Source organism: Photorhabdus aballayi, from assembly GCF_026153155.1.
Classification (GTDB): Bacteria; Pseudomonadota; Gammaproteobacteria; order Enterobacterales; family Enterobacteriaceae; genus Photorhabdus; species Photorhabdus luminescens.
On the sequence record NZ_JAPFCD010000009.1, the window covers coordinates 57,672 to 115,342 of the forward strand.

Here is a 57,671-nt window from a genome sequence, read left to right on the forward strand (position 1 = left end):
CGACTTCATATGCCATTTGGCGAATATTGTTGCCGTAATCAAAAACAGGAATGCCTTGCTGCTGGAAAATCAACATCGCCTTAACATGTTCCATCATTGAAGATTTTGCCGCTTTGATAACCTCTTCCGGTGCTGAAATAGCACGCTGGCGATATTCTTCCCAACTCCAGTTTTTCGGCAGATAGCCATTGAGAGGATCATGTGCGCTTGTCTGGTCAGTGACCAAATCCGGGCGTACACCACGACGGACTAATTCAGGCAAGATTTCAGCCGCATTACCGCACAGTGCGATAGAGATGGCTTTACCTTCCTGAGTGTATTTCTCGATCCGAGCCAGCGCATCATCCAGATCTTTTGCTTGTTCATCGACATAACCAGTTCGCAGGCGGAAATCAATCCTGCTTTGCTGACATTCAATATTCAGCGAACATGCTCCGGCCAATGTTGCAGCCAGCGGTTGTGCTCCTCCCATACCACCCAAACCAGCAGTTAACACCCAACGGCCCTGTAAATTACCGTTATAATGCTGGCGGCCAGCTTCCACAAACGTTTCATAGGTGCCTTGAACAATCCCCTGACTGCCAATGTAAATCCAGCTACCCGCCGTCATTTGGCCGTACATAGCCAGCCCTTTAGCATCCAACTCGTTGAAATGTTCCCAATTAGCCCAGTGCGGTACTAAATTCGAATTTGCAATGAGTACTCGCGGAGCGTTGCTATGGGTTTTAAATACCCCAACTGGCTTGCCCGATTGGATTAACAACGTTTCATCGTCTTCCAGCTTTTTTAATGTTTCAACAATCTTGTCATAACATTCCCAATCTCTGGCAGCCCGGCCAATACCGCCATACACCACCAGTTCATGAGGGTTTTCAGCAACTTCTGGATCAAGATTATTCATTAACATGCGCAGAGGAGCTTCGGTTAACCAACTTTTGGCTGTTAATTGTGTTCCTCTGGGCGCCCGAATACCGACATTACGAAATTTACTATTTTGGGCGGTCACGGTCTGGCTCCTTTTGCCTTTTGTCTTCGGATATTTGTTAAATGTATAGTTGTATATACATGTATATTCAATAGGCCAAACCATTAGTTAAAATAACATATTTATGGGTTTATTATTTTTATTTTCTTATGAATCAATTTGTTAATATTATTTCTTGCCAATTATCAAGGAATAATATTTTTCTTATTTTTGTGTTTACAATCACAAATTATTTACATTAATTTTACAAAAATATGATTTAAGGAAGGAAAGGTTTTTCTAGTGGTTCGTCGCATCTGGATAAGAAGCAAGAGCAGGCAGTCCTCAATACGCTGGTTCAGATAGCCGGTTGTCGCTGGGAAATTGAGTGTGGTTTTGAGAAAACGAAAGGAGAATGTGGATTGGATCATGACGAAGTTCAACAATGGAAGAGCAGGTATCGACATATTGCCTTATCATATGGTGCATGCGGTTCTACAGATATAGAAGAAAATGACGGCATTACCTTGTCAGGAATTAAGAATTACATTGTCTGTATTTTATTCAATCTTAGCCACTGAGAAAAGTTTTTAGGGTTCCCTTTCAAAGTACATAGTATCTGCTCTCAAAAAGAGAGTATAAGCTCATAACTACTTCCTCAGATTAATTGATTTATTCTTTATTTGTGATTAAAAAATATTAGCGATCTTGCCCTGATTAAAAAGCTTGTTATACAATACAGACATCAATTCAAATGACAATCATTATTGCATCGCAAAAATCATGATTATAGTATGATAAATAAAGATAATAATAATTTCCGCAAGTAAATTTAATAAAAATAAGGTTGGTGACAAATATGTGATCTTGAGTATATAGGAAATTAATAGAAAGTGAATCATTAGACAATAAATACTATATTAACTATTTTTTCATGAGGAAGAGTGTTGAAAGATTGCGAGATTATCTGTAGTGGCACTATGATAGATTATGCCAATGCCTATTAAATTAAGACTGAAACATAAATAATTTAAAGCCAGGCAAGTAATGAAATCTACTCATTCGTACTATACCCTACAAATAACTTGCAGGCGGAATACATTCGTATAATTTACTATGAGAACATCTGAGGGTTCATCGGATTCGAACTTATATAGTCTTCATCCTTCTCAGGAAGATGTGTTTTACGAACAAATGCTTTATGAGAATAGTCCAATACACAGTCTCGGCTGGTATACATTGATAGAAAACAATGTTGATATAGTTATTTTGCAGAAAGTGTGTAATTTACTATATCAACACATTGATATGTTACGTTTACGTATATCAATCAATTCTAATAATGAAGCTATTCAATATATTCAAGATCAGAGTTCGCCAGAATTAATCAAGTGCCACGATGTTTCCATGCAGCTTGATCCTGAAAAGAAAGCATATCTTTGGATGAAGCAACAAGTCGGTATTCCTATCGATTATTTAAAGGAAACTCCATATCAGATTACACTAATTCGCTTAGATAATGAAAAATACTACTTTTTCACCAAATTCCATCACATTATGATTGATGGTGTCGGATTATATCGACTTCATGAGTATGTCCATAAATTATACAAATGTCTTGAAGATGGAACATCTACCGCATGGTTGTCAGAAATTCCACAATATTTAACTACAATAATCAAGTCGAGAAAATATCTCAATAGCACTCAGTATGAAAAAGATAAGAGTTATTGGTTTGATTTTCTGAAACAAAAAGCAATACATCAATTAACACCTTGCTATCAAAATACAGGCAGTGATCATGGTACGTTAATATTACCTCTTCCAATTAAAGAAGATTTGCGTACTTTTTGTAGAGAATACAAAACTAATCTGCTTTTCATTTTTTCGAGTCTGGTCAGCATTATTATGGCTGAGCTTACAGGACAACAAGAGCTAGTTTTTAACACAATCACACATGGAAGAGAGGGAAAATCAGAAAAATATGTTGTTGGGATGCATGCAAATATGTATCCGGCGCACTGTCATATTTCCCATGCGGCTAGTGTGATTGAACAGATTAAATTAACAGAATCCGCACTAAAAAAGAGTTATTACCACGGTAAATTTCCTCAATCTCACCTTGCTCGAATCGCTCATAAACATAAGCTCTCTTTACCCAATATATCTATTTTCTATGAACGTTTTTCTGAGTCAGATCTCGAAGTCACCGAAAATCAGCACTATCATATAGATGGTGAATTTAATATTTATCCTATCGTCTTTAGATTAAAAGACTATGGATATGCTCAGGAACTAAAAATAACGATAGATTATCTGCGGAAATATTTTAGTGGGCAGGATGTCAATAGAATACTTGAACGATTACAAAACCTATTTATTACCTTACTCAACAACCCTGCATCAATAGTCAGTGAATTACCTATTTTACTAAAACAGGAGCGCCATACATTACTGCATACTTGGAACCAGCCCAATATATCTTATCCGCAAGACCGTACTCTCCAGCAGCAATTTGAAGCTCAGGCAGCAGCCAGACCAGACAACGTGGCATTGGTGTTTGAAGGGAAAACACTGACTTATCGCCAGCTAAACGAACGGGCTAACCAATTGGCCGCTGTGATCCGCGAACAGTATCAACAACAGCGCAATAAACCCATGCCTGCCGATACGCTGGCGGCTTTGTATCTGGATCGTAGTCTGGAAATGGTAATCAGCATTCTGGCAGTGCTGAAAGCCGGGGGAGCCTATGTACCCATTTCTCCAGAATATCCGCCGGAGCGAGTCCGGTTTATTTTAGAAGACACCGCATCCCCCTGTGTGTTGGCTCAACAGCGATATCTGACAACGCTGAGGGAATATACGCAGACACAAACTAAACAGCCAGCATTAATAGCTGTGGATGATCGGACAGTGGCAGAAAATCTATCAACAGAGAATCCGGTCCCCATCAACGGAGCCACAGATCTGGCATACGTTATCTATACTTCAGGCACAACCGGACAACCAAAAGGCGTGTTGCAGACACACCATAATGTTGTGCGTTTATTCGCAACCACTCAGGGAGATTATCAATTTGATCAAAATGATACTTGGGTGCTGTACCATGCTTACACATTTGATTTCAGTGTCTGGGAATTATGGGGCGCATTGCTTTATGGCGGACGTCTGATTATTCCAACAGTAGAATGTACGAAGGATTTTGGCAGATTCAGTCGCCTCTGTTCAGATCAGAAAGTTACTGTATTAAACCAGACTCCCGGGGCATTTTATGCCTTTATTGATACGTCATTGAATATTGGCGCCGAATTTCCCCATCTTCGCTACGTGATTTTTGGTGGAGATAAACTGAATCCGGTTCAATTGAAACCTTGGTGGAATCATTATGGCGATCAATCTCCCGCTCTCGTCAATATGTATGGAATAACCGAAACAACCGTACATGTTACCTACAAGAAATTAACCCAAGACGACGCCACAGCAGTATCTTGCATTGGACGGCCATTAAATGACATGTATGCCTATGTCTTGAATCACTCCAGGAATCTTGTACCTATTGGCGCCCCCGGAGAGCTTTACATCGGAGGCGCTGGGCTAGCACGAGGATATTTAAACCGGCCTGAATTGACGGCCGAACGTTTTGTAGAGAATCCATTTGCCACAAATGAAGATAAAGAACGCGGTTACACCCGCCTGTATAAAACCGGCGATTTGGTGCGCTGGCAGCCGGATGGCAATCTGGAATATCTGGGGCGCAATGATTTTCAGGTCACAATCCGCGGTTACCGCATTGAGCTAGGAGAAATTGAAACTGCACTCGCTTTGCACCCACAGGTAAAACAGGCCGTGGTGATTGATCGCGAATATGAGAGTAATAAAGCACTGGCGGCGTATCTGGTGACGGAAGGGGAACTCTCAAACGATGAACTCGTCAGGCACTTATCTTCCCACCTGCCGGACTATATGATGCCGGCCAGCTTTACCCACATTGAGTCCGTTCCCCTAACCCTGAACGGCAAACTGGATCGACGGTCATTGCCGGAACCGGTCTGGGGAAATAAAGAGGAATACGTGGCGCCCGGCAATGCACTGGAAACCCAACTGTGTGCCATTTGGCAGGAAGTGTTAGGTCTGGAGCGGGTGGGCATTGAGGATAATTTCTTCCGCATCGGGGGCAACTCCCTGACGGCAATTAAGCTGACCGCCGCCATCCGCCGCATGCTGGCAACCGAAGTCTCACTGGCGCAGTTGTTTACGCTGAAAACTATCGCGGGCCTGGCAACCCAGATGGAACAGCAGACTTATACGGTTATCCCTCATCTGGCGCAGGAGCGCTATCCCTTATCGTTTGCCCAGGAACGGATGCTATTTATCGAGCAGTTTGAACAAGGTTCCGATACCTACCATATCCCCCATCTGGTTGAGCTGGATAATGATGCCTGTCTGCCCCGGTTGGAAACCGCCATTAACCGACTGGCTGAACGCCATGCTGTCATGAAGATGGTGTACCGCAACGATGATGATGGACAAATTTACCCGCAGAAGCTGGACAAGAATTTGGTTATCCAGTCCCAGTCCTGTGAAAATACTGACACATTTTTGAACACAGTTCGTGCTGAAATAGCCACCCCGTTTGATTTGACCGCAGAACCCAGCCTGCGCCTGTGCCACTATCAGCTTCCCGACCGGCGCTACTTATTAATGCTATGGCATCACATCGCCATTGACGGCTGGTCGATCGATATCTTTATGGCTGAACTGGCGGAGATTTACCACTCCTTACGGGAAGGCCGTGACAGCTTGCTCCCCCCGCTGGAGATTACCTACGGCGATTACGCCGCCTGGCAACGGAGCTATTTACAGGGCGACGTCCGTGAACGCCAGCTGGCTTACTGGCGGCAGGCGCTGGCTGGTTATGAATCACTGGTCTTACCCACCGATTATCCCAGACCCACACGAGTGAATTATCAGGGACGGGATTTCAAGTTTGTGCTGAACACCCGGCTGTCTGAACAGTTAAGGAACCTGGCAAAAGCACAGGAAACCACCCTGTACACCGTGTTGCTCAGTGCCTTTTATATCACGCTGGCAAAATTGTCCGGGCAAAACGATATCGTCCTGGGGACACCGACGGATAACCGCCACCATGTCCAAACCCAATCCCTAATCGGGATGTTGGTCAACTCACTGGCCTTAAGGCTACCACTTCAACAAACCGTCAGTGTGGAAGAATTGATTAAACAGACCCATCAGCGGGTAACGGAAGCCAAGACCCATCAGGACATGCCGTTTGAACAACTGGTTGAAGCACTGGATATTGAGCGTGACACCGCCCGCCATCCGATCTTTCAGATAATGTTCGGGTTGCAGAACTTCGGAGAAAATCCGCCAGACAATCGTCTGCCGTTCAGACCGGTGACACTGGATGAGCCGTTATACAGTCCGGCCAAGTTTGACCTGAGTCTGTTTTTATCTGATGGACAAACCAATATTACCGGTTGTCTGAACTACGCCGTCAGCCTGTTTGCTGAGGCCACTATCGTAAGAGTGGCAGGTATTTATCAACGGGTGCTGGCCGCATTCGTGGCAGACCGGACACAATCGCTGTCTGGAATTAACATCCTGTCTGCCCAAGAGCGCCATACCCTGCTACACCACTGGAATCAGACCGATGCGCCTTACCCGCAGGATAAAACCCTGCCACAACTGTTTGAAGCCCAGGTGGAAAAAACACCGGATAACGTGGCGCTGGTGTTTGAAGGCGAATCCCTCACCTACCGCCAGCTTAACGAACGGGCAAACCAGCTGGCTTATGCTATCCGTGAACGTTGTCAGCAACACCATAATATTCCTCTGCAAGCTGATACCCCCATAGCCCTCTACCTCGACCGCAGTCTGGACATGGTCATCAGTATTCTGGCAGCGCTGAAAGCCGGGGGCGCTTATGTGCCTATTTCACCGCAATATCCACCAGAGCGAGTCCAGTTTATTCTGGCTGACACGGCGACTTCCTGCATATTGACCCAACAGCGACACGTGATAACGCTAACGACATACAGTCAACCACTCGTGGAACAACCGATACTGATAGCAACCGATGACCCGACAATCACCACAAGCCAGTCCGTGGACAATCCGGCATCGATAAACACATCCTCGGATTTGGCCTATATCATCTATACCTCAGGCACTACCGGCCAACCGAAAGGGGTCATGATTGAACACAAAAATGTGGCTCATCTGGCGGCGGCACAGGCTGAAATTTTTGATGCCGCCAAGAGAAAAAAAGCCTTAATGTTTGCCGCATATGTGTTTGATGGTTCTGTTTTCGAACTCTTCCCCAGTTTATTTAATGGACTGACACTTTACCTTTGCAGCGAAACAGAACGTCATGGCCTCGCCGTTGAAAAGCTCATTCAGCGGGAAAACATTGAAATAGCCACCTTACCACCCGCCATACTGAAACTATTAACTGGCGCCGAATTGCCTTCCCTGCAATTATTGGTGACAGCTGGAGAGTCGCCTTCCCCAGATTTTCTTGAATATTTTAGCCAACACAACGACATACTGAATGCTTACGGCCCGACAGAAGTGACCGTTTGCGCGACAGCGAAGCAATATCAGCATGGGGATACTGCAACCAACATTGGTAAAGCGATTAATAACGCCCGGCTTTACGTTCTTGACAGTCACGGGAATCTGTCTCCTGTCGGAGCGCCGGGAGAACTCTATATCGGCGGCGCCGGAGTCGCACGGGGTTACTGGAACCGGCCGGAACTGACCGCCGAGCGGTTTGTGGCAAATCCCTTTGCCTCCGCAGCAGACAAGGCCAAAGGGTATACTCGCCTGTATAAAACCGGTGATTTGGTGCGCTGGCGGCCGGATGGCAATCTGGAATATCTGGGACGCAACGATTTTCAGGTCAAAATCCGCGGTTACCGCATTGAGTTGAGCGAAATTGAGAGCGCCCTTGCAGCTCATCCTCAAGTCAAACAGACAGTGGTAATCGATCGCGAGCATAACGAGAATAAAGTTCTGGCTGCGTATCTGGTGATGAAAGGGGAACTCTCAGACGATGAACTCGTCAGGCACTTATCTTCCCGCCTGCCGGACTACATGCTGCCAGCCAGCTTTACCCGTATGGAATCCATGCCGCTGACCCTGAACGGCAAACTGGATCGGCAGGCATTGCCGGAGCCTGTCTGGGGAAACAAGAAGGGATACGTGGCGCCCCGCAATACGCTGGAAAACCAACTGTGTGCCATTTGGCAGGAGGTGTTAGGTCTGGAGCGGGTTGGCATTGAGGATAATTTCTTCCGCATCGGGGGCAATTCCCTGATGGCCATCAAGCTGACCGCCGCTATCCGCCGCATGCTGGCAACCGAAGTCTCACTGGCGCAGTTGTTTACGCTGAAAACCATCGCAGGCCTGGCAACCCAGATGGAACAACAAATTTATACGGTTATCCCTCATTTGGCTCAGGAGCGTTATCCCTTATCGTTTGCCCAGGAGCGGATGCTATTTATCGAGCAGTTTGAACAAGGTTCCGATACCTACCATATCCCTTATCTGGTTCAGCTGGATAATGATGCCTGTCTGCCCCGGTTGGAAACCGCCATTAACCGGCTGGCTGAACGCCATGCTGTCATGAAGATGGTGTACCGCAACGATGATGCCGGACAGATTTACTCGCAGGTGCTGGACAGCACTTTGGTTATCCAGTCCCTGCCCTGTGAAAATACTGACACGCTGTTAAACACCGTCCGGGCTGAAATAGCCACCCCATTTGATTTGACCGCAGAACCCAGCCTGCGCCTGCGCCACTATCCGATGTCTGACCGGCACTACTTATTAATGTTATGGCACCACATCGCCATTGACGGCTGGTCAATCGATATCTTTATGGCTGAACTGGCGGAGATTTACCACTCCTTACGGGAAGGCCGTGACAGCTTGCTCCCCCCGCTGGAGATTACCTATGGCGATTACGCCGCCTGGCAACGGAGCTATTTACAGGGCGACGTCCGTGAACGCCAGCTGGCTTACTGGCGGCAGGCGCTGGCTGGTTATGAATCACTGGTCTTACCCACCGATTATCCCAGACCCACACGAGTGAATTATCAGGGACGGGATTTCAAGTTTGTGCTGAACACCCGGCTTTCTGAGCAGTTAAGGACGCTGGCAAAAGCGCAGGAAACCACCCTGTATTCCGTGCTGCTCAGTGCCTTTTATATCACGCTGGCAAAATTGTCCGGGCAAAACGATATCGTCCTGGGGACGCCGACGGATAACCGCCACCATGCCCAAACCCAGCCTCTGATTGGGATGTTGGTTAACTCACTGGCCTTAAGGCTACAACTTCAACAAACCGCCAGTGTCGAAGAACTCATTAAACAAGCCCATCAGCGGGTGACCGAAGCCAAGACCCATCAGGACATGCCGTTTGAACAACTGGTCGAAACGCTGGATATTGAACGTAACACCGCTCGTCATCCGATCTTTCAGGTGATGTTCGGGGTGCAGAGCTTTAAAGAAAATCCGCCAGACAATCGTCTGCCGTTCAGACCGGTGACACTCGATGAGCCGTTATACAGCCCGGCCAAGTTTGACCTGAGCCTGTTTTTATCTGATGGACAAACCAATATTACCGGTTGTCTGAACTACGCCGTCAGTCTGTTTGCTGAGACCACCATCGTGAGAGTGGCGGGTATTTATCAGCGGGTGCTGGCCGCATTCGTGGCAGACCGGACACAATCGCTGTCTGGAATTAACATCCTGTCTGCCCAAGAGCGCCATACCCTGCTACACCATTGGAATCAGACCGATGCGCCTTACCCGCAGGATAAAACCCTGCCACAACTGTTTGAAGCCCAAGTGGAAAAAACACCGGATAACGTGGCGCTGGTGTTTGAAGGCGAACTCCTAACCTACCGCCAGCTTAACGAACGGGCAAACCAGCTGGCTTATGCTATCCGTGAACGTTGTCAGCAACACCATAATATTCCTCTGCAAGCTGATACCCCCATAGCCCTCTACCTCGACCGCAGTCTGGACATGGTCATCAGTATTCTGGCAGCGCTGAAAGCTGGGGGCGCTTATGTACCCATTTCACCGGAATATCCATTAGAGCGGGTTCGGTTTATTTTGGACGATACCCGATCACCCTGTGTCGTCACTCAGCAAAGATATCTGGCAACGCTGGCGACAGACACGCAAACATGCACAGAACAACCGGTACTAATAACGGTGGATGACCTAACCATCACCACAAGCCAGTCCGTGGACAATCCGGCATCGATAAACACATCCTCGGATTTGGCCTATATCATCTATACCTCAGGCACTACCGGCCAGCCGAAAGGGGTCATGATTGAACACAAAAATGTGGCTCATCTGGTGGCGGCACAGACAGAGCTTTTTAATGCCGCCAAGAGAAAAAAATCCTTAATGTTTGCTGCTTATGTCTTTGACGCCTCGGTTTCCGAGTTATTCCTCAGTCTACTTCATGGTCATACAATTTACCTTTGCAGCGAAACAGAACGTCATGGCCCCGCCGTTGAAAAACTCATTCAGCGGGAAAACATTGAAATGGCCACCTTACCACCCGCCATACTGAAACTATTAACTGGCGCCGAATTGCCTTCCCTGCAATTATTGGTGACAGCTGGAGAGTCGCCTTCCCCAGATTTTCTTGAATATTTCAGCCAACACAACGACATACTGAATGCTTACGGCCCGACAGAAGTGACCGTTTGCGCGACAGGGAAGCAATATCAGCGTGGGGATACTGCAACCAACATTGGTAAAGCGATTAATAACGTCCGCCTTTACGTTCTTGACAGTCACGGTAATCTGTCTCCTGTCGGTGCGCCGGGAGAACTGTATATCGGCGGCGCCGGGCTGGCGCGGGGGTATTTAAACCGACCAGAACTGACCGCCGAACGTTTTGTAGCAAATCCCTTTGCCACTGCAGAAGACAGAGCACGCGGTTACACCCGTCTGTACAAAACTGGCGATTTAGTCCGCTGGCGAGCCGATGGCAATTTGGAATATCTGGGACGCAATGATTTTCAGGTCAAAATCCGTGGCTACCGCATTGAACTGGGAGAAATAGAAAGCGCCCTGACTGCCCACCCACAGGTAAAACAGGCGGTGGTGATTGACCGTGATCATAACAGCCATAAAGTACTGGTTGCATATCTGGTGACGACGGCGGAACTGTCCGATGACAACCTGACTAGACATCTCATTTCCCACTTGCCGGAATATATGCTGCCTGCCAGCTTCACCTTTATTGACGCCGTGCCCCTGACCCTAAACGGCAAACTGGATCGCCACGCCCTGCCTGAGCCAGTTTGGGGGAATTATGATAGCTATGTCGCGCCCTGCAATGCGCTGGAAACTCAACTCTGTACCATTTGGCAGGACGTATTAGGTCTGGAGCACATTGGCATTGAAGATAACTTTTTCCGCATTGGTGGTGATTCCATTGTCAGTATCCAACTGGTGTCAAAACTGCGTCAGGCGGGTTTTTCCCTCCAAGTTAAATCAATTTTTGAAGCACCAACAGTGGCTCGGTTATCCCAACTGATAGCTCTTTCATCACCTACCGTTAACGTGCTCGCAGAACAGGGATTGTTAAGCGGGGAATTTAGCCTGTTGCCTATCCAGCAGACCTTCTTCGACTGGAATTGGCCACATCCACACCATTGGAATCAGGCATTTATGATTCAGATCCCCGGGAATATCAAATCTGCACAGATTGAACAGGCTCTGATAATGCTGGCTAAACGGCATGATATGCTACGTGCCCGTTTTATAAATACCGAAAACGGCTATCATCAGTACTATTCCAAGGAAATTCCATCTTCATATTCCCTTTTACATCACTGTGATATCAGAGGATTAAATAAGGAAGCATTACATCAACAACTAACCCAATGGCAAAGCGGGTTCGATTACAACAACGGACCATTATGGCAAGCAGGTCATCTGACCGGATATACGGATGGCAGTGCCCGGCTATTCTTCGCATTCCACCATCTGATTATTGACGCCATTTCCTGGCGGATTATTGCTGAGCATATGCGTCTGTTATTACAGGGAGCGACCTTACCACCGAAGACCAGCAGTTATCGACAATGGGTAACCGCTGTTCATCGTTATGCACAACAGCATCAGGATGAAATACCCTACTGGCAACAGGTGATAGCAGGAAACGACACCAAACCCGCGCTGAATAACATCGCTCAACACCGGTTAAGCATTCCTGTCGAAATGACGGATATGCTACTACATGAAGCCAACACCGGTTACCACACTGAAATTAACGATTTACTGTTGAGTGCATTGACACTGGCCTTACAGGAGACTTTCTCCCAAGCTGTAAACTACATCATTCTGGAAGGACATGGGCGGGAATCCATTGACGACACATTAGATCTTTCCGAAACCGTTGGCTGGTTTACAACCATGTACCCTGTCCGCCTGGAAATGCAAACTGATATTGCAGAAACCATCATCCACACCAAAGAGATGCTTCGTGGCGTACCGAATAAAGGTATTGGTTACAGTGCGTTACATCAAGCGGGATACCTGACTGGCGATCTACCAACCATCAGTTTCAACTACCTTGGTCAGTTAGGAGGAGCCAGCCATCAAGATTGGTCCATAACCAACGATGATTGTGGGTCTGTGTTAGCTAGCAAAAATATCAGCCATTTACTACTGGGCATTAATGGCGCAGTTCAGGCAGGAAAACTGCAATTCAGCGTGGATTCCCGCTTGCCGCCAGCCCGGACAGAGATGTTTATCACGGCATTTAAGCAAGCACTCAATAACGTCATTGCTGCTAGTCAAAAGCAGGCTCAATTGGGAGGAATAAAAACTCCCAGTGATTACGGGTTTAAAGACGTTTCAATGGAACAGCTAAACCAGCTCACTCATCGTTTTGATCATATGAATCATGAAAATTCAGATCATCACCCAGAAAAGAAAACTATTTTGGACGTGTAAAAAATGTTGATGCTATTTAAAGAACTTAATAAAAATCATATGTCAGTATGGGTCTATGAGAATAAGTTGAAACTGGCGTTCACCGGAGAAACGCCGCCCTCCCAACTTATTAATAAGGTTAAACAGAAAAAAGAAAATATATTAGACTTTTTGAATAAAAGAAGTATTTTCTCAGAAAAAGATTTTAAGAGTTTTATTTTTAATGAAAATCATTCTGGTGTGAATGGTTCAGTCGTCTCCCCTAGAAAAAAAATTGAAGCGATATTTCCTGCTACCAGCCTGCAACAGGGGTTTGTTTATCATCATCTGACTCAGCCGCAGGATGATGCTTATCGCGTGCAATTGCTGTTGGATTATCACACCAATATCAACTTTGCCGTCTATCAACAAGCTTGGTCACTGGCTTCACTACGTTTCCCCATTCTCAGAACCGCATTTGATTGGGAAGGAAAAATATTACAGATCGTAACAACGGGCGCCAGTATTGGGCCATTGAACTTCAAGTTCAAAGATATCAGTCAATTACCCAAAGAAGACCGAAACAAGGCGATTGACGAAATTCAACAATACGACCGCACCCTACCTTTTGATTTAAGTCATCCTGGGTTAATCCGCTTCACTCTCATCCGGCAGGGTGAGCAATTAGTCACCATACTGCTTACACAACACCACTGCATTGCTGACGGCTGGAGCCATCCGATTTTATTGCAAGCTGTGCATGAGTATTACAACCAATTGATAAAAGGGCAGAAGCCCCAGATTATGGTGGAGCAGACTTATCTGGCAACCCAACAATATCATCTGGATCATCAAGCTGAATCAGACACTTATTGGGCGGCATACAAAGCCCAATTTCAGGGCGCCAATGATTTTTCCACGTTGTTAAGTCACCGTGTCGATTTAGCGCAAATAAAAAGCATTGAAAACCCGGCTGCACAGGAACTCATTATTCAAGGTAGCGCTTATGCGCAGCTTAAGGATATGTGCCGGACACAAGGGGTGACACTGAATGTGGTCTTGCAATTTGCCTGGCATAAACTCCTGCACAGTTACACGGGCGATGCACAGACCGTTGTCGGCACCACCGTCTCCGGCCGCGATGTTCCGGTTGCAGGGATTGAATCCAGTGTTGGCCTATATATCAATACATTGCCGCTGATGGTGCAATGGCATCTAACAGACAGTGTAGCGACGATCTTGCAGGATATCCAAGCAGCCATTGCTGCCCTCAACAGCCACAGTGCCGTCTCACTGGCCAGTTTACAATCCGACGGAGAACGGTTATTCCACAGCTTGCTGGTATTTGAAAACTACCCGGCCCCTGTGGTAAGCCAAAACCCCGCCGGTATAGAACATACCCTGACATTCCGTCAGTCCATCGAAAAAGTGGATTATCCGGTATCGCTGGTAGCCTATGAGCACGACAACAGTCTCATCATCAAATTCGGTTATGGCAAAGACTGGCTGACAGAAGCACAGACACAGCGCGTACTGGCTCAGCTTGAACGCATCCTGCACGCGGCAGCATGCAACCCAGATCAGTTACATACGTCAATCACCTTTCTCAGCGAAGCAGAGCGTCATACCCTGCTGCACCACTGGAATCAGACCGACGCGCCTTATCCGCAAGATAAAACCCTGACACAACTGTTTGAAGCCCAAGTGGAAAGCACGCCAGATAACGTGGCTTTGGTGTTTGAAGGCGAATCCCTGACTTACCGCCAGCTTAACGAACGGGCCAACCAGCTCGCTTATGCGATCCGTGAACGCTGTCAGCAACACTATAATGTCCCAATGCAAGCTGATACCCCCATAGCCCTTTACCTCGACCGCAGTCTGGAAATGGTCATCAGTATTCTGGCGGTACTGAAAGCTGGTGGCGCTTATGTCCCCATTTCCCCTGAATATCCATCAGAGCGGGTTCGGTTTATTTTGGATGATACCCAATCACCCTGCGTCGTCACTCAGCAAAGGTATCTGGCAACACTGGTGACGAACACGCAAACACGCGCAAAACAACCGGTACTGATAGCAGCGGATGACCTGACAATCACCGCAGGCCAGTCCGTGGACAATCCGGCATCGGTAAACAAATCCTCAGATTTGGCCTATATCATCTTTACCTCAGGTACCACCGGTCAGCCGAAAGGGGTCATGATTGAACACAAAAATGTGGCTCATCTGGCGGCGGCACAGACTGAAATTTTTGATGCCGCCAAGAGAAAAAAAGCCTTAATGTTTGCCGCCTATGTTTTTGACGGTTCTGTTTTCGAACTCTTCCCCAGTTTATTTAATGGACTGACGCTTTACCTTTGCAGCGAAACCGAACGTCATGCTCAGGCAATTGAAAAACTCATTCGACGAGAAGACATTGAAATAGCCGCCTTGCCGCCAGCAATATTGAAGTTGTTAATTGGCTCGCACTTACCTTCCTTGCAGTTATTAGTGACCGCCGGAGAATGCCCCTCCCTGGATTTTCTTGAACATTTCAACCGTCATAGCGCTGTCCTCAATTCTTATGGTCCGACCGAAGTGACCGTTTGTGCGACCGAAAAAATATATCAACGTGGGGTCATCCCAACCAATATCGGCAAAGCCATTAATAACGCCCGCCTTTACGTTCTTGATAATCAGGGCAATCTGTCTCCTGTCGGCACACCGGGAGAACTGTATATCGGCGGCGCCGGAGTCGCGCGGGGTTACTGGAACCGGCCGGAACTGACTGCCGAGCGGTTTGTGGCGAATCCCTTTGCCACCGCAGAAGACAAAGCACGCGGTTACACCCGTCTGTACAAAACTGGCGATTTAGTTCGCTGGCGAGCAGATGGCGATCTGGAATATCTGGGACGCAATGATTTTCAGGTCAAAATCCGTGGTTACCGTATTGAACTGGGCGAAATAGAAAGTGCCCTGACTGCCCACCCACAGGTCAAACAGGCGGTAGTGATTGATCGTAATCATAACGGCCATAAAATACTGGCGGCATATCTGGTGACAGCGGGGGAACTGTCTGATGCCAGCCTGACTGAACATCTCTCTTCCCGCCTGCCAGAATACATGCTGCCAGCCAACTTTACCCGCATCGACTCCGTTCCTTTGACCCTGAATGGCAAACTGGATCGCCACGCCCTGCCTGAACCAATCTGGGGAGATCGTGACAGCTATGTCGCGCCCAGAAATGCGCTGGAAACTCAGCTCTGTACCATTTGGCAGGCCGTCTTGGGGCTGGAGCGGATTGGCATTGAAGATAACTTTTTCCGCATTGGGGGGGATTCCATTGTCAGTATCCAACTGGTGTCAAAACTACGTCAGGCGGGCTTTTCCCTCCAAGTTAAATCAATTTTTGAAGCACCAACGGTAGCCCGGTTAGCCCAACGACTGGCACTCTCATCACCTACCGTTAACATACTCGCAGAGCAGGGATTGTTAAGCGGGGAATTTAGCCTGTTGCCTATCCAACAAATCTTCTTCGACTGGAATTGGTCACATCCACACCATTGGAATCAGGCATTTATGATTCAGATCCCCGGGAATATTAAATCCGTACAGATTGAACAGGCCCTGATAATGCTGGCTAAACGGCACGATATGTTGCGTGTCCGTTTTATAGATACCGAAAACGGCTACCGTCAGTACTACTCCGCGGCAATGCCATCTTCACATTCCCTTTTACATCACTGTGATATCGGGGGATTAAATAAGGAAGTATTACATCAACAACTAACCCAATGGCAAAGTGGCTTTGATTATTGCAGCGGGCCATTATGGCAAGCAAGTCATCTGACCGGATATACCGATGGCAGCGCCCGGCTATTCTTCGCATTCCACCATCTGATTATTGACGTAGTTTCCTGGCGAATTATTGCTGAAGATATACGCAGATTGTTGCAGGGCGAAGCACTGCCAGAAAAGACCAGTAGTTATCGTCAGTGGGTGAGTGCCGTCCATCACTATGCAAAATGCCATCAACAGGAAATTTCCTACTGGCAGCAAGTCATGGTAGGAAATCTCTCTCACGCCGCTTCAGATGAAATCAGTCATCACATGCTGAGCATTTCCGCCGAATTGACCGACATTCTGCTGCATGAGGCCAATGCTGGCTATAAAACCGAAATCAATGATTTGCTTCTCAGCGCTCTCACTCTGGCATTACAAGCTGTTTTTTCTCAACCGGTTAACCACATCACGCTTGAAGGCCACGGTCGAGAGAGTATCGACAACAGACTGGATGTTTCTGAAACTATCGGCTGGTTTACCACACTATATCCCGTTCGTCTGGCAATGCAGACAACTATTGCAGACACCATCATTCACACCAAAGAGATGCTTCGTACCGTGCCCAATAAAGGTATTGGTTATGGGGCATTACATCAGGCAGGCTATTTGAGTGGGGATTTACCAGCGATAAGCTTCAATTATCTTGGGCAATTGGGTGGAGCAATCGGGCAAAACTGGTCACTGACCAACGACTATTGTGGAAACGTAATAGCAAACGATAACTACAGTCATTTACTACTCAATATTAATGGATTAATTCAAGCTGGTAGGCTGCAATTCAGTGTCAGTTCACGCTTAACACCGACTCAGACACAACTATTTATCACCGCATTTGAGCAGACTCTCCAGGTTGTCATTATGGCTGGTCAACAACAGGCGCAAGTCGGCGGGATAAAAACCCCCAGTGATTATGGTATTGACGGGCTGTCAATCTCTCTCCTACGCCAGCTACAACAGCGCTACCTGCTTGAAGCCCTGTACCCCGCCACCAGTTTGCAACAAGGATTTATTTATCATCATCTGACCCAGCCACAAGATGATGCCTATCGCGTACAACTGTTGCTGGATTATCACACACAACTCGATCTCGCCGCCTACCAGCGGGCCTGGGCGCTGGCCTCGCTACGCTTCCCCATCCTCAGAACAGCATTTAACTGGGAAAACGAGGTGTTACAAGTTGTGACGGAAGGCGCAAGTATTCATTCGGCGAATTTCGAGATCAAAGATATCAGTCAATTACCGGTAGAAGAATGGAACAGCGCCATTGAAGCAATTCAACAACATGACCGTACCCTGCCATTTGATTTAAGTCAGCCCGGTTTAATTCGCTTCACCTTAATTAAACAAAGTGAACATCTGGTAACGGTGCTAATCACGCAACATCATTGTATTACCGATGGCTGGAGCAACCCGATTTTATTGCAGACTGTGCATGAATATTACAACGAACTTACACAAGAACGTGTCCCCCAAATAGTGGTAGATAAAGCCTATTTGGCAACTCAGCAATATTATCTGGATCATAAAGCAGAATCCGAGGCTTATTGGGCTAAACATAAATCACAACTCCACGGAATGAATGATTTTTCCCCCTTGCTAAGTCATTGCGTTGATTTAACGCAGATAAAAACCGTTGAAAAACCCGCTGAGCAACTACTCATTGTACAAGGCCACTCTTATGAACAGCTTAAGAATATGTGCCGGACACAAGGAGTGACACTGAATGTGGCCTTGCAATTTGCCTGGCATAAGTTACTTCACAGCTACACAGGAGATGAGCAGACCCTTGTCGGTACCACCGTCTCCGGTCGAGATGTTCCGGTGGCGGGAATTGAATCCAGTGTTGGCTTATATATCAATACCTTGCCGCTGATGGTGCAATGGCGCCCAACAGACAGTGTAGCGGCGGTTTTACAGGATATCCAAGCGGCTATTGCTGCCCTCAACAGCCACAGCGCCGTCTCACTAGCCAGTTTACAATCTGACGGGGAACGGTTATTCCACAGTCTGCTGGTATTTGAAAACTATCCTGCTCTCGTGGTAAGCGAAAACCCCGCCGGTATAGAACATACCCTGACGTTCCGTCAGTCCGTCGAAAAAGTGGATTATCCAGTATCGTTGATGGCCTATGAACGCGATAACAGCCTCATCATCAAATTCAGTTATGGCAAAGACTGGCTGACAGAAACACAGACACAGCGCGTACTGGCTCAGCTTGAACGCATCCTGCACGCAGCGGCATGCAATCCTGACCAGTCACATACGTCAATCTCCTTCCTCAGCGAAGCAGAGCGTCATACCCTGCTGCACCGCTGGAATCAGACCGATGCGCCTTATCCGCAGGATAAAACCCTGCCACAACTGTTTGAAGCCCAGGTGGAAAGAACACCGGATAACGTGGCGCTGGTGTTTGAAGGCGAACCCCTCACCTACCGCCAGCTTAACGAACGGGCAAACCAACTGGCTTATGCTATCCGTGAACATTATCAGCAACATCATAATGTCCCCATGCAAGCTGATACCCCCATAGCCCTCTACCTCGACCGCAGTCTGGACATGGTCATCAGTATTTTGGCGATATTGAAAGCCGGTGGCGCTTATGTGCCCATTTCACCAGAATATCCATTAGAGCGGGTTCAATTTATTTTGAACGATACCCAATCACCCTGTGTCGTCACTCAGCAAAAGTATCTGGCAACGCTGGCGAAAGACACGCAAACATGCACAGAACAACCAATATTGATAGCAACGGATAACCCGACAATCACCACAAGCCAGCCTGTGGACAATCCGGCACCGGTAAGCAAATCAACCGATTTGGCCTATATCATCTATACCTCAGGCACCACCGGCCAGCCGAAAGGCGTCATGATTGAACACAAAAATGTGGCTCATATGGCAACGGCACAGGCTGAAATTTTTGATGCCACAAAGAGAACAAAAGCCTTAATGTTTGCCGCCTATGTTTTTGATGGCTCTGTTTTCGAACTCTTCCCCAGCTTATTTAATGGACTGACGCTTTACCTTTGCAGCGAAACAGAACGTCATGCTCAGGCAATTGAAAAACTCATTCAACGAGAAAGCATTGAAATAGCCGCCCTGCCGCCAGCAATATTGAAGCTGTTAATTGGCTCGCACTTACCTTCCTTGCAGTTATTAGTGACCGCCGGAGAATCCCCCTCTCTGGATTTGCTTGAACATTTCAACCGTCATAGCGCTGTCCACAATTCTTATGGTCCAACCGAAGTGACCGTCTGCGCGACTGAAAAAATATATCAACGTGGAGTCATCCCAACCAATATCGGCAAAGCCATTAATAACGCCCGCCTTTACGTTCTTGATAATCATGGCAATCTGTCGCCTGTCGGAGCGCCGGGAGAACTGTATATCGGCGGCGCCGGAGTCGCGCGGGGTTACTGGAACCGGCCGGAACTGACTGCTGAGCGGTTTGTGGCAAACCCCTTTGCCACCGCAGAAGACAAAGCTCTCGGTTATACCCGTCTGTATAAAACCGGCGATTTAGTCCGCTGGCGAGCAGATGGCAATCTGGAATATCTGGGACGCAACGATTTTCAGGTCAAAATCCGCGGTTACCGCATTGAGTTGAGCGAAATTGAAAGCGCCCTTGCAGCTCATCCTCAGGTCAAACAGACAGTGGTAATCAATCGCGAGCATAACGGAAATAAAGTTCTGGCTGCGTATCTGGTGATAAAAGGGGAACTCTCAGACGATGAACTCGTCAGGCACTTATCTTCCCGCCTGCCGGACTACATGCTCCCTGCCAGCTTTACCCGTATTGAAGCGGTACCTCTGACCCTGAACGGCAAACTGGATCGGCGGGCATTGCCGGAGCCTGTCTGGGGAAACAAAAAGGGATACGTGGCGCCCCGCAATGCACTGGAAACCCAACTGTGTGCCATTTGGCAGGAAGTATTAGGTCTGGATCGGGTAGGCATTGAGGATAATTTCTTCCGCATCGGCGGGAACTCCCTGATGGCAATTAAGCTGACCACCGCGATACGCCATGAAATGGGGATTGATATTCCTTTAAATATTTTATTTAGCTGCAAATGCATTTCTCTATTATCCCAATGGCTGGAAACAGGCAATACAAAATCCAGCTTACTTAATTTATTAACACCAAAATCAACGGCAAAAAATAAGTTGTTTATGGTTCATCCAGCTAATGCAGGTAGTGAAGTCTATGAATTTCTGGCAAATAATTTATCTGGTGCGTATAACTGCATAGGTATCGATAATTATAATCTCTGTACAGATAATCATATAGATTCACTACACCAAATAGCTCAAATTTATAGGGAATTAATTCTGACTGAAACTTCTGTTGATCAACCTATTCGCATCTTAGGATGGTCATTAGGTGGACAATTAGCGATGGAGATTGCATTTCAATTAGAACAGCTAGGTGCAAAAGAAATTCAATTGTTCTTGTTAGATACAATAATCAATAATGATGGGATAAAAGAGCTCAGAGATAACTTAGATATATCAAGCAAACATGGCCCTATTGTTGTAAAATTGCGGGAAATGGGAGCAAATGATACTTATATTAATAAAGTTCTGGCAGCAATACCATTTGAACATGGAATAACCAATTGCAATTTAAGCGGGAAATTAGCCCATACCAATATTACCTTATTTAAAGCTGGCCAAATAACTCCATATTGTATAGATGAAATTCAATTAGCTATGGGTAAATTGATAATAAAGATACCGGATAATAATATCTCCCAATGGACAGTCAATCCATTAGTGATTACATTACTTAATGATTATTATCATGAAAATATTATTGAAGCTATTTCCATTATTAGCGCAGAAATAATCAACACGCTGTCAATTAAGGGTAATATCAATATAACTTGATTATAATTAACGGGGCTGGCATTGCTGGCCCCGTCAAATTAATAATACAATCGTCATCAATAATGAAAAGGTCATTTTGACTTAGCGAAAATCATTCTTTGGATGGAACACCTGTAGCCTCTAATATACCCTATGGATTTCAAGATGCATCGCGACGGCAAGGGAGCGAATCCCCGGGAGCATAGAGAACTATGTGACCGGGGTGAGTGAGTGCAGCCAACAAAGAGGCAACTTGAAAGATGACGGGTATAAACTGTTTCTTGTCGAAAATGAACATTCAATTTTTAACCAAACCACCAAACGCACAATCAATAACTTTATCGACAAATTCAGGTGTAATGGGAGAAAAGGAAACCATATATTTGTAGTAAATAGCACCGAAAATGCAGTCTAACAATAAGCCACTGTCAGCATTAGAAGAAATTTCTCCCCGCTCGATAGCATGTAAAATGATCTGCTTTCCTAATTGTCGCCGTGGTTCAAGCCAACGTTGAACAAAAACTTCCCTCACTTCAGCATCATACTGCGCTGATCCCAACAAATACCTGAACAGCAACCCGCGCTTACTTTGCAACACTTCAATAAGCTTTTTAATGGTAACCCGCATGGATTCTATCACCGGCATCTGTTTGTCATAAATAATTAGCGGTTCAATATCATCAAAGAAAGCATCCATTAAAACTGCTGATACATTCGGCCATCTACGATAAATAGTCGATTTCGCAATGCCTGAATACAAAGCAATATGGTTAATAGTGATATCTGCAATACTTCCACTTTCAGCAAGAACAAGTGCAGCACTCAACACAGTTTTTGTCGTGTCATTATCTCGTGGACGCCCACGTCTTAACGCGGTTCGCCGCTCATTTTCACTCATAAATCCCTCCATCATGCAAATAAAAGCACCCACATTTAGGTATTGACAAATAATACCTAGAAAAGCAAGTTTAGACGCTCTAATTTCGATACCATTAGTTTCGTATTTGATAAAGGTAATCGGAATAGAAAGATATTCCTAGTAAAAAACGGGATGTACTCCGTAAAACCGAACAAATAATTCAATGCTCAACTCATAAAAAATGTTCCCAAGAACATTGATTCTGACTAAAGAAGGGAGGAGAGAAATGTCTGTATATGATGTCGCTATTATTGGCGCTGGACCAGCAGGTTTAGCTGCGGTACAGAAATTGAAAGGAAAAGGTTTACGAGTCGTACTAATCGATAATGGCAAAGCTATTCACGAACGTGATAAAGATAATCTCATTGAGATAACCGAGGGACATGGTGGCGCAGGGCTGTTTTCTGATGGAAAATTCTCATTTTTTCCTTCTGCCAGCGCACTTTGGGAGTTACCAAATGAACTGGAATTACGACAAGCTTATGAATGGACATGCACCACGCTAAATACATATGGTCTGGATACGCCACCATTTCCCACAAATCCCAAAGACTTTACAGTGGGTTCCGGGGAATGGGTATTAAAAGATTATCCCTCTAATTATATGTCTCTTGAAGATAGAATTAATCTTGTTGAAGATATGGTGCAAACGGCAGATGCAGATATCATCACACAAACGAAATTCCTATCTTATAAATACATCAGAAAAAAAGATTCTCTGATTATGAATTTAAGAGACAAAAATGCTAACACTTACCAAATTGAATGCCGACGAATCATTTTGGCTAGTGGAAGATTTGGTCCATTAGAGATTGCTAATCTGGTTGAAAAACAATCCTTCAATCGATTGGAAGTCGGGTTCCGCATTGAACAGCAAAAAGATGTGGCATTTTTTAAAAATATGAAACAACTTGACCCGAAATTAAAGCTTCAGTCGGATGATGGCGCTATTGAATGGCGCACTTTCTGTGCTTGCCGAAATGGCGAAACAGTATTAACAAAAACCCAAGATTTATGGACTGTCTCCGGTCATTCTGACGGCCCCTCTACAGGGCGATCTAACGTTGGGTTTAATACACGTATTCTTGATGAAGATATCGCGGACCGAACGCTCAATAACGTTATTTCCGCCATGAAGCAAAAGGATTCCTATTTTAGAATCAAAATACAAGATGTATTAACCGGAAATGCTCACATAATTACACAACTTGTCTCTATTTATGGCGAAGAGCTGTTCGATAAAATGTTGCAAGGGTTGCGTAATATCATTAAAAAATTTCCTGAAATCAATCACGAAAATACACATATCGTCGGTCCCACATTGGAAGGTGTTGGTTGGTACCCCAGTCTTGACGGCGATTTAAGCCTGGAAACTTCCTCTTATCCTGTATGGGTTGCAGGCGATGCTTGTGGAATTTTCAGAGGCATTGTTGCTGCAATGATTAGTGGTCACTATGCCGCTTCAGCGGTTCTTAAAACCTTGGCAGTAGAGGCCACCTAATCCGTAGGCTAGCTGAATAAGCGGGGGATTACTAATATAGGTAATCCCTATATGTTTACCATAACAAACAAATCTACCCTATCCCGATAATGAAAAAATTAATTTAGGTTTATTATGAAAATATTACATATTTTTGATATGGACGGCACTCTTCTCAGAGGAACCACAGCAAGTCTGGAAATTGCCCGCACAATGAATTGTCTGACAGAACTTCACTTGTTGGAAAAACAATTTGCTCAAGGAGACATAGATACCAAAAAGTTTGCCGCTGAACTACAACTTCTATGGTCAAATTTACAGTACGCTGACGTTACTAAAGTTTTTTATGCCTCACCGTGGATTGAGGGAATAAAAGAAGTTTTTGACGATATCAGAACTAAAGATGAAATATCTATGGTCATTACCCTCTCACCAGATTTCTTCGCCCAACATTTGAGAAAATTTGGGGCTGATATTGTTATTGCATCACATTTCCCTGCTTTACCTTTTCGTGAACCCGTTGATCCAGAGCAGATATTAACGCCGGAAAGTAAATTACAGATAGTAAAAAAATATGTGCAAGAATATGGGCTAGATTTGGAAAAATGTGTCGCCTATGGTGATTCTGACTCTGACATCCCCTTATTTAATGCTCTTACCAATACGGTTGCCATAAATGGGACGGATAAAATACAGGAAATCGCATTAATCCATTATGAAGGCAATGATCTACGGCAACCCTATCAGCTGATACGGAAAAAGCTCAGTTGTGAATAATAGACATATCACTATGAGCTGAAACGTCCTTTTAATTTATAGCGATTACCGGGAAATAACAGCCTGGCACTGGAAACGGTGTAATGAGTCGACCAAGTTCGGCGACTAATTAATAAACAAGGAGCACCCGACTCAATTTGCAGCAACTTACAAGATCGAGGATCGCCAGCAATAGCTTCTACAATGTGTTCACCTTCCGTTAGTGGTGCAATCATTGACAAATAATCGTGCGGCGTAAGTTTAGTAAAATCCTGTTGCAAATAGCCAGGAACCGCTTGAGCATTGACATAACGATCTTCTATCTGAACAGGAACATCGTTTTCATAGTGGACAATAACTGAATGGTAAATCGGCGTACCAGCAATAATGTCCAATTCAGCAGCCTGTTTCACATCCGCATTCAGCTCGGATAATTTTAATATTTTACAGCAATGCTGATGAGAACGAGCTGAAATCTCATCAGCAATGCTGTGAATTTCGAACAACGCAGATTGCCCCTTCGGTTCAGCAACAAATGATCCTACGCCTTGCAGCCGCACTAATAACCCTTCAGCAGTTAACTCACGCAACGCACGATTGGCAGTCATACGGCTACAGTTAAACTGTTTAACTAGTTCAGCTTCAGAAGGGACACGATCATTTGATTTCCATTCACCAGTGTAGATTTTTTCAATGATGGATTGTTTCACTCTGGCATACAGAGGAGCAGGTTTGGCAAATAATCCTGATAAGTGGGTCGTCACAATAAATTCCTTATGCTGTAAAAATGTTAAGTGATTAATTACACTCACTTTATCAGGCTATATTCGCCAAAATAAAAAACACAATAGTATTGTTATCTTAGATAATCAATACCACCAATGTGCTAATTGCCAAGCAATACGTGCTGCGGCTTTTCCACCTATGCCTTGTATATCAAATATTGGATTAAGCTCAACCAAATCAGCCGCCTGTAGTTTACCGCTCTGACAAATTGGCTGAATTAATTGCAGAAGACGTTCCAATGGCACCCCCAATGCGGCTGGCGCAGAGACTGCCGGCATCTGATAAGCAGGTAATACATCCAAATCGATTGTCATGTAAATCAAATCAACTTGCTGGAGTATATCTTGTATCTGCTGTTGTACCTTGTCCAGCATAGTTTCACGACATTGATCGTCCCAGATAATCGCGGCATTCAAGCGGTTTGCTTCATCCACCAATGCCTGCGTATTAGATGCCAAACTTGCGCCAATGCAAGTATAGTGAAACAGGCGTTGGTGTTGCTGACAATATTCAGCAAGTTGACGAAATGGTGTGCCAGAAGTGGGCTGCGGCGACCGCCGTAAATCGAGATGAGCATCAAAGTTAATAATACCAACACGCTGATGTGGAAAAGCATCATAAATTCCAACCCCATGAGCAAAAGCTGTTTCATGTCCTCCCCCAAGCACCAAGGTACGTACATTCTGACGTTGACATTGAGTAACGGCATCAGATAAGGCTTGTTGCGCTTCACTCAATTGATTGGGATTAGCACGAATACTTCCCAAGTCCACCAATCGATCATGCCCTTTATGACTCGCCATATTTGCCAACGACTGCCGCAAATAATCAGGGCCTTGATTGGCGCCCGGCCTACCCTGATTGCGTTTTACCCCTTCATCACATTCAAATCCTAATAACGCGATATAGTGAGAAAATTCTTCCGGCGTAAAATACGGAGATAGTTTAACTGTTTGAAAAAGCCGTAGTGCATTATCCGCTTCTGACAAATCATTTCGCCCTTGCCAAATCGTCGGCGAAGTAGCATGCCATAAATTCATTTACTGCTCCTTATCTGTTATATGCTGGAATGAGTTATAACGCCACGAAACACTCTGCTATTCAAAGGGTTATGACCTAATTCATAGAAAATATCAACGGGATTTTCTGCATCCCAGACAACAAAATCGGCATAAGCGCCCGCTCGCAACTGTCCGTGACTCTGTTCTCTGCCCAATGCACGAGCCGCATGCCGGGTTACACCTAACCATACTTCTTCAGGAGTCAATCCAAATTGGACACATGCCATATTCATGACCATTCGCAAAGAGGCAAATGGGCTGGTTCCAGGATTAAAATCGGTAGATACGGCTATCGGCACATTAAATTGCCGCAATAAATCAATAGGTGGGCGTTGTGTTTCCTGCAAAAAATAGAACGCGCCAGGAAGCAAAACAGCTACCGTACCACTATGGCTGAGCGCCTCAACTCCCGCCTGATCTAAATATTCAATATGATCCACAGAAAGACCATGATAGCGAGCGACCAGTTCACTTCCGCCTAAATGAGATAATTGCTCTACATGACCTTTTACTGGAATGTTCCAATGTTGTGCTTTCTGAAAGAGCCGCTCAGTTTGTGCCAAGTTAAATCCTACGCTTTCACAAAAAACATCTACTGCCTCGAACAGCCCTTTTTGCCAGAGTTGTGGCAGGATATTTTCGCAAATCAGATCCATATAAGCGTCAGGATTATGCTTATATTCAGGTGGACAAGTATGAGCAGCGAGCAATGTGGGACTGATTTCTATCGGATTATGTCGCGCTAAGTTCTGCGCAACTTGTAGCAATTTTTCTTCATTTTCCAGATTTAATCCATAACCCGATTTAATCTCAATAGTGGTTACACCTTCGGCCATAAATGCAGCAAGACGCTGCTGTGCAGCATGTCCAAGTTGTTGATGAGAACTGGCCCGAGTTGCAGAAACTGTCGCATTAATTCCCCCTCCTTGAGCGCTGAGTTCAGCATAGGACATACCATTTAAACGCTGCTCCCATTCATAAGCCCGGTTACCACCAAATACTAAATGGGTGTGACAATCGATTAAACCAGGGGTAATCAAGCGTTGTTGGACATCAATTACCTGACAACGACTCGTCTGTAATGTTGCCGTGGGCAAAATAGCTAAAATTTTGTCATCACGCACCAGCAGATCATGCTCTTTTAATAATCCATAAGCCGCATTAACAGTAGGGTCCATTGTTGCCAGTCTTGCATTACGCCAGATGATATCAGTATCACGCAGTTCTATTGCCATGATCAGCATCCTGTATTGGTCTGTATCTGATATACCCGTCATCTTTCAAGTTGCTTCTTTGTTGGCTGCGCCCGCTCACCCCGGTCACATAGTTATCTATGCTGCCGGAGATTCGCTCCTTTGCCGTCGCGATGCACTTTGGAATCCATAGGGTATAAATCAGGTTTTTAGTTGTATATACATTTATTTTCCAACCGATGGTCATTGTCAAACTATTTTATTGACTACCTGTGGATATACCTTCTTAATCAGCATTTTTAAACCACAAACTCTGTAAAATCAGGTTTCATTAAATATAATCAGGTTTAATCGTTAAAAAGATGCAGTACACTTGTCACAAAATGGTTTAATTAACTGAAAAATGATGAAAAATAAATACTCCTTGGATGAGGAAGAAATTAGCTTATTTCAACAATCGGTAGCAGGCACCAAACGCATCAACCAGGATACCGTCTTACATTCTTCCAGAAGAAAAAAAACCAGCTATATTGCCCCTGAACGAATTCAGCAAGAGCAAATCGATGCCAGCTACTATTTTTCTGATGAATTTCAGCCTAACCTTGATACCGAAGGCCCTACTCGCTATGTAAGGGAAGACACAAACCATTACGAATTGAAGAAATTACGCCGAGGCGATTATTCACCCGAATTGTTCCTTGATTTACACGGATTAACTCAAATGCAAGCCAAACAGGAAATTGGGGCATTGATAGCTGCTTGCCGTCGTGAACATGTCTATTGTGCCTGCATCATGCACGGTCACGGGAAACGCATTCTCAAACAGCAAACGCCTCTGTGGTTAGCTCAACACCCAGATATCATAGCCTTCCATCAAGCGCCAAAGGAATGGGGAGGTAACGCCGCGCTATTGATGCTTATCGAACTTGATGAGCCTTGAGCCTATATACCCGTTATCTTTCAAGTTGCCTCTTTGTTGGCTGCACTCACTCACCCCAGTCACATAGTTCTCTATGTTCCCGGGGATTCGCTCCCTTGCCGTCGCGATGCATCTTGAAATCCATAGGGTATATGTCGCTGAATTATTAGGCTTTTTCTGCCAATTGAGACGGACTGACCTGCCAGACAAGAGTACCTTTGCCAGTCTGGCTGTTTAAATCCACACATATCATTGCAGAAGTTGCAAACATTGGCGGTGTTTCTACCGGGCATAACTCAGCAACTAAATAACTGACTAACGGTAAGTGAGAGACAATCAAAACAGCATTATGACCTTGCTCAGCAAGAAACTGGAGATAACTGCTTACCGTGGCAGCATCACCTGATGGCGTTAACCCCGACAACACTTCTTCACTATCCGGTAAAGATAAGGATTTACGAACAATCTGTAACGTCTGTTCAGCGCGGATATAAGGACTTACCAACACGAGATCAATCTGATGCTTTTGCTGTGCTAACCAACAAGCCATTTTTTGCGATTCATCACAACCACGAGGAGTGAGTTGCCGGGCAGCATCGCTAATTGCATCTAAAGCCGCGTCACCATGACGCATAATAAAAATTTGCATAGTCCACCGTATGAGTGAGTAAGTACAGTTATCCTACTGCTAATAAATATCAGTAATCTCAGTCTGAGTTATATACCCGTCATCTTTCAAGTTGCCTCTTTGTTGGCTGCGCTCACTCACCCCAGTCACATAGTTCTCTATGCTCCCGGGGATTCGCTCCCTTGCCGTCGCGATGCATCTTGAAATCCATAGGGTATACAATAAAAATTGTCTCTACAAAAAACATTTCAGACAGGGTGAACAAGCATTCTACTCAAAACAAAAACAAATAAAATGGTTGGACGACAACCCAATGGATGTTGCTTGAATCTATATCCGTTATCTTTCAAGTTGCTTCTTTGTTGGCTGCACTCACTCACCCCGGTCACATCGTTATCTATGCTCCCGGGGATTCGCTCCTTTGCCGTCGCGATGCATCTTGAAATCCATTGGGTATATAAAGAGATCCTTTTTATTCAAAAACACTCAATACACTTCCGGTGCCTCAACGACACCGGAATTCATTTTTTCATCAATGCAGTATAGGCCACTATGAATAAAAACTTTTATTCTGTTCAGCCATTTTCACTAAACACTCACAAGGTACGAATCTATCGCCATACTGATTTTCCAGCCTACGCAGAATCTCCACTACTCTGGCACAACCAAGGCTATCAATATAACGGAATGGGCCACCAAAGAATGGCGGAAAACCAATGCCGAATACTGCCCCAATATCACCATCACGTGGACTTCTGATAATGCCTTCATCCAAACAACGAACAGCTTCATTAAGCATTAGCATCACACAGCGTTGAGCTATTTCTGACGAGAGCATATGCGACTCAGGTGTTATATTCAGCAAAGTATAAATTGAACTATCAACTTTTTTGCCTTTCTTGCCAAACTGCCAAAATTTTCTGGACTCTGATGCATATAAATAGAAACCACGGCCATTTTTCCTACCCTTACGACCATCTTTCAGTACAGCATCGAGAGATTCAGGAGCGGCAAAACGCGGACCTAGTTGTTCCACCAGAATCGGCATGATTTTGGTGCCAACATCAATGCCCACTTCATCTAATAAATTAATCGGCCCGACCGGGAAACCAAAATTAACCAGAGCTTTGTCTATATGATCAATGGGCTCTCCTGCTACCAGACAATGCGCGGCCTCACTAATATAAGGGACAAGAATCCGGTTTACATAAAATCCGGCTTTATCACCAACCACGATAGCAGTCTTACCCTGTTTCTTCGCCAAAGCAACTGCTGTAGCAATCGTTTTCTCACTGGTCCCTTGATGTGGAATCACTTCCACCAGCGGCATCTTATCCACTGGACTAAAATAATGCAGACCAATCACCTGCTCTGGTCGTTGGGCTTTTTCAGCAATCTGATGGATAGGTAGTGAAGACGTATTAGATGCAAATATGGTTTCTGGTTTAGCATTTTTTTCAATTTCTGCCACCATTTGCTGTTTCAATGGCAAATCCTCAAACACTGCTTCAACAACAATATCGGTTTGCCCGAAACCATGATAATCCGTCGTTCCTGAAATCAGCATCATTTGTTGAGCACGCTCTGCCGGGCGTAGTCGTTTTTGCTTCACCCGTTTGGACAACAAATCCCAAGTATATTTCAGTACCTGACTAATGCCCTTCTCGTTAATATCTTTAATCCGTACCGGTAGTTTGCCACGGGTGGCTGTTACATTCGCAACGCCTCCGCCCATCAGGCCACCACCTAACACACCAACACGCTTAATTTCCGCCGGTTTCTCTGATGAACCCGTTTCACTCTTCAACGAAGTTGCAGCAAAAAACAGATTACGTAAAGCGGCAGATTCCCGAGTCATTGCCAGTTCACCAAATGCTACCGCCTCAGCCTGTAAACCCTGACTCATGCCTTTTTCAACACCTTCTTTGACAACATCAATAATTCGTTCAGGTGCAGGATAATGCCCACGAGTTTTCGCCAGCGTCTTTTTACGAACGATATTAAACAAAAAGTATCTTCCTAAGGGGCCAACTAATAATCGTTGTTGCCACGGCAAAGGTTTACGAATAGGAATACCCTTTTTGACTTTTTCGATAGCAATATCCAGCAGAATATCCAACGGCACAGCATCATCCACCAATCCGAGCCGTAATGCCTGTTTCGCCCGTAGCTGTTTACCAGTCAGAATGATATCCAACGCTGAACTGACGCCAATAAGCCTTGGCAACCGCTGAGTACCACCGGAACCGGGTAATAACCCAAGTTGAACTTCAGGTAATCCAAGACGAGTCTTATCATCCAGTGAACATACACGCCAATGACATGCAAGCGCCAGTTCCAAACCTCCCCCCAAACAAGCGCCATGAATTGCTGCTACGACAGGCAAGGGGTAATTAGCTATCTGAGAAAAGAGTTTCTGCCCCTTTTCAGCCAAATCTCGCGCATCTTCTTTGGTCTTACATCCGGCAATCATAGAAATATCAGCACCGGCAATAAACGTATCCGGCTTACCGGAAATCAATATTAATCCTTTAAGACCAGAAGATTGCTGAGCTTGTTTGAAAACATTCAGAAACTGATCAACAAATTCTGCTTTCAGCGTATTTACCTTTTCTCCCGGCACATTAATGGTGATAACGCCGATCTTATCTGGCCTGACATTAAAACTGAAGACAGAAGCAGTTTGGTTTGTATCCATCGTGATGGGTGCAGCATCATGTTGAGCCTGAGTCATTATTCCACCTCCAATACCATAGCTGTGCCCAACCCGCCAGCAGCACAAGCGGTTGTCAACCCAAGCCCACCGCCACGACGACGCAACTCATTCAATACTTGCGTCACCATACGAGCTCCTGTCGCTGCGAATGGGTGCCCATAAGCGATTGAACCGCCTAAGACATTAAATTTGTCCATATCGACTTCACCAATCGCCTGAGCACGCCCTAATTTATTACGAGCAAATTCATCACTGGCAAACATTTTCAAGTTTGCCAGTGTCTGAGCGGCAAAAGCTTCATGCATATCGATTAAAGTCAGATCTTTCAGTGTAATACCTGCACGATCAAGCGCTATTGGCGTAGCGTATGACGGCCCTAATAACATATCTTGCCAGACATCAATGGCTGAGAATGCATAACTACGCAGATAACCAAGCGGTTTTGCCCCCAATGCCTTAGCCACTGATTCACGCATCAATATAACTGCCGCTGCGCCATCCGTCAGCGGTGTACTGTTTGCAGCAGTGACCGTTCCGTACTTACGGTCAAATGCCGGACGCAGCTTCGCATAAGAGGTCAGCACAGAATTTTTACGAATATTATTATCTTCAAGCAATGCTTCACGGTACGGTGGGAAGTGAGCTGTCATGACTTCATCAACCAACAATCCCTGCTCCCAAGCTTTCGCAGCCAGAATATGGGAGCGGTGTGCTAATGCATCCTGATCTTCTCGACTGATACGGTAAGTCTTCGCCATCTGTTCCGCGGTATCTCCCATCCGCAGACCTGTCGAATATTCCGCTACCGCCGGAGATACAGGCAATAAATCGCGAAATTTAAGGCGGCTAAGTAACTTAAGGCGTTGCGATAACGTTTTAGCCTTATTCATATCCACCAAAGTACGAGCCAGGGATTTAGTCACGCCAATCGGCAATACAGACGAAGTATCGGCTCCGCCAGCAATCCCGATATTCACCGTGCCAGCCATAATGCTTTCAGCCACATTGGCAATCGCCTGAAAACTGGTGGCGCATGCACGGGAGACACTGTAAGCATCAGTACTCACACTTAACCCAGTACCAAGAACGATTTCACGAGCAATATTTGGCGCTTCCGGCATTTGCACCACTTGCCCAAACACCAATTGGTCAATCTTTTCAGGGAGTAAACCACTCCTAGTCACAAGTTCGCTGACGACTGATTTACCCAAATCCACAGCCGGTATGCCGTGATACGATGTTGCCTGTTTAGCAAATGGAATGCGTAGCCCGCTGACAATGGCGATACGATCACCTTGCTGTGTCACTTTTGTTAAAGGACGACTCATAACGGCTCCTGAAAGATTATCGTTAACTGAATCAAATTACTGAAAAAACTTTTCAACCAATCTGGACAGGTCTGACCTGATAGATCATTGTTAGCGTAATGTTTATAAATAGCAAACCTGAATAAACCAAAAATGAGAGGAAGCGCAACTTTAATTTATTTAATGGCTAAATGGTTTCAATACTTATTCGAACACGTTCGCAAGCTGCTTTTTGCAACACCGGTCTATTACACCAGTCATAATTCCATTACTAAAATATTCATAATGAATTCTAATATCTGATCCCTCTTATACTACCGAGAAACTCTCACTACCTCTTAAAGGATATTTATCTGCCGAAATTTGATCTTAAAAAATCATTTTTAAACGTTTTTATTAATATCAAAAATCATTTTTTTGTTAACTGAGTCGCGTTTTTGATATCAACTTGGTAATATTTTAAAAACATCCTTGCAACATCAACTGTTGTCAGACCTATACTTCACGACTGGTCTGATTTGTCAACAAGACAAACCGATCCTACAATCCTGCGCTCCTTGCTAAAGATAAGTGGCATAGTTAAATAATAAACAAGAGGGTTTTGGTTATGAACCAGAAAAACCTGTTCACCCGTTCAGCATTAGCGGTTGCAGTGGCAATAATTTCATCGAATGCTGGCGCTGCTGGTTTCCAGTTAAATGAATTTTCTACTTCGGCTTTGGGCCGCGCTTTTTCCGGGGAAGGCGTTGTTGCTGATAACGCAGCGGTAGGAAGCCGTAACCCAGCAGCAATGACACTGTTTGATCGCCCATCATTCTCTATTGGCGCCGTCTATATCAACCCAGATGTTGATATTACCGGTAAATCCCCAGTAACAGGCAAAAGTACTAACGCTAAAAATATTGCTCCTACCGCTTGGATACCTAACATACATTTCATTATGCCAATCGATGATCAATGGTTTGTTGGTACTTCGGTCACCACCAACTTCGGCCTGGCAACGGATTTTAGCAATAACTATGAAGCAGGCCCTATCGGCGGTAAAACTGACCTGACAACGTTGAACTTCAACTTAAGCGGTGCTTATAAACTGAATGATCACTTCAGCTTTGGTTTAGGACTGAACGCTGTTTATGCGGATGCAGAAATCGTCCGTCATGCGGGCGCTCTGTCATATCACCCTAAATTACCAAAAGGTCTCATAAAACCAACTGATGAAGTTGCTAATCTGTCAGGCAAAGATTGGGGCTATGGTTGGAACGCAGGCATCATGTATGAAGTGGATGAAAATAACCGTTACAGCCTGACTTACCGTTCTAAAGTTAAAGTTAAGTTTAAAGACGGCGATTATAAAAATGACGTGCCTGTTGCGCTAGGTCAAATGCTGGAAAAAGCGGGAGTGAATTTACCTGCTACTGGAGGCAAAACCATTGGCGGTAGATTGGATCTCAATTTGCCAGATATCTGGGAGATTTCCGGTTATAACCGCGTAGCGCCTAAATGGGCTATCCACTATAGCCTGGCGTATACAGGCTGGAGTGAGTTTAATGAATTGAAAGGGACCAGAAATAAAGACGGCTCCGTCCTGTTCAGTAAACATGAAGGCTTCAAAGATGCCTACCGTATTGCTTTAGGTACAACTTACTATCACGACGACAACTGGACATTCCGTACAGGTATCGCCTTTGATGACAGCCCAATTCCGGCTGAAAACCGTTCTATTTCCATTCCGGACCAAGATCGTTTCTGGCTAAGTGCTGGCGCAACCTACGCATTTAACAAAGATGCTTCTGTTGATGTAGGTGTTTCATATATGCACGGTCAGAAAGTCACAGTTAAAGAGAAATTGTCTGAAGCATTGCCTTACGCATATGAATTCGAAGCTAAAGGTACTGCTTGGCTGTATGGTGTGAACTTCAACTACGCATTCTAATAACATTCCACCCTAAAAAAGGATAGCGACATTGCTATCCTTTTTTATCTACGCAGTTAAAAACCAAATAAAGCGTTATCAATCATCAATACTATCTAAATCATCCTGTAATGCTTCGGCATTTGGATTTTTCGTGGCTTCCAGTTTACCGCCGCTTGCCATAAAATCATGGCTCTGGAAGTAAGCCTCACGCATCATCAAATAGGGATCTGACGAGTTCTTCAACAAGCCATCAGAATCCAGTAAACGAGCACGGGTTTCAATTCCTTCAAATGCCCACTTGCCGGCTGACATCCAAATAGTCAGATAACTCAGCATTGGGTAAGTCATATCCGCCCAATTTCCCCCTTCATCACGTAGGGTGAAACTGCCATAACCCGGTAATACAACATAAGGACCATACCCCGCTTTATAATAGCCCAGAGTACTCCCAAAGCGTTTTGGCTCTTCTTTTGCCAATTTGGGGTTTGCCATCGTTGCAACATCAATCAGCCCTCCCATACCCAAAATGGTATTCAGGAAAAAACGATTAAAATGTTTCATTCCCTGATATGGGTTACCCCGCAAGAAACTGTTTACCATACTAGCCGGCTCTTCGAGATTACTCAGAAAATTACCCAAACCGTTTCGAGCAGGCATCGGCACATAATCACGCCACGCTACCGCGACTGGACGTAAAACATAAGGGTCAAGAACATCATAATTAAAGTTGAACATTGTACGGTTAAAGCCTTCCAATGGGTCTGAACGCCCCTGTTCAACAGTATCAGATGAATTAGCGCATCCCACTAGTAATGCGGCGGTAAGAGCGATTCCGCCCAAACGATACTTCATACATCTCTCCAAGTAATAACTTTCTAGATCCGGCAGATCAGTTTGTTGCACGACTCGCCGATAATCATCAATAATGTGAATATTACTGACAATCTAACTTGAATGGTACTCAATTTAAGTGATCACTAAATAGGCAAACAGTTTATAACGCCTTATCTTAGGAAGAAAAAACCGTTATAATAAAGCTATGTCCCCTTAGTTAAATGGATATAACAAGCCCCTCCTAAGGGCTAATTGCAGGTTCGATTCCTGCAGGGGACGCCAGAAGCACATCCCACCAAGGTTAATGAACTTAGATTTTTCCAATTAAATCATGTAAATAAATTCAATGCTTGTCTAAGCAAGTCCGTTTTCGTTTAGTGGAATCTAAATACAATCATTAATTGGTTCTCTTATCCATGCAAAAAATAAACGCCTTACCTAGCGCTTTCATTCAAAATCGAGTTTTTACTTTTTTTCTTTCTCTGCACAGACCTTATCACGATAGATTTGCTGTAGTTTTTCGTACCTATCTTTTGCTGCCTTTCCTTCTACCATTTTTGCATCGCTAGTCTCTATGAAGTCAGCAAAAACACTCCAGTGACATCCAAGGCTGAATTTTTCGCTATTGGGATAATATTGACCACATTGGCACCAACCTGCTTATGTTGCCCTATCCATTTCTTTGAAACCTTTCGCTACATCTCAACTGAAATAAATCGCACATATCAATAATCAGTACAATACAGAAATGCTATCCATTCAAATAGTCAGCTTTTTCAAATTACACGGTACTCTATTATTGATTAGAATTAATGCCGACCAAAGGTCGGCATTATTTTATTAATTGGTCATCGAATAGATAAAAATCTAAAGATTTTGCTTATTTGGCACTTAGCACTTCGTTTAATTTGCCTTCATCAAGCTGACGACAACGCTTCGCTACTACAATCGTTGCAACACCATTGCCAATCAGATTTGTTAAAGCTCTTGCTTCTGACATAAAACGATCTATTCCCAAGATTAATGCCAACCCTGCTAATGGTAAATGCCCAACGGCAGAAATTGTCGCAGCTAATACAATAAATCCACTACCTGTTACACCAGCGGCACCTTTAGAAGATAACAGCAATACAACTAATAGCGTTATTTGATGCACAATATCCATGTGAGTATTCGTTGCCTGAGCAATAAATACCGCAGCCATTGTCAGGTAAATAGAAGTACCATCTAAATTAAAGGAATATCCCGTCGGTATCACCAATCCAACAACAGATTTCTGGCATCCCACTTTCTCCATTTTATCCAGCATCCGAGGTAATGCAGATTCAGAAGATGATGTTCCCAATACGATTAGCAGTTCTTCTTTAATGTAATTAATAAACCGGAATATACTAAACCCTGTGGCTTTTGCGATTGTTCCCAAAACAAATACCACAAAAAGAATACAAGTGATATAAAAGCAAACTATTAGCTGCCCTAATTGCACCAATGTGCCAATACCATATTTCCCGATGGTAAATGCCATTGCGCCAAAAGCCCCTAAAGGCGCTAATCTCATTATCATATTAATAATGCCGAAAATAACATGAGAAAAACCATCAATGATACTAAAGATTGGTTTTCCTTTATCTCCTAAACGATGAAGGGCAAAACCAAATAACACAGCAAATAATAAGACCTGCAAGATATTACCACTAGCAAACGCCCCGATGACACTGGCCGGAATAACATCAAGTAAAAATGCTACTATCCCTTGTTCAGCAGCCTTCTCCGCATATAGGGATACCGCTTTAACATCTAACGTAGAGGGATCGATATTCATCCCTGCCCCAGGCTGTACAACATTGACGACAATCAATCCAATAATCAAAGCAATGGTGCTAACTATTTCAAAATATACCAGTGCAATAGCGCCTGTCTTACCAACAGCTTTCATACTTTCCATACCTGCGATGCCGGTTACAACGGTACAGAAAATAACAGGAGCAATAACCATTTTGATTAACTTAACAAATCCATCACCTAATGGCTTCATTTCTGCACCAAGCTGTGGGTAGAAATGCCCCAAAAGTATGCCGATGGTTATTGCAACCAAAACTTGAAAATAAAGACTCTTTAGTAAATTTTTCTTCACTTCTTAATTCCCTAATCCATAGTATAAGTCAGACTCTATTTATTCTTATTAGAACAGTGTTGTTATTGTTAAATGTACTTTATACCTTTATTTAATAAAATATAAAGTAAATTTTCATCATTTTTTCACAAAAAGTTAAAATTAACACACAATTTTTTAAGATATAGATCACATAAACACACAATCAAGAACCACACTAAGATGATTGAACCAATAATCATCTCATAAGTTATTTAAACCTTTCCATTTAAAAATATTATTTACTTGAAGAACGTTTGTTTTTCAATCCTTTCAGTATTACCTTGAAAAAACTAACAAGTTTTTGATACATGAACATTTTGATAACAATGAAATTATAAGAAATCATTAACTATAATTGTACAACTTGGTTGCTTTTTTATAATTTAAGCAACAATATACATGACATGATATCAATACCTGAAAGAAAACAATTCTCATCATGAAATTAGACACCCCGTTAAATTACCATATGCAGATACCGGAAAATCCGCTCTCTTCTACCCCCGTGATATTAATCCACGGGTTATTCGGCGATCTCAATAATCTTGGGGTCTTGGCCCGTGATTTACAGCAATACTATCCCGTCATTCAAATCGATGTACGCAATCACGGTTTATCTCCACGGGCAAATAACATGGATTATCACGACATGGCCCAAGATGTTATTTCCCTGCTGGATCATCTGCAAATTCAGGCTGCCATTATTATTGGTCATTCAATGGGTGGTAAGATCGCTATGGCAATGACCGCACTAGCACCAGAACGGATAGAAAAAATTGTTCTTATTGATATAGCACCCGTCGCCTATCAGGTTCGCCGTCATGACCAAATTTTTACCGCACTGAACAAAGTGACAGAAGCCGGAGTTAAAACCCGTCAAGACGCCGCTAAAATTATGCGAGAAAATATTCAGGAAGAAGGCGTCATTCAGTTTTTACTGAAATCATTCCATCAAGGGGAATGGAAATTCAATTTACCGGTATTAATTGATCAATATGAAAAAATCAGCGGCTGGCAAGAAATCCCTACATGGCCTCATCCTGCCCTGTTTATTCGTGGAGGCCTCTCCTCTTATATCCTGGAAGAATACCGGAATGATATCGCCAGACAATTTCCACAAGCCAAAGCTTGGGTTATTGCCGGTTGCGATCACTGGGTTCACGCAGAAAAACCAGACGCCGTTTTAAAGGCAATTCATCGTTTTCTTAATACCGATATGGAATTAATGTAGGAAATCGGTTAATTAGCGATAAAAGTGGCTCATTTATCTTGAGCCACTTGATTATCATGAACTTAATTAGGCAAATTTCCCCTTACCAATCGTGACATCTGCCCACGCTGTCGTAATAGCCATTTTCACCTGACTTTCCAAACCCTCAATGAAACCATTATCACCCACGGTCGGAGCAAAACTGCTCATCGCCTGGATCAAAGAATCCACCGCATTATCTGACAGTGCCGTAAATTCGCGCTCCCCGAATGCGTTCTTATCACCTATCTGTGTCACCAATTTGGCACGATTGCCGTTAAAGTAATCATTAACAGTGATCGAACCCACCGATTCAAAGATCTCCTGCGCACTGTTGCCCTGAGTATGGCGATTCACCGACAACACCAAATCATATCCGCTACGCTGCAACCACAGGTTTTGCCAGTCAACACCATTGAGCAATATCATGTCTTCTGCGCTGATATCATTGACCGACGTATCAATCACCTCTCCGCTAACCACAAAACTGTCTGCACCCAAACCACCCTGGAAGCGGTTCTGATACCCGCCTAGCACGAGTAAATCCTGCCCCTCACCGCCATCAAACTCACTGAACTTCGAAATCGCCGCGGCTATCAAGTGATCATCACCTTCTCCGCCGTTGATTACTGCATGGTATCCCATCAGTTTTATCGCATCATTGCCGGAACAACCATCTATCCGGTTGTCATTACCAAATACTCTGGCAAAGTCATTACTTTCACCCAATTCAATTTGGTTATTATTGCCAATGGCGACAACATAATCCTGACCTTCCCCACTCTCCACCCGGTTATGGTTGCCGGAGGCGACGACGTAATCTTGTCCGTTACCCGCATCAATAAAACCGCCTTCACCAAAGATAAACCCCTGATCATTGCCTTCACCCATAAACACATGGTTAATGCGTCCGGCCACCACTGCGGTATCATCCCCTTGACCGCCAAACATCCAATTTTCACGCCCCATCAGGACGCCCACATCATCTCCTTCACCGCCGGTAAAGATGTTGGAAGTGCCAATGGAATAATAAACATCATCACCGCGCCCACCCCAGAAGTTATTGTTATCGCCCAGATAGGCGCCAAGATCTTTACCATCGCCACCCCAGTTGAAGTTATAGTTCCCTAACGATATATGGATATCGCCATCATCATGCAAATGGCCGCTGTTACGCAGGAAATCAAAGGTCTTTTCCTCCATATTAAGCAAATCAGTCGTCAAGTTCTCTTTCAAATGCGTGACTAAAGACTTCATTTCTGTTTGCTTATCTTTACTGAACATTGTCGCAAACAGATTAGGTAGATTTAGCGAGTTAAAACCAAATGCAGGTTTTGCTTTATCATCGGCCTGATCGCGCTGTCCATTGATGTTCACCGAAGATTCCGGTTCACGATTTGCATCAGGCGCTTTCTCTTGCAGGCCATGACTTTCTGCAAACGACCTGATGCCATCCTCGCCCATATTAATGCTCGCTTTCAAACCATCAAGCAACTTTTCCGGGTTAGTAAAGGCTTTCAATTGCTCACCACTAAACTCCCCAATAAGCTCTAGCATCTCTCGCAGAATCGCTTCGCCATCAACTTGTTCTCCTGTGCGGGAAACAATTTGCCCTTCTGCGGTGTAATTCACGCCAAAGATATCCGCTAAGGTAGTATCCGCGTTTACACTTGCTAATCGACCAAGCAGCTTATTCTTAAGCTGACGCGGCAGGTCTTGCGGATTATAGGTAAAGGTAGTTTTCGCCATACCGGTTGCTGAATATTGCTGAGTCATCAAACCAAACAGTGAACCCAGATTGGTATCCATAATCGACTGGATATGATCACCGAACATAAAATTCCAGTTACCGGCGGTCACCTGGATATCTGCCCCTTGACCACCGACGGCAAAGTTAAAAGCTAGCTTTTCATTAGCCTGACGGAATTTATTCGCACGGCTCATGGTGCCCATATTAGTAACGTTGCTGGTTAGCCATTGGTGATATTTTTTATTCAACGTTGCTTCAATATCTCGCTTCAAACCGCGGCTACTACGTTCATGCTGTAAATCCAGATCAACCAACGTCTTGTAGTTCACACTGCTGGTTTGATCCAAACGGGACATGTCCTGTACAAATTTCTCCGCACCGGCGATGGTCCATTGCTGCTCTTGTGCGATTAACCAATCTTGTTCTTTGCCAGAGTAGGCAATATCTTGTAATACGCCGGTAACCTGCATCACACCATCAAATGGATTAACGAGTGGCGGTGTTGGAATGGATTTATCCATCATCACAATCAAATCATTACTGCTGCCCTGATTGAAGCTGACGTTACGATTACCGATAAACATCTGCGCCCCTTCAAGCGCTTGGTAACCATTGATATCGAAGCTGTGTTTGCTGTCACCGTCACCGAGATGAACCATCACATTATTGTCACCAAAGGCCAGTGATTTAAAACCACCAGCGCCTACTTTGATACCGATGTTCGATGTTCCCCAGTTGACAGCCGTAAATTCTCCTTCTCCCACATTAACCTGAATGTTGCCGGAGTAGCTAAGCTGATTATTCGATTTATCGTTGGAGTCAATCTGAATGGTATTTTCACGTTTCTTTGGCACAACAAAAGGACGACGATATTCTGCAACTGCCCCTCTCGTCACCGCATCGGCGCTAGTGCATCCCACCTTGGAAAGAGTGATGTCACTTTCAGTAATACCGCGAACAACTCTTTCCGTACTCGTCGTCAATTCACCCTGTTTATCCCATTCGAATACAATTTTGTTATCGGGCAAGTTATTAACCCATTGGTTATTTGCATCACGGGTAAATTTACGGCCTGTTGCATCAATCGCGACTTCGCTACGGCGGGCGGAAACATTACTGCGAATACCTTGCTTATCTAACTCGGTGATAAAACGGCGGGCAAAACCGTCCCGTTTGTCATCACTTATCAAAGAACAACCCACAATGCTGATATGGTCAGGTTTACTCGCCTGTTTAAAATCATGACTAAACTGTTTTAGTCTCACAGCCAATTCATCGGCAGTGTAACCACTCAAGCGAATGTTATTTTGCTCTGACATATCACGGCCATGACCGACAATTTGCCAACGTAACTTACCGGAGACTCTAGCAGGGTCGCCATAAACGACACGATATTTACCGTCAGCATCAAGTTGCGCCACCACACTGGAATCCGGGTGTTTACCAGCCAGATTGGCGGCAGCTTTGGCAACGACCGGATCATCTTCCATTTGAATAATAACCTGATGGCTAAAACGCGTTGTAAGCTCATCGGCTTGTGGTGTGACAACCACCGGCTCCCACGTCCCTGCATTTTTGTTTTTGATGATGTCACTTGATGATAATTTTTCCAGTGACGGGTTCGCCGCATCCCCCTCAACGGGCACTTTAAGTATTAGTCTGTTCGCTGCCGGATAAGAGAGGACTTTATCGATATTCGACTTCACAAAGCTAGCAGCTTGCTTAAAGTTGTCGCTCTCAACTTCAACTAAAACTTTCTTAGTTTGCTTACCTTGTTTAACTGTCACTTCCAAGGTGATATCACCTTCTCGGTAATCAACTACCCGCCCAGTGGCGTTTGAACCCAGGGTAAACGCCTTACCTTGTTCTTTTAATGCACGTAATACGTAGTTTTGTTCGCCCTCACGTGACGTTTTCCAAACGCCGTCATATCTCGCAATGGTTCCCTCTTCAAACCGATTGAATTGAACATAGAAGCTTTGATCCCGCTGTTCACTCGCCTGAAAGGTATAGCTGGTGAGGTAACCTTTATGAAAAGAATCCATAAAACGACGGAAATCGTTATAGTTCGCAAATGATTTGGCGCCATAGTTAGGATCATAAAATGACCAAACGGTTTGATTGATTTTTTTATGAACTACAACCGACATGGCATGTTCTTCAGACATAAATGTCATATAGGCCGATTTTCTCACATGACGCAACTTATCCATGACGGATTCATAGCCTTCAGCCGAATAATCCAATGCATTATTAATGTTCGGCCCAGTTAATCCATTAGCTTTCAGCTTGCCACCATAGGCAACATTCGCTTTTCTATAAGCCTCGGGGGTAGAGCTATCCATAAATTGGCTGTACTGCATCGATAATAAATCTTCAATAACCAGTCCAATATTTTGACGGCGATATTGGGTTAACAAAGCGGATTCAATAGCGTTGATATCGGTTTTCTTATTAACTGATTTGTCGTTGTAAGCTTTAACGGTGTCCTTTAACCACAACATATAAGCTTTACCACCCCCTGAACCATGTACTCGTTCTTCCATTAAATAGCGGGCAGATAAAGCAAAACACAATCCCTTCAAGAGTTTCTTGGACTCAACACTATCTCCTTTAGTCACGAGCACGCTGCCGATTTCCGGGATAATTTTGCTTATTTTTTCTAACACATTACCATCTTGGCTAAAATGGAATGAATAAGCCTCCAGCTCTTTCCCATGCGCGATAAAATCGAAAATTTTATTATCAATTTTTTGTAAAACATCCCCTTTTATTGCCCCACGATGTTGAGAAGATGTTGTCAGCAGATTTTTATCCAGCGGAGATTGATTATTAACCTGCAACCGATTAATCATGCTTTCCGCATCTTTCAGTATGGTCAGATCTTCTTCCATTAATCCTGCACTGAATCGCCCATCGGCCTGTATGACAAGCTCAGGGTTAACATGGCTGCTGGTTTCAGGCCTAGTTGTTGACTGATAATCCTTTCCAGCTAAACCACTGCCAAGTGCGCCCATACGCTGTGGCTTAGCATTGTCGCTCTGCTTCGCGCTATTTGCATCAGTTTGTGCCTGAACCACTTTATCCTCAGCCACAGCAATATCTTGTTTGCCTCGATTCTCCGCCTCCTGATAGACAACGTTAGCATCATTTTTCGCTTTTTCTGCCTGCTGTTGTTGTAACCGTGCTTCTTCCTTTCTTAATTCTGCTTTTTTATAGGCTTCTAATAAATCTTGCTGCACACCAATACGATGCCGCTCACTTTTCGCTATACCGGCCTCCGATTGCACAATCGCTTTTTTTACTTTTTGTTGATTATCGGTAACATTTTGCTGAGCATTAAATAACTCGCCCTGTGTAGTAGATTTGGTGTGATCCCATTTACTCTGAACATTACCCAAAAATCCGGCAGCAAATTGATTACGCCATTGGTTACCTGATTTACCGTGGTAATCGTTAAAGTCATTCAGTACATCCAAGCCTTGAGTCATGGAAAGCAGTTCATCTGTTACTGCTTGCGATTCTTCTTTTATCGCATCACGCTGCGCTTGCCCATTGGTGTTTAGCGCTGCCTGATCCGTTGATTCCAGTTGAGATTGCACTCCTGCAATTGCTGTCAGTTGCTTCTCTTTTTCTTGTTCTAAGATACGGCGATCTTCTTCGGCTTTATCTTTATCGCTTAACGCATTTTGCGCTGCTTTATCCTGTTTTGCGTGTTCAATAACAACCTTAGCTGGTCGTGCGCTCTCAGATTTCGCAACAATATTATCGAGAATATAACCTACGCCATCATTTAAACCTGTACCTTTAAATCCAATTCGGTTACTACCCGTTTTTGCTGTCAGCTCCAGCGTTTTGTTTTGCCATCCAGCAGCATCTCCAGAAGTTGAAAATACCCGTTCACCATTCCAGAAAACCTCCATACCATTGTTGGTAAGATAAGAATTATGACGATTGGCAAAATCAAAATTCAGTGAAATAACTTCTCCCTCGAACAAGTTTTGTAAATCCTGATAAATCATGGTGTTTACATCCGCATCAAGTTCACTGACTCGTTCTCCATGCCCCTCTTTATCAAGACCGTAAGCACCGGCTGAGTGATATGCTTCAATACCATTAGTTGCCAGCCAGCCGTAATTACCTTGTTCAAAATTACCATTGATGATCAGATTGGCTTCCTGTTCCGGATCATCGCCCTCATTAATATTCAATGAATTATGGATATTTTCGAGCTCAGGCGTTTCGACCGCGGTTACAGAACCATTCAGACGACTACTTAAATCCGAACTTACCTGCGCAATTTCATCCATCTTGAAACCGTTAATAGAGGAAACTTCGGTTAAGTTAATCGCTCCGCGGCCTTTATGGGTTCCGGATGTATTAGCTTCCCCGCCTTGAACCAGATAGTTGATCGCCTGACTGCCCCCCACACCTAACGCTGTCTGTTTGATATGTTCAAAGAAGGAAGAGAGTTTGTGACTTTGCGTATTGCTTTCTGCAACAGAGAAACTATAGAAATCACCGTTACCAATCTTAATCGCCACGTTATTGCGTGCATAGGAAGCATTGATACCCAAACCATCGCCTACATGGATATTCGCATTGCCTTTACCCTTCATAACCGCAACATTAAGACCATTCCCGATTTTGGTATTGACGTTATATTCACCCCACACTGCGTTAACGGAAACACCATCGCCTACTTTGGTATTCACATTCAGGTCGCCATGCGTCGCCGTCACATTTAAGCCATTCCCCATCGTGGTGGTAATATTCGCTTTGCCTTTTGCCGCGGTAGCCTGCATGCCGTCACCCACTTTAGTGACAATATTTCCTTCACTCCATAAGGCATTAAAATTGTCGCCATTACCCACCTGAGTCACAATGTTAGCCTCACCTTTGGCAAGCACAACATTGCGCCCATCACCGACCTTGGTAATAACATTAGCTTTACCCCAAGCGCCGGTGTAATCATCACCGTGACCGACATGAGTGATAATATTGGCGTCCCCCTGAACAACCGCCACTTCTTGTCCATCACCTATTTTGGTCACGATGTTCGCTTTACCTTTCGCGAAGTTATAACGGTCACCATGCCCCTTTTGCGTCAGGATATTAGCCTCTCCCCAAACCGCATTAATACCGGCGCCATTCCCCACTTTGGTAATGATATTGGCTTTACCTTTAGCAAACCCCACCGTTGTACCATGACCAATATGGGTCATAACATTACCCACATTCGACACAAGCAGACCGACGGTCGTCCCTTCTCCAACTTTAGTCAGAATATTACCTTCGCCAAACAGTACGCCAGCGGTCGTCGAGTTGCCCACATGAGTAATAACGTTAGCTTTCGCCCCTGCAACAACCCCCATAAAATCATTACCGGTTTTGGTGACAATATTGGCTTCTCCCAGCGCCAAAACACCGGTTAAACCATCGCCGACATGGGTCATGATATTGGCCTGACCAAACATTGCCGCCAACGTTGTACCATCACCGATTTTAGTCATCACATTCAGTTCACCGGCAAACAAACCAATACTGGGGCCATTACCCACATGGGAATAGATATTCGCTTTACCTATCACCAAAGCAGCTGTCAGATCATTACCTACCTTGGTCAACACATTCGCGCCACCGATCATGGCAGCAAAAGTATTGCCATTCCCCGCATGGGTAAAAATATTGGCCCCGCCCATCATTGCTGCCAACGCCCTGCCGTTACCCACTTTAGTCGCGACATTGCCTTTTGCCAGCATCAGAGCCACACTCGTCCCCTCGCCAATATGGGTAAACACATTGCCAACCGCCGCCATCAGCGCCAACGCATCACCATCACCCACTTTAGTAAAGATATTTACTGCGCCCCCCATCAGCGCCCACACATCGCCTTTACCAACATGAGTAAAGAGGTTGCCTGCACCAATCATGGCTGCAATCGCAACCCCATCCCCGACTCTGGTAAAGATATTGCCTGCCGCCCCCATCACGCCCAAAGTCTGACCGCCACCGACATGGGTCAGTACATTACCTATACCAAACATAGCGCCAGTAGTATCGCCATCGCCTATTTTAGTCAGGATATTGGCGCCGCCGAGCATCACACCTACCGTATTCCCGTTACCTATGTGAGTCAGAACGTTTGCGCCACCGCCCATCACGGCCAACACATCGCCTTGCCCTTTCTTGGTAAGAAAATTCGCCCCACCCAACGCAATTGCCTTGGTATTCGACATTTCGGCATCATCAGTGATATGCGTGATAACGTTAGCCCCACCGAGCATACCGGAAACCAAATCACCTGCGCCGAGCTTAGTCAGCACATTGGCGCCGCCCACCAATACCGAGGAGACATTGCCATTTCCTTTTTGGGTCATGAGATTAAAACCGCCCGCACCTAACCAGCTTGCTTTACCATTGCCTATCTGCGTGTGCGTGTTATAACCACCTAACATGAAAATCTGGCTGTTGCCATTGCCTTTGTGGATTGAAATATTGCCAACCGCCAGAAGATGTGCCAAATATCGTCCATTTCCGATACGGACGAAAACATTTACCGCACCACCAGCATGAACATCCATATCTCCACGCTGACTTTGATGAACAACGACATTTGCCAGACCAGTGCCGCGGAATGTCAACTTACCCTCTACTCCCTTTTTTACAATGACGTTCGCAGCACCCGCACCTTCAAAATTGACATTGCCATAGGTGACACTGGATGTAATAACGTTTCCACCGCCAGCGCCATCGAATTGAATATCACCAGAGCTGTCGCCACGGTTAGTAGATGGGTTTACCAGTGCTTGCTGACGGTATTCTTCGGTATGTGCTAACCGCTCCGAACCATACCGCATCGTTGCATTAAGGCTATATTGAATCTGGCTTAACACGCAGCTACCTGCACTCATCGAGTGGTAACCGTTTGCGGATGAAATATCTTCATCAGCCAGATCGCCAGTATGATCACCTGCTTTGAACCACGCATTGACAAGGTATTTGAGTTCCTGCGTGATAGGATCATTTACCAGTTCAACCACCACTACTCTGGTGTATGACTCCAGATATTTAGCATACACATAAGTATTCGGTTGACGGTTCGATCTCACTGCGGAAACATCAAACTTCTGGCAATTGATCGCACGCTCTCCCATCTTTGCATCAGAGAGGATGATATCTTCCGCTTTGACCGTTGTCCCACCGGCATAAATAATCCACTCGTTTTCAGACAAACCCGCTTCAACAGCATGAATAATTACCGGCTGATGATGTTCAACCATCAAATTGAACAGACGGTAAGCATCATTGATGTTGATATTGACAAATCCATTACCGGAAGAAATCTCCGTTGAAGCGAGACCATTCAGGTGATTACCCTCTTTATACCAGGAGGTGGCGTAATAATTGAGCTTACCGGTTTCGGGATCATTTTGGAGCTGAATTTTGCTGATTTTTGTATACATTTCGTCAGCAAAAGCAAAGAGATAAGTATCAGATTCAGTCGTTGATTTAATGCCTGTCACGTGCTGAGCTTCTTGAATCCAAGTTCCTCCCATTGTTGCTGTGGTTAATACAATATCTTTAGCCTTAGCATATTCCATCGCCTCATCACGAAAGCTGTTATTCACACCTATTCTTGATATTTGGTTGTAGGCTCCAGCACCGGAGAAATTGATATTGCCATGTGCAATATTAGAATAAATTCTGTTATAACCACCGACACCTTCGAAAGAAATATCACCACGGGTTTGTACGTAAACATCTTCCTTTTGGCGAATACGTTTAATTCTGTTCGATGCCCCTGCACCACTCAAGGTAATATCACCTTCTTTACCTCTACGTACAATGTGATTATCAACCCCGGCACCTTCGAAAAAAATATTACCGAACTCTGTCCGCGAGCTAATACTATTTGCCGCACCTGCCCCATAAAATGTGACATCGCCACGGCTTCCGTTGTAATTGTCATACCAGGTGCGGTCAATTTTGTTACCCGCTCCAGCGCCATCAAAGAATAAATTGCCATGATTGGTTCCGTGCCATAATTTATTGTAGCCGCCAGAGCCATCGAAGCTCATATTACCCGTGAGACCATCACGATTCATTTCGTTATAAATAGCCGCACCGGTAAAATCCAGATCACCATGATGACCAGTGTGATCCATAACAACGCCACCCGCAGCGCCAGAAAATGAAATATTACCATCACCATTTTTATTAATATCGGCGTAACCCGCACCACCTTTTACTGTCAGATCACCTGTGGAATCTTCAACGGATAAATATGCCGCGCCACCGACTACGGTATCATTACCTGTGCCGGTATAGACTTTGGCAGCAATCGATCCTAACGTAATATGGTCATTCCCTCCGCGGGCATAAATGTAGCCGCCAAATCCAATGGCATCAATGTCATTATCATTGTCATCAGCGGAATAATTCCCGGTAAAGAAATATTCCGCGCTCCTGCTTGATGATTTCCCCATAAACAATCCCTTAGTTTAATAGAAGTTAAAACCGTACTCGACAGATATAATGGTTAGGTTGAACATCTCATTTTTTTAACAATACAAATCCTTTGCCCTCCCTCAGCAAAAAGAGATAACAGAGCAAATTATTAGTAACGTTATATACCCTTCATCTTTCAAGCTGCTGCTTTGTTGGCTGCTTTCACTCACCCCAGTCACATAGTTATCTATGCTCCTGGGGATTCGTTCACTTGCCGCCGCGCTGCAACTCGAAATCTATTAGGTATATACCCGTTATCAAAGAGCATAATTTTTCGGAAGGAACAGATATTCCGGCTCAACGATTGGGCTTTATTTGAAACATTTAATACAAGAATAAGTAGGCTATCCCACCATTATTTCATTCACCTATAATTTCGTTCCCGGAATATAAAGCAAAGGGAAACCACTCCCCGATTGACATGCAAACCAGAGAGAATTTGTATAAAACCTTTAGACACATTTTCTCCTAGAAGACAATTTATTTATAAAGAGTACACAACAAAACCTTAAACTCAGAAAATACCTAAACTGATGTATAGACAAATACTTTAAAATAAACTTATCGAATAAAAAAAGCCAAAATTCAAAAGCAACATTTAACGCAGAAAATCTATTTCCTTCACATAAGATATAACGTTTCTCTAATTATGATCAATTATTTATTTTATTTTTATAAAAATATTACAAATATATTTATATATATGACATTAATTCCAAACCAATAATATATATTTAAAATAATAACAATTTGAAATAATTAACATGCATTATATTTAATGTAAGCCTGCCACCTATTCTGACGTTAAAAAAATGCCCAGTTCACATTTGACTGGACATTAATGTAGAAAAGACAGGTTAAAGAAGGAGAATGATTTTTCATAATTCTATAGAAAAATCACGAGAATACTCCATGCTCCAGACGCCCGATAAGGCCTAACACTTCAAGTGAGCCACTTTCAGTTGCAATAAGAGACATTGGAGTGACTGCACCAAGGCTCTTAACAGGACTTTTTAACCATGTCCATGCTTCATTCTTATTTCCGCCAAAAAGTTATACTGCGGCATCAAACACACGAATTAATCGTGCAACACGCTCGCTCTCTTCGGCAGAAAGAATGCAACCTGCATTTTTTCGGCTGACAACGTTTCGCTCTTTATATTTGTATTTGTCAAAGTTGTACATATTACACCTTAGTCAATCTGATAATAATGACCGCTATACTACAAATTACGAACTTAGAAGCTTGCAAGATACAAAAACAATCGTACAATATGTTGTACGATTAATGGATATTTCGTTGTATTTTTCAAGTTATTTCTTGACATAGGTGGGACAAATGAAGGTGTTAACTTACTCAGAAGCAAGACAAAATTTTTCTAAGACGATGATAAGTGTCGTAAATGATTGTAGCCCAGTGATTATCACTCGTAAAAATGGCGAAAGTTGCGTACTTATGTCATTAGCTGATTTCGAGTCTTTGCAAGAAACAGCTTATTTAATGAGATCACCAACTAACACCAATCGCCTTATGGAATCTGTCTCTCAGTTAAGAGCCGGAAAAGGGAAGATCAAGGAGCTGGATTTAGACTAATGAAAGTCACTTTTTCAAATAACGCTTGGGAAGATTATCTTTATTGGCAACAAACTGACCGAGCAATATTGAAGCGTATTAACAACCTAATCAAAGATATAAAAAGACAGCCATTTACAGGTATTGGGAAACCTGAGCCGCTTAAACACAATTTTACTGGGTTCTGGTCAAGACGTATTACTGAGGAACAAAGGTTAGTATACTCTGTTGAGAATAATGAATTATTAATAGCACAATGCCGCTTTCACTATTAAAAATGCCCTATATAGGGCATTTCAGAAATCTGATCTTGTCCAGTAAGCTATTGATACTCGACCATCTTATAATTTATTCTCCCGGGCGCCGATTTATCCATTCTTCATTTTACCTTTTACTTCTGAGGCAAACGATTTACCACCATCTAACGCGGTGTAGTGGAGATGAATCTGAATATCTTTCAACTGCGATGTGTAGATGTTGGGAATTAGGACATCAATCACAGACTGATCAGGGAATTCCAATATCCAAGTTGAAATGGCTCCTGTCCCTTCGAAAGGCAGATAGCGATCATCATCAAACATCAGGGTGCACAGCCAGTTCTCTTTAGCGACGCCACCATCATCTTTTTCATTTAAGGAAGAAAGGGCAATTTGCTGTTGAGCACGTAGATTATTCGCAATATTTTTACTGCTACCGCTATTTCGGGTTGGGTCATAAAGCCAGGTTACCCCATCAATATCGGTACTGGTTAAAGTGGAACTGCTGGTTTGTGTCAGGATAGCGCTAATCTCCGTCGGTAACGCAGGGTAAGGACTGAGTGCGTTTACCAATATCGAAACGGAAATGCGTTTAATCTGGCGTAGATAATGTCCGGGATAATTCGTGTCGAACAGTTTAGAATTCAGCGTAAAACTCACGGCCTTTTTATTAAGGATTTGACTTTTCAAGCCATTTTCTGACAGCAATTGACTGAGAGAAATGGTTTTCTTGATATTCAAACGGTGTTCATTGCGTTGTATCCAAGCACTTTCCATATTGTAATAGATCAAGCTGCAAAGATTCCCCTGCCAGCAAACCCTGATAAGAATCATTCCACGCCGAGGTTTTGATAAAGCCTTGCCGCTGATAATCCCCGCCTTCGTACCGCCAGCTCCTTTCCGCCATCAAACACATAGAAAGTACCGCATCATAGGCTGGCGCATATAGTGCGGCGAGACGACCCATCAGCCACTTATAGGTTGGGACAATCAGAAAGCCAGATGTTATAAACTCATACAGCTCCCGGGCAGTGAATTGTTGTGCTTGGGCTTCTTTCAGGGCAATTTGAGAACTTTTGATTAGCAATTCCTGCTCTTTTAATTGCATCTCAATAATATTGATTTCGCTTTGAGCCTGCTTATATTCAATTTCCCATTCCTGACGACGGCGTTGGTACTCTGCTCCGTCTTGCAACCTGTCGGCAGTACTGCCTAATGCATCAGAAAAAAGGTCAGCAATGATGGCTACATTTCTAATAGGCGCTTCGGGCTTTGATCCCCCAACTGCCAGACCAAAAATATTGGGTACGGTTTCCAGTATCGCGCTGGAGGTAAGGAAAGGCGCGGACGACATTTTGTATATTCCTGATGCCACTTTCATGCTGATGGCTGAAATTTCCAAAGCAGAAAGATTTTCCTCATATAAAGCGTGATAATGTTGGTAGCGCTCTTCTGCCATTTTTTTGCTGGCTTCCAAGGTGACTTTCCCCATTTGCGCAAGTTGAAAGGCTTCTTGTTGCAGTTCCACGGTAAAAGCAGATAACCGGAGCACTTGCGATTGTACCAGTACTTCCTTTTCGGCATTAGCTTCAGTTTCCATGATATGAAGTAACCGATGTCCCATTTCAATTAATTGTTTTACCGCGCTATTTGCGCTTTTTAACATCAATGGGAAACGATAAGGGGGGATCTGTTGCTGCATATTGCTCTGCCCAATGGGGAGATAGCCTACATTTCTTTGCATCAGGCTCTCTGCACTCGTGGCACTGACATAAAGTGGCAGCGGTTGTACTTTGCCATCCAGTGTTAGGCCATGACGCAAGTTATAGAACCGACTATTTAACGTTTTTTGAAATTCAGTCAGTTTTTCATTGAAAGGGGATTTAAATAAATTCTCAGCCATACGTACCTTGGGTTTCAATTTTTCTTTGATCTTTTCCAAGGTATCCGGACGCCAATGACTGGCATCTAACCCCTCCGGTAATGTGCCGAGTAATTGCAGGGCCTGTTGATAACACAGACCGGCTTCGTTCAGGCTATCTCTGGTCAGTTGTCTGTAGAGGTTATCCCCTTCCTGTATCCACAAATTGATTAAGAAATGGAACAGGGCTTTCTGATAATAGACGGGCTGGTTGTAGGCGATAGTATCAGGATCGGCCGTTCTCATTGTTGGGGGAAGATCATTACCATTTTCGATAATGGCGAGGGAATTCCACATTCGAATGTTGCTATAAGGATTAAACAAATAGTTAATAAGCCATCGGCGTGCATCATGGAAACGCTGCTCTTCATAAAGTCGGGAAGAAATTAAGAAAGGAAGATGGAAAAATAGTTCCCAGAAATATCGCCCGTTAGCACCATTAAAATCGACTTTTGTCGGTGAAGTTTCGTTATCCAACGCAGGCTCAAGCAAGGATTGGGTCTCCCATGCCAGTACCTTGTCAATGGATTGCGTCGCCCGTGCGACCAATTGTTTGCCAAATAATGTGTTCAATCTAATAGCGATAGATTTGAATTTTAGGTTGGTTATATCTAGATATTGAACTTGCTTTTTATTTCTTTTCAACGTAATGGCAGGAATTTTATCGCTTTCTTCGATAGTAAGTTCATATATATTCTCGATAAATTGTGGTTTATTTCCCGGCTCAATTAATTTTCCGGTTAAACTAAAAGAATAAGCATTGATATTTGGCTTAAGATTAAAAATGATATCTTGTATTACCGCATGACCATCTAGGGGTAATTTTTGGTTGGTGTATTGTTCACCTTGTGGATATGTTTTGAAGATCATCTCGGATGATAAATATTCCCAACCATCTTGGATTTTGTATGTTTCTTTACGTAAGGAAATATTCTCTTCCTCAATGGAGAGAGACAAGTTTTTATCACTGAGATTCCATTGTGTACTGGCCTGAAATGCAACACTACCGATCCATGAGAAATCGTGGCTTTTGATAATTTTATTATCTTTCCATTCAGAAGGTAATAACTTAAAAAGTAGTGTTTCATCATAGCTGATAATAAAAACATCTGTTGGCGCATCTCCTCCAGCCCACTCAAAATTAAACGTTTTTATTGCCGTATCACTGGCAGGAATTTGAACTTGCATTTGAATGTTCTTAGTATCGATTTCCCAAAAAAGTTCTTTGGAGGGAAACTTGTTAACGCTTGATGGTTCTAACTGATAGCGTTTAACCAATGTGTTTCTGCAAGTTAACAGAAGATTAGTTCCTCCGCTTCCTACTTTGCCCTCTAATTCCAGAAAAGAAGATTTATGCGGTTTAATACCATCATAACTATTCTTTGTTTCCTCCTCGGTTTCTTTTATGGTGAGAAACTTCGCTGTACCTGCATAGTGATGTTGTAACGTGTCTGGATTGCTGAATAACTTATACCACGTCGTAACAATAGTTTTTTCATTCTCTTGAGTCAGGGACTTCTTATCCACCAATAATAAGTCTCGCAATTCAAGGTAATAATCTTTGTTTTTCTCCCATTTGCTGTTGTCTTTATTTTCAGAGTCGTATAATAAAACCCCCATCCATTGGTCTCCGTCCACTTGTAGTTGTACATCCACCATAGCTATCAACCCAGGTTTATATTTTTCATCTTTCAAGTAAGGGTTATCTTTGTCAGGAACGCGCTGACCTTCTTTGGTGGGATATTCACCGTTGGCATCTCGACCATCCAGGCGGAGTAATACATTGGGAGCGCTCCATTCACCATTGCTTTGTTTGAAGGTAAATTTCACATTGATGGCGCGATAATTGGTAGGTTTCTGATCTACATCCATCAATGACGTCGCTTCACGCTCAACCCAGATTGCATATTGGCGGCCAGAAATCACAATGGGCCGAATTGCCAGCATAGTTCCGGATAAAGCCAGCGTGATTTTTTCCCATTCACTCCACGCCAGTGGGCTAATGACATCGTTGTTATCACGCAGCGTAATATCCAGTGTGCGCCAGTAATACTCTATAGGCTCGGCATTGCTTTTACCGATAAAGTGATAGCGATCGTTTTTGGGGTCAGTACCGTCGATATAGCCGCACATCAATTGTATATTGCTGATCCGTTCAAATTCGGTCAGATAATGCAGAATGGCGGTTTGGATCATATTGTTGTTCAAACGTGATTGACCCAAATCGTTTTCCAGCGTGGTAAAGGCGCTGGTTTTACTCAGCCTGCTGGCGGGAGAGATAAAGTTTTCCGGGAAGTTTCTTTGCTTTTGCCAAACTTGCCAACGGTTATATTGGTTCAGAAAGCGCTCCCAGAACTGGGTTCGTTCATCACTGATGATTTGTCCCTCATAGCCGGTTTCCATCCGGGAAAAGAGACGGAACAGATAGCGTTGTAAGCTGGCAATGCAAAAAGCCACTCTACTGGTATCGACTTCTTTAGCCACCAATATATCGGTCAGGAAATAGCTTGAAAGATCTTCAAACGGTCGTAATATCCGATGAAGCATTACTGGAAAGCGCCCAGCGCCGTAACAGATATTCGACCATCGCATCACGCCAGCGTTCATTAAGTGAACCACCTAGCTTGGATTGTACTTCGGAAAAGGTGGCGGCAAATAAGGCGCTGCTGACTTGATACCAATGATCATAGCTGGATTTCGTAGTCAGTTTAGCGATATCCAGTAATGGCTGGGCAGATATTTTACTCTTTTCGGCCAGTACTTTTAGGCGCATGACGGTACTAACGTCAACGACATTCTGTGCCGCTTTCAGGTCAAAATCGCTGGTTATCCGCAGAATCTCTTGACTTGACCAGCCAGAATTTCAACAACAAGGGGTAATGATTTACTGGTTTGATTGAGGTTTGTGCCATCAAGTAGTAATTTTTCAATATCCGGTCGTCGTTGGCTGATAAGCCGAGCACTCTTTTTATTGGCATCTTCTTCAAATAAACGGGATTGTTGATACAAATCGACCAAATAGGCCAAAGGGCCATCATTGGCTTCAGGTAAGCCCGGAAAACAATAGAGATCTTGGTTATCGTTAAATAGCGTTTTATAACTAATTCGTGATTCTATTTTATTTGCCATAAATGATTACCTTTTCAATAGAAAATAGGAATATTCATCAAATATCATAATGCTTCGATATTTGATTAATAGTATTACACTATGGCCTGTCAAGGTGTATTATCCAGGCTAAAATATATTTCTGTTTTAATAGTTTTTAAAAATTTATTTTATTTAAATGGAATCGCGAACTCATTTATGTTGATAATTACAACAAATCATTTTCTAACAAAGAATTAATTTCAGGTTTTACACTATTTACTTTTCAACTATCCACCAGCATGTCCATTAAAGTTAATATATACCCACATTAATACTAAAGTATAAATATTTTATAATTAAAATGATTTTTTCATATATCTTAATTCAATTAAACTTGGATTTTATATATCCAATTTACACAAAAATTAAAACTATTTTCAATCATCATGTAGATAATTAATCCCTTCAATAAATTAATACTAAACTAGTAATACAACCAATTAATAAACACAATGAAATTAATCAAAAGATAATAAAAACTCACCTTGCTATAATAATTATCCAATAAAATATTTATACTATTTTCAATTTCAAAAAAATAATTAAAATCAATAAATATAGGACATAATAGAAGTAAAAATATCACCGACCAATTCGATAACTATTACATCCTATATTTTCACAATACTTTTCATACCAGAAGAATAGCAGCATTCCTATGGTGCTACATTATCAGTCTCGCAGTTTACTTATCAATTTTCGGTAATGGCCCCAATTTCACACCTTCTGGGTAATATTTCCAGCCATCACGAATACGGATGTTTTCATCCCAAGGCAATTTATATTCACCGTTTGCCAAATCACGCACCCAAGTCAAATAATTAGCTCTCTCTCCGCCAGGTTTACCAACATAACCTCGGCAACCGAGATTAAAAATACTATTCTCCAGCGCCCAATTCTCACGAGCCTTATCCGCTAGGCGCGGGAATAGTTCAGCGGTAACAATTTCCCACGGATTACGCTGACCCT

The 57,671-nt window shown here is 43.9% G+C and carries 25 protein-coding genes, 1 tRNA gene and 2 pseudogenes (2 of these 28 cut by a window edge); 11 read left to right on the forward strand and 17 right to left on the reverse strand.

Annotated elements, in window-relative coordinates; translation table 11 throughout:
- Positions 1-1,006: the 5' portion of a urocanate hydratase gene (gene hutU, locus OO184_RS07190; protein ID WP_265378589.1), read on the reverse strand. 674 nt of this gene lie to the left of the window's left edge; the window shows 1,006 of its 1,680 coding nt (coding positions 1-1,006); the start codon lies at positions 1,004-1,006; its stop codon lies beyond the left edge, outside the window.
- 287 nt (positions 1,007-1,293) lie between these two features.
- On the opposite strand from hutU, the pseudogene OO184_RS25440 reads away from it, so the two are divergent.
- The 3 genes and pseudogenes from OO184_RS25440 to OO184_RS07205 form a co-directional block, all read left to right on the forward strand.
- Positions 1,294-1,468: pseudogene (locus tag OO184_RS25440) on the forward strand (IS701 family transposase); the annotation flags it as partial.
- Between the two features lie 612 nt (positions 1,469-2,080).
- Entirely contained in the window at positions 2,081-12,979 is a 10,899-nt protein-coding gene (locus OO184_RS07200) for a non-ribosomal peptide synthetase (protein WP_265378590.1), read from the forward strand.
- 3 nt (positions 12,980-12,982) lie between these two features.
- Positions 12,983-21,643, forward strand: coding sequence for a non-ribosomal peptide synthetase (locus tag OO184_RS07205; protein ID WP_265378591.1), 8,661 nt, complete (start codon positions 12,983-12,985; stop codon positions 21,641-21,643).
- A gap of 277 nt (positions 21,644-21,920) precedes the next feature.
- On the opposite strand, the gene OO184_RS07210 is transcribed toward OO184_RS07205, so the two are convergent.
- Entirely contained in the window at positions 21,921-22,520 is a 600-nt protein-coding gene (locus OO184_RS07210) for a TetR/AcrR family transcriptional regulator (protein ID WP_265378592.1), read from the reverse strand.
- Between the two features lie 247 nt (positions 22,521-22,767).
- Between OO184_RS07210 and OO184_RS07215 the strand changes: the two genes are divergently transcribed.
- Entirely contained in the window at positions 22,768-24,042 is a 1,275-nt protein-coding gene (locus OO184_RS07215) for an FAD-dependent oxidoreductase (RefSeq protein WP_265378593.1), read from the forward strand.
- Between the two features lie 114 nt (positions 24,043-24,156).
- Positions 24,157-24,798, forward strand: coding sequence for an HAD family hydrolase (locus OO184_RS07220; RefSeq protein WP_265378594.1), 642 nt, complete (start codon positions 24,157-24,159; stop codon positions 24,796-24,798).
- Positions 24,799-24,809: 11 nt separating this feature from the next.
- Here the strand turns inward: OO184_RS07220 and hutC are convergent, their stop codons facing one another.
- The 3 genes from hutC to hutI form a co-directional block, all read right to left on the reverse strand.
- A complete protein-coding gene (gene hutC, locus OO184_RS07225; protein ID WP_265378595.1) occupies positions 24,810-25,541 on the reverse strand; it encodes a histidine utilization transcriptional repressor HutC in 732 nt (243 codons plus the stop codon).
- 105 nt (positions 25,542-25,646) lie between these two features.
- Entirely contained in the window at positions 25,647-26,603 is a 957-nt protein-coding gene (hutG, locus tag OO184_RS07230) for a formimidoylglutamase (protein WP_265378596.1), read from the reverse strand.
- Between the two features lie 17 nt (positions 26,604-26,620).
- Positions 26,621-27,859: an imidazolonepropionase gene (gene hutI / locus OO184_RS07235; RefSeq protein ID WP_265378597.1), complete on the reverse strand. Its 1,239-nt coding sequence runs from the start codon at positions 27,857-27,859 to the stop codon at positions 26,621-26,623.
- 364 nt (positions 27,860-28,223) lie between these two features.
- On the opposite strand from hutI, the gene smrB reads away from it, so the two are divergent.
- Positions 28,224-28,757: an endonuclease SmrB gene (smrB, locus tag OO184_RS07240; protein WP_088371019.1), complete on the forward strand. Its 534-nt coding sequence runs from the start codon at positions 28,224-28,226 to the stop codon at positions 28,755-28,757.
- Between the two features lie 145 nt (positions 28,758-28,902).
- Here the strand turns inward: smrB and sixA are convergent, their stop codons facing one another.
- The 3 genes from sixA to fadI all read right to left on the reverse strand — a co-directional run bounded on the left by sixA (position 28,903) and on the right by fadI (position 33,408).
- Positions 28,903-29,385, reverse strand: coding sequence for a phosphohistidine phosphatase SixA (gene sixA / locus OO184_RS07245; protein ID WP_265378598.1), 483 nt, complete (start codon positions 29,383-29,385; stop codon positions 28,903-28,905).
- Between the two features lie 529 nt (positions 29,386-29,914).
- The gene (gene fadJ / locus OO184_RS07250) at positions 29,915-32,098 is read right to left on the reverse strand and encodes a fatty acid oxidation complex subunit alpha FadJ (RefSeq protein WP_265378599.1); all 2,184 of its coding nucleotides are present in this window, start codon (positions 32,096-32,098) and stop codon (positions 29,915-29,917) included.
- The gene (gene fadI, locus OO184_RS07255) at positions 32,098-33,408 is read right to left on the reverse strand and encodes an acetyl-CoA C-acyltransferase FadI (RefSeq protein ID WP_265378600.1); all 1,311 of its coding nucleotides are present in this window, start codon (positions 33,406-33,408) and stop codon (positions 32,098-32,100) included. Before fadI ends, fadJ begins: the two co-directional genes overlap by 1 nt.
- Before the next feature lie 586 nt (positions 33,409-33,994).
- Here fadI and fadL point away from each other — a divergent pair.
- Complete coding sequence (fadL, locus tag OO184_RS07260; RefSeq protein ID WP_049584295.1) at positions 33,995-35,320, forward strand: long-chain fatty acid transporter FadL; 1,326 nt, start codon at positions 33,995-33,997, stop codon at positions 35,318-35,320.
- Between the two features lie 78 nt (positions 35,321-35,398).
- On the opposite strand, the gene mlaA is transcribed toward fadL, so the two are convergent.
- On the reverse strand, positions 35,399-36,154 hold the full coding sequence (mlaA, locus tag OO184_RS07265) for a phospholipid-binding lipoprotein MlaA (protein ID WP_049584294.1): 756 nt from the start codon (positions 36,152-36,154) through the stop codon (positions 35,399-35,401).
- Positions 36,155-36,343: 189 nt separating this feature from the next.
- Between mlaA and OO184_RS07270 the strand changes: the two genes are divergently transcribed.
- Positions 36,344-36,418: transfer RNA gene (locus OO184_RS07270), tRNA-Arg, on the forward strand.
- A gap of 598 nt (positions 36,419-37,016) precedes the next feature.
- Here the strand turns inward: OO184_RS07270 and OO184_RS07275 are convergent.
- The gene (locus tag OO184_RS07275; protein ID WP_265378601.1) at positions 37,017-38,270 is read right to left on the reverse strand and encodes a dicarboxylate/amino acid:cation symporter; all 1,254 of its coding nucleotides are present in this window, start codon (positions 38,268-38,270) and stop codon (positions 37,017-37,019) included.
- 460 nt (positions 38,271-38,730) lie between these two features.
- On the opposite strand from OO184_RS07275, the gene ybfF reads away from it, so the two are divergent.
- Positions 38,731-39,522, forward strand: a complete 792-nt coding sequence (gene ybfF, locus OO184_RS07280; protein WP_265378602.1) for an esterase — start codon at positions 38,731-38,733, stop codon at positions 39,520-39,522.
- A 66-nt stretch (positions 39,523-39,588) separates the two neighbouring features.
- Here the strand turns inward: ybfF and rtxA are convergent, their stop codons facing one another.
- Positions 39,589-49,779, reverse strand: a complete 10,191-nt coding sequence (rtxA, locus tag OO184_RS07285) for an MARTX multifunctional-autoprocessing repeats-in-toxin holotoxin RtxA (protein WP_265378603.1) — start codon at positions 49,777-49,779, stop codon at positions 39,589-39,591.
- Between the two features lie 919 nt (positions 49,780-50,698).
- Positions 50,699-50,911: pseudogene (locus OO184_RS07290) on the reverse strand (antitoxin Xre/MbcA/ParS toxin-binding domain-containing protein); the annotation flags it as partial.
- Between the two features lie 229 nt (positions 50,912-51,140).
- Here OO184_RS07290 and yefM point away from each other — a divergent pair.
- Complete coding sequence (gene yefM / locus OO184_RS07295) at positions 51,141-51,395, forward strand: YoeB-YefM toxin-antitoxin system antitoxin YefM (protein WP_049584289.1); 255 nt, start codon at positions 51,141-51,143, stop codon at positions 51,393-51,395.
- On the forward strand, positions 51,395-51,649 hold the full coding sequence (locus OO184_RS07300) for a Txe/YoeB family addiction module toxin (protein WP_049584288.1): 255 nt from the start codon (positions 51,395-51,397) through the stop codon (positions 51,647-51,649). The genes yefM and OO184_RS07300 overlap by 1 nt, the downstream gene beginning before the upstream one ends.
- Before the next feature lie 93 nt (positions 51,650-51,742).
- Here OO184_RS07300 and OO184_RS07305 read toward each other — a convergent pair whose 3' ends face one another.
- The 5 genes from OO184_RS07305 to OO184_RS07325 form a co-directional block, all read right to left on the reverse strand.
- Complete coding sequence (locus OO184_RS07305; protein WP_265378604.1) at positions 51,743-52,423, reverse strand: Tc toxin subunit A-related protein; 681 nt, start codon at positions 52,421-52,423, stop codon at positions 51,743-51,745.
- On the reverse strand, positions 52,380-56,159 hold the full coding sequence (locus OO184_RS07310) for a neuraminidase-like domain-containing protein (protein WP_265378605.1): 3,780 nt from the start codon (positions 56,157-56,159) through the stop codon (positions 52,380-52,382). Before OO184_RS07310 ends, OO184_RS07305 begins: the two co-directional genes overlap by 44 nt.
- Entirely contained in the window at positions 56,071-56,325 is a 255-nt protein-coding gene (locus tag OO184_RS07315; protein WP_265378606.1) for a hypothetical protein, read from the reverse strand. The genes OO184_RS07310 and OO184_RS07315 overlap by 89 nt, the downstream gene beginning before the upstream one ends.
- Before the next feature lie 53 nt (positions 56,326-56,378).
- The gene (locus OO184_RS07320) at positions 56,379-56,681 is read right to left on the reverse strand and encodes a Tc toxin subunit A (RefSeq protein WP_265378607.1); all 303 of its coding nucleotides are present in this window, start codon (positions 56,679-56,681) and stop codon (positions 56,379-56,381) included.
- 706 nt (positions 56,682-57,387) lie between these two features.
- Positions 57,388-57,671 carry the 3' end of a formamidase gene (locus OO184_RS07325; protein WP_265378608.1) on the reverse strand. 733 nt of this gene lie beyond the right edge of the window, so 284 of the gene's 1,017 nt are visible here — the last part of the coding sequence; its start codon lies beyond the right edge, outside the window — the gene reads right to left on this strand; its stop codon occupies positions 57,388-57,390.

Bases quoted from the DNA above. Each gene is read 5' to 3' on its own strand.
- OO184_RS07200 (WP_265378590.1), top strand. From the start codon at position 2,081: ATGAGAACATCTGAGGGTTCATCGGATTCGAACTTATATAGTCTTCAT.
- OO184_RS07315 (WP_265378606.1), bottom strand. From the start codon at position 56,325: ATGCGCCTAAAAGTACTGGCCGAAAAGAGTAAAATATCTGCCCAGCCA.
- fadI (WP_265378600.1), bottom strand. From the start codon at position 33,408: ATGAGTCGTCCTTTAACAAAAGTGACACAGCAAGGTGATCGTATCGCC.
- OO184_RS07215 (WP_265378593.1), top strand. From the start codon at position 22,768: ATGTCTGTATATGATGTCGCTATTATTGGCGCTGGACCAGCAGGTTTA.
- OO184_RS07310 (WP_265378605.1), bottom strand. From the start codon at position 56,159: ATGAACGCTGGCGTGATGCGATGGTCGAATATCTGTTACGGCGCTGGG.
- fadL (WP_049584295.1), top strand. From the start codon at position 33,995: ATGAACCAGAAAAACCTGTTCACCCGTTCAGCATTAGCGGTTGCAGTG.
- OO184_RS07220 (WP_265378594.1), top strand. From the start codon at position 24,157: ATGAAAATATTACATATTTTTGATATGGACGGCACTCTTCTCAGAGGA.
- fadJ (WP_265378599.1), bottom strand. From the start codon at position 32,098: ATGACTCAGGCTCAACATGATGCTGCACCCATCACGATGGATACAAAC.
- hutG (WP_265378596.1), bottom strand. From the start codon at position 26,603: ATGAATTTATGGCATGCTACTTCGCCGACGATTTGGCAAGGGCGAAAT.
- hutI (WP_265378597.1), bottom strand. From the start codon at position 27,859: ATGGCAATAGAACTGCGTGATACTGATATCATCTGGCGTAATGCAAGA.
- OO184_RS07205 (WP_265378591.1), top strand. From the start codon at position 12,983: ATGTTGATGCTATTTAAAGAACTTAATAAAAATCATATGTCAGTATGG.
- yefM (WP_049584289.1), top strand. From the start codon at position 51,141: ATGAAGGTGTTAACTTACTCAGAAGCAAGACAAAATTTTTCTAAGACG.
- OO184_RS07210 (WP_265378592.1), bottom strand. From the start codon at position 22,520: ATGAGTGAAAATGAGCGGCGAACCGCGTTAAGACGTGGGCGTCCACGA.
- OO184_RS07300 (WP_049584288.1), top strand. From the start codon at position 51,395: ATGAAAGTCACTTTTTCAAATAACGCTTGGGAAGATTATCTTTATTGG.
- rtxA (WP_265378603.1), bottom strand. From the start codon at position 49,779: ATGGGGAAATCATCAAGCAGGAGCGCGGAATATTTCTTTACCGGGAAT.
- ybfF (WP_265378602.1), top strand. From the start codon at position 38,731: ATGAAATTAGACACCCCGTTAAATTACCATATGCAGATACCGGAAAAT.
- OO184_RS07320 (WP_265378607.1), bottom strand. From the start codon at position 56,681: ATGGCAAATAAAATAGAATCACGAATTAGTTATAAAACGCTATTTAAC.
- mlaA (WP_049584294.1), bottom strand. From the start codon at position 36,154: ATGAAGTATCGTTTGGGCGGAATCGCTCTTACCGCCGCATTACTAGTG.
- sixA (WP_265378598.1), bottom strand. From the start codon at position 29,385: ATGCAAATTTTTATTATGCGTCATGGTGACGCGGCTTTAGATGCAATT.
- smrB (WP_088371019.1), top strand. From the start codon at position 28,224: ATGAAAAATAAATACTCCTTGGATGAGGAAGAAATTAGCTTATTTCAA.